The sequence below is a fragment of the Mycobacterium sp. genome (assembly GCF_002863225.1).
GTDB lineage: Bacteria > Actinomycetota > Actinomycetes > Mycobacteriales > Mycobacteriaceae > Mycobacterium.
Window position 1 is genome coordinate 1 of record NZ_PKEK01000100.1, and the last position, 56972, is coordinate 56972.

Consider the following 56972-nt stretch of genomic DNA (forward strand, 5'->3'; position numbering starts at 1 on the left):
CTCAACGGACGAGCCAGAAAACGATTCAACTGGGACAACCCCACCAACCGAGTTAACCAACTACTACTGTCACCACCAACAGAATCCACTGTTGCAACCAAACCTTGAAACCGCCTCGCACTTCCTCGCGTCAGCGTCGATCTCGGCGAGATGAGATGAGACGAGACGAGACGAGACGAGACGAGGTGGGACGCTAGCGCGACAGGCGCGAAACCACGTCGGCAACAACAGCATCGGTCGCCACGTCGACTTGATCGCCGGTCGTCAGGTCTTTGATCCCCACCGTGCCGGCCTCGATGTCGCGGTCACCGGCCACCAGCGCCAGCCGCGCGCCAGACCGGTCGGCCGCCCGCATCGCGCCTTTGAGCCCGCGATCACCGTAGGCCAGATCGACCCGCACCCCGGCCGCACGCAGTTGCCCGGCCAGCACCGCCAGCCGCAGCTTGGCCTGCTCGCCCAGCGGAGCGCCGAACACATCGCAACGCGCCGTGATCCCGACCTGCTTACCCTCGGCCTGTAACGCCAACAACGTCCGATCGACGCCGAGGCCGAATCCGATGCCGGACAGGTCTTGTCCGCCGAGCTGACGCATCAGCCCGTCGTAGCGACCACCACCGCCGATACCGGACTGGGCGCCGAGTCCGTCATGGACGAACTCGAACGTGGTCTTGGTGTAGTAATCCAGCCCGCGCACCATCCGCGGGTTGATCACGTACGGCACACCGAGCCCGTCGAGGTGGGCCAGCACGGTGTCGAAGTGCTGCTTGGCCTGATCGGAGAGATGGTCGAGCATCACCGGGGCGTCAGCCGTCATCGCCTTGATCTCAGGACGCTTGTCGTCGAGCACCCGCAGCGGATTGATCTCGGCGCGCTTGCGTGTCTCTTCATCGAGGTCGAGGTGAAACAGGAAGTCCTGCAACAGTTCCCGATACTGGGGCCGGCAGGTGTCGTCTCCCAGCGACGTGATCTCCAAGCGGAATCCGTCGAGGCCCAGCGATCGGAATCCGGCGTCGGCGACAGCGATCACCTCGGCGTCCAGGGTGGGGTCGTCGACGCCGATCGCTTCCACACCGACTTGCTGCAACTGACGGTAGCGGCCCGCCTGTGGACGTTCGTAGCGGAAGAACGGACCGGCGTAGCAGAGCTTGACCGGCAACCCGCCACGGTCCAGACCGTGCTCGATCACCGCGCGTACCACCCCTGCGGTGCCCTCCGGGCGCAGCGTCACCGAGCGTTCGCCGCGATCGGCGAAGGTGTACATCTCTTTGGACACCACGTCGGTCGACTCGCCCACCCCGCGGGCGAACAGCGCGGTGTCCTCGAAGATCGGCAACTCGATATCGCTGTATCCGGCTGTGCGGGCGGCGTCGAGCAGCGCCGCGCGAACGGCGACGAACCGGGCCGAGTCCGGCGGGTAGTAGTCAGGTACGCCCTTCGGCGCGGAGAACTCGGTCAATTGCCCCGCTCCTGCTTTTCCATCCGCATCGCACTGCCCTGTTCGGCGGCACCGGCGGTCACGGGCTGAGCCCCTCGATGTACGGGTTGAACCGCCGCTCCTCGCCGATGGTGGTGGAGTTGCCATGACCTGGCAGTACCACGGTGGCGTCGTCGAGGACCAACAGCTTTTCGACGATCGAGCGCAACAGATCCCGTCCGCTGCCGCCGAACAGATCGGTGCGCCCAACCGATCGCTGGAACAACGTGTCGCCGGTGAACGCCATCTCCTTATCGCCGCTCACCCGGAACACCACCGACCCCCTGGTGTGGCCCGGCGTGTGGTCGACGGTGACGCTGATGCCGGCCAGATCGATCTTGTCGGAGTCACGATCCAATTCGATCACCTGCTTGGGCTCCCGGAAGATCGCCGCGAGCAGCAGTTGGCCGATCTTCGGCCCGAAATCTTTGATCGGGTCGGTCAGCATGAATCGGTCTTCGGGGTGGATGTACGTCGGGCAACCGAAGGTGTCGGACACCTTCTGCGCCGACCAGATGTGGTCGATGTGGCCGTGCGTGAGCAGCACCGCCGCCGGAGTCAGCCGATTGGTGTCCAGGATGCGCCGCAACTGACCCATGGCGCGCTGGCCGGGGTCGACGACGATGGCGTCGGCGCCGGGGTGCGGCGCCAGCACGTAGCAATTGCACTGCAGCAACCCGGCGGGAAATCCCGTGATGAACACGAGGTCCAGTTTCCCATCTCGCCGACCGCGGACGGGTCGCGCCACCCCTGTTGAGCGTGAACTGGCACACTCGGTCTGATTCAAACCCGCGATCATGAAGGGACAGGCGGTGCCGAGTAACGAACAGCGACGTGCAGCAGCCAAGCGCAAATTGGAGCGGCAACTCGAACGCCGCGCCCAGCAAGCCCGTCGTCGTCGCACTCTGGCCATCGTCGGAGGATCGGTTGCAGCCGTGGTCGTGGTCGTCGCGATCGTGGTCACCGTCGTCCTGAGCAGTCACGACGACAAGAAGGCGACCGCCGCCGGCGAGACGTCGACCAGCTCCGCACCTCCCCCGGCGGGCGCGGCCCTGCCGCCCTTCAAGCCGGCCGCCGATCTCGGCGCCAACTGCCAGTACCCGCCGGCCGAGGCGGCGGCCAAGCAGGTGAAGCCACCCAGGACCGGCAAGGTGCCCACCGACCCGGCGCAGGTCAGCGTCAGCATGGTCACCAACCAGGGCCACATCGGCTTGCTGCTGGCCAACAATGAATCGCCCTGCACCGTAAACAGTTTCGCGAGCCTGGCGCAGCAGAAGTTCTTCGACGACACCAAATGCCACCGCCTCACCACGGGAGCGTCATCGTCGATCCTGCAGTGCGGCGACCCGAGCGCCGACGGCACCGGCGGACCGGGTTACAAATTCGCCAACGAGTACCCGACCGACCAGTACCCGCCGAACGACCCCGCGGCGCGCGAGCCGGTGATCTATCCTCGCGGCACGCTGGCGATGGCCAACAGCGGGCCGAACACCAACGGCAGCCAGTTCTTCCTGGTCTACAAGGACACCCTGTTGCCACCCGACTACACAATTTTCGGGAAGATCCAGCAGGACGGCCTCGCCACCCTGGACAAGATCGCCAAGGGCGGCGTCGCCGGGGGCGGCGAAGACGGCCCGCCGGCCACTGAGGTCACCGTGACATCGGTACTACTGGACTGAGGACGATGAAAATCACCCGAATCGTGGCCGCCCTGGGCATCGTCGCGCTGGCCGTCACGGTGGCGTCATGCACCCACCGCCACTCCGGCTCGTCGGCCGCGAGCTCGTCGAGCAGTGCCGCGCCGCCGCCCACCACCACCCTGCCTCCGGTGGCACCGGTGACCGGGCCGAAGCTGCCGCCGTTCTTTCCGTCACCCGCCGTGGGCGCGAATTGTCAGTATCCGCGGACCAACGAGACAGGCGGCAAACAGGCGGCCCCGCCGCCCAGCGGCAAGGCGTCGACCGAACCCGCCCAAATCGGCCTGACCATCGTCACCGATCGCGGCCGGATCGGGCTGGAGCTCGCAAACAACGAATCGCCCTGCACCGTAACCAGTTTCGTCATGCTCGCGCACCAGGCGTATTTCGACAACACCGAATGCCATCGGCTGACGACTGCGCGTGCGCTGTCGGTGTTGCAGTGCGGGGACCCCAAAGGTGACGGAACCGGTTCCCCTGGTTATCAATTCGCCAACGAATTTCCGACCATTCAGTATCCGCCCGGCGACCCGGCCCTGCAGCAGCCGGTCGTATATCCCAGAGGCACACTGGCGATGGCCAACGCCGGGCCCGGCACCAACGGCAGCCAATTCTTCATGGTCTACCGGGACTCGCTGCTGCCGCCCAATTACACGGTGTTCGGCACGATCAGCAACGCCGGGCTTGCCGTCATAGACAAGATCGCCTCGGGTGGCGTCGCCGGCGGCGGCGACGACGGCAAACCCGCCAACGAAGTCACGATCACCTCAGCCCGCCGGGACTGACCGCTCGAGGTAGTTGCGGGCGGCAGCCCGGATGGCGTCTTCGGTGGGAGCGGGATGCCAGCCGAGTTCCCGAGTCGCCTTGGCGTGACTGGCCGGGGAGGTCAACTCCACCAGCCGCGCACTCTGCATGCTGATCGGAAAGTCTTTGCGCAGCATCGCTCCCGCCGCATCGGACAGCCGGGCGAATCCGTACATCGCCGCCATCGGCAGGCCGAGTCGCGGTGGACGGGCACCGACGGCCTGCGCGGCGATGGTCACCAATTCGCGCTGGCTCATGTAACGCTCGGAGATGATGTAACGCTGCCCGACGCGCCCACGCTGCGCGGCCAGCAGCAGACCGTCGGCCGCATCGTCGATGCCGACCACTTCCGACCCGACGCCGCGTACATAGAACGGCAGCTTGCCCTGCGCCGCGAATTTGACGAACATCCCTTGCCGCGGTTGCCAATCGGGCGGACCGTACGGGTTCGACACATTGACGACCACGGCCGGCAGGCCGTGATCAGCTACGTAAGTCAGTACCAATTGCTCTGCGGCGCGACGTGATTCGATATAGCTGCCGGCCTGATCGGCCCAGTTGAACGGGGTGTCTTCGTCGACGGTTTCGCCGTTGCGGCCGACCGCGATGGTGCCGATGGTGCTCAGGAAGACGAACCTGTGCAGATTCGCCCTGATCGCCACGTCGAGGACGTGCCGGAGGGCCTCGACGTTGGTGCGGAACAGCGGCGCGGGATCACGCAGTTCGGCCCGCGTGTCGACCACGCAGTAGTAGACCACGTCGCGGTCCGCCATCGCGTCGGCGACCGCGGCGCTGTCCACCAGGTCGCCGTAGCGGCGTTCGACGTCGAGCCCGTCGATACCCTTGGTAAAACTCGTCTTTCGCAGCAGCACCCGGACATCGGCACCGTCGGCGGCGAGGTGGCGGGTCACGCAGGCACCCACGTTGCCGCTGGCGCCCATCACCAGCGCGCGCTGTCCGGCCAACGTCACCCGTCAGGCCGCTGACGTCACCCGGTAGACGTCGTAGACGCCTTCGACATTACGGACCACGTCGAGCAGGTGTCCCAAGTGCTTGGGATCACCCATCTCGAATGTGAAGCGGCTGATCGCAACCCGGTCACCGGCCGAGGTGGTCACCGACGCCGACAGGATGTTCACCCGCTCGTCGGCCAGCACCCGGGTCACGTCGGAAAGCAGCCGGTGCCGGTCGAGCGCTTCGACCTGGATGGCCACCAGGAACACCGACGACGGTGACGGCGCCCAGCGCACCTCGATGATGCGCTCGGACTGCTGCTGTAGGGAAGTGGCGTTGGTGCAGTCGGTGCGGTGCACGCTGACTCCCCCACCACGGGTGACGAAACCGAGAATCTCGTCGCCGGGCACCGGTGTGCAGCACTTGGCCAATTTCGTCAGCACACCGGGTGCGCCCGGAACCGCGACGCCGACGTCATCGCTGCGCGGGCGGCGCGGAATGGTGGTGAGGGTGGAGCGCTCGGCCAGATCTTCCTCGGCCTGGTCGATCCCGCCGAGTTCGACCAGCAGACGTTGCACCACATGCTTGGCCGAGATGTGGCCCTCGCCCACCGCGGTGTAGAGCGCCGAGACGTCGGTGTAGTGCAGCTCATTGGCCACCGCGGCCATCGAACCGCCATTGACCAATCGCTGCAAGGGAAGTCCGCCACGGCGCACTTCCCGGGTGATCGCGTCTTTGCCGGTTTCGAGCGCCTCTTCACGGCGCTCCTTGGCGAACCACTGCCGGATCTTGGTCTTGGCGCGCGGTGAGACCACGAACTGCTGCCAGTCGCGGGACGGCCCGGCGTTGGCCGCTTTCGATGTGAAAACCTCGACGACTTCACCGTTTTCCAGCTGACGTTCCAGCGCCACCAGCCGGCCGTTGACCCGGGCGCCGATGCAGCGGTGGCCCACCTCGGTGTGGACGGCGTAGGCGAAGTCCACCGGGGTGGATCCGGTGGGCAAGGTGATCACGTCACCCTTGGGGGTGAACACGAAAATCTCTTGTACCGCAAGGTCGTAACGCAGCGACTCGAGGAACTCGCCGGGGTCGGCGGCTTCCCGCTGCCAGTCGAGCAGTTGACGCATCCAGGCCATGTCGTCGATTTCGGCGGCGGCCTGCAGGTGCGGGACTCCGTTGCGGCCCTTGGTCTCCTTGTAGCGCCAGTGCGCGGCGATGCCGTACTCCGCGGTGCGGTGCATGTCGCGGGTCCGGATCTGCACTTCCAGCGGCTTGCCCTCGGGCCCGACGACCGTGGTGTGCAGCGACTGGTACACCCCGTAGCGCGGCTGGGCGATGTAGTCCTTGAACCGTCCGGCCATCGGCTGCCACAGCGAATGCACTACGCCCACAGCGGCATAGCAGTCCCTGATCTCGTCGCACAGAATGCGGATGCCGACCAGGTCGTGGATGTCGTCGAAGTCGCGGCCCTTGACGATCATCTTCTGGTAGATCGACCAGTAGTGCTTGGGCCGACCCTCCACCACCGCGCTGATCTTCGACCCGGTGAGGGTGGCGATGATCTCGGCGCGGACCTTGGCCAGATAGGTGTCGCGCGACGGCGCCCGGCCGGCGACCAGCCGGACGATCTCCTCGTACTTCTTCGGATGCAGGATTGCGAAGGAGAGGTCTTCCAGCTCCCATTTGACTGTCGCCATCCCGAGCCGATGCGCAAGTGGCGCAATGACTTCCAGTGTCTCACGCGCCTTGCGGGCCTGCTTCTCCGGCGGCAGGAATCGCATGGTTCGCATGTTGTGCAGCCGGTCGGCCACCTTGATCACCAGCACCCGCGGGTCGCGGGCCATCGCGGTGATCATCTTGCGGATCGTCTCGCCCTCGGCAGCACTGCCCAGCACCACCCGATCGAGCTTGGTCACCCCGTCGACGAGGTGACCGACCTCGTCGCCGAAGTCTCCCGACAACGCTTCCAGGGTGTAGCCGGTGTCCTCGACGGTGTCGTGCAGCAGGGCCGCCACCAGCGTGGTGGTGTCCATGCCCAACTCAGCCAGGATGTTGGCCACCGCCAGCGGGTGGGTGATGTAGGGGTCTCCCGAATGACGGAGCTGGTCGGCATGCCGCCGCTCGGCCACCTCGTAGGCCCGCTGCAGCAGCGACAGGTCGGCTCTGGGGTACACCTCACGGTGCACCGCGACCAGCGGTTCCAGCACCGGGCTCAGCGTGCTGCGTTGCGCGGTCATGCGGCGCGCCAGCCGGGCCCGGACCCGGCGCGAGGCGCTGCTGGGTGCCTTGAGGCCTATTCCCTGCTCGGTCGAGCGCGGAATGTCGGCCAGCTGCAGCGGCTCAGTAGGCGGCTGTATCGCCGTCCCCTTGTCCTCCGCCACGCCCCTCACCTCCGAAGCTCAGGATAACGCCCGGCGCCGGATCCCCGGCGTCATTGCATCCGCCGTCAGAACACCCCGACGCTGTGCACCGGCAGTGGTGCGATCGTGTCGCGACCGCCGAGTCCGGCGAGTTCGATCACCACGGCGGCGGTCAGCACGTCCGCGCCGGCCTGCGTGAGTAGCCGATGAGCGGCCGCGATGGTCCCGCCGGTGGCCAGAACGTCGTCGACGATGACAACGCTGGAGCCGCTCAAGTGGATTCCGTCGGCGGGCAGCTCCAGGCTCGCGGTGCCGTACTCGAGCTGGTAGTGCTCGCTGCGGACCGGCGGCGGCAGCTTGCCGGCCTTGCGGATGGCCAGCACGCCGATGCCGAGCCGGGCGGCGACGGCGCCGCCGAGCAGGAATCCGCGTGCGTCGATCGCGGCGATCACCTCGCTGCCCGACGCAACGTCGGCCAGTTCCTCGGTGACCGCGGCCAGCCCGGCGGGGTCGGCGAACACCGGGGTCAGGTCCTTGAACTGGATGCCCGGCGAGGGAAAGTCGGCGACCTGCCGGGTCAGCGCGGCGACCAGGTCTGCCGCGCTCACCGGACCAGCACCCAGCGGTCCATGTTCCAGCCGGCGCCCCAGCGACTGGGATTGGTTCCGACGGCGTACATCTTCTTCGACGCCAGCAGAGTCCGCTGCTGGCGGTAGAGCGGCAGCGTCGGCATGCCGGCCCACAACACCGGCGCGCCCTCGGCGAGCAGGCGGACCAGATCGGCCGGGTCGGCCGACACCGCGAGCGAACCGATGATCCCGTCGATCTGGCCGTTGGTGTATCCGGACACGTTGTTGCCGTTGCCGGTGTGCAGGGCGTAGGCATCCATCGCCGACGAGCCGCTCGAACCGCTGCCGGTGGCCCCGCCGGTGCTGGCCAGCAAGACGTCGATCTTGCCTTCTTTGAGCGCCTGGGGGCCGACCGAGTCCGACGTGACGTCGGAGACCGTGATGCCGGCCGGGCCGCAGGCCTTGGCGATCGCACCGACGATGGCGGCCAGGCGCGCGTTGGGCCCCCGATAGCCGATCCGCACCGGCAACGGTTTGTTCTTCAGCTCCGCGCGGGCCGCAACCGGGTCCGCTTTGATGAATTGTGCTGCCTGGGGCACGTTTTCGGCTTGGCCGATGGCGTCGTCGGCGGCGGTGTGCAGACGCGCGTTGGCGATCGGCGCCTGGGCGTCGCGGGCGATCACATCGCGCGGAGTGCACAGGGCGACGGCGCGACGGGCCGCGATGTCGGCCAGCGGACCGGTCGGGGCGAAGATCAACTGTTCGATGCCGTCGGCCGGCGCGTCGGTGCGGCGGTAGTTGTCGGGAGTGGCCAGCGCGCCCGAGGAACCGGCGGCCACGTCGACGACGTCGGCGCTTCTGTCGTTGACCCGATCCTGGATGTCGGCTTTCTGCGGCCACACCGTGACCCGCTTGGTCAACGGCTTGGTGCCCCACCATTTGTCGTTGGCGACCAGGACGATGGCACCGCCGTCGAGCACCGACTCGATCTTGTACGGCCCCGACGACGGTAAATGCTTGGCGATGGCGGAATCGTTGCCCGGCTTGAGATTCCACGTGGTGTTCCACAGCTGCGCGATCCGCGCGACAACCGGAGCGTTGTTGGTGAGCAGCGCGGTGGTGACGTCGACGCCGAGCTCGTCGGCGATGACGTGCGACGGCAGGACCGTGGTCGCGGTGAAAAGCTGGTTGTAGTCGACGATGTTGCGGTCGGGGGCGAACGACACCCGCGCCCTCTTCTGGCCCGGCTGGCAGTCGATCGACGTGACATCGACGTAGCCCGCCTGGCTGGCGGCATCGAAGCCGGGATACCGGCCGGACTGGGCGGCCCACGTCAACACCAGATCGTCGCAGGTGACCTGCTTTCCGTCGGAATAGACGGCGTTGTCGGCGATTTGATAGTCGAGCACCAGGGGCGAACCACCGACGAGCGAGATGGAGCCGAAGTCGTGATCGGCGATGACCTGACCATCGGGCCCGTGGTAGCCGAATCCGGTCAGCGTGCGGGCGAACGCCTGCGCTCCCGCGGACGCCGCTCCGCCCACCGTGTTGGTGTTGTAGGTGTCCAACGCGCCGTCGACCACGTAGTCCACCTGCCCCGCGGCGCTGCCGGAGCATCCGGTCAGCACACCGGGTGCGGCCACCGCCAGCGCGACCACCAGACAACAGGCGGACAACCGCCGACGCCAGGCAGTCATCGGTCTAGCGTTTGTTCTGTTTGCCGGTCGGACGCGAGTGGCGGCCCGCCGCATGCCGTGCGGGCCGGGCACCCGGCGCCGGCTTGCTGGGCGCGGGCCCACTGGTGTCGACCAGGGGCGACACCGCCGCGGGCTCGACGTTTTCGTCATCGCTCGATTCGACGCGCACCCGGGCTCGCTGCTGCGCCTTCTCCGGCGTCTTCCCCGCGTCCGGACCCCGCCGGCGCAGTACCCGGCGCGTGTGGGTCTGCACCAACTCGGTGCGCTCACGCAGCGTGACCAGCAGCGGCGTCGCAAAGAAGATCGACGAGTAGGTGCCGACGAGGATGCCGATCAGCTGGACCAGGGCCAGGTCCTTCAGCGTTCCGACACCGAGCAGCCAGACGGCCACCACCATCAGGGCCAGCACCGGCAGGGTGGAGATCAGGCTGGTGTTGATCGACCGCATGAAGGTCTGGTTGACGGCGAGGTTGGCCTCCTCGGCGAAAGTCCGCCGGGTGGTGTGCTGGAAGCCGTGGGTGTTCTCTTCGACCTTGTCGAACACGATCACGGTGTCGTAGAGCGAGAAACCCAGGATCGTCAGCAGGCCGATCACGGTGGCCGGGGTGACCTCGAAACCCACCAGTGAATAGATTCCGGCGGTGACGGCCAGGTCGAAGACCATTGTGGTCAGTGCCGAGATGGCCATGAACCGCTCGTACCGGACGGTGATGTAAAGGCTGACCAGCACCAGGAACACCACCAGAGCGATCACCGCCTTCTTGGTGATCTGCCCGCCCCAGGTCGAGGACACCGCCGAGTCCGAAATGGCTTTCTTGCTGGGTTGCCCGTCGGCGCCCTTGGGCTGGTACTTCTCGAACAGCGCGTCGCGCAGCTTCTCGGTTTTGTCGTTGGTCAGGGTCTCCGACCGGATCTGAACCGTCGCCGAGGAACCGCTGCCGACGACCACCACCGACTCCGGGTCGTGTCCCAACGCCTGCCGGAACACCTCCTCGACCTGGCTGACGGTGGCGGTTCCACGCGGGAACGAGACGGTGGTACCGCCCTTGAAGTCGATGCCGAAGGTGAAGCCGCGCAACAGAATACTGAGAATCGCGATCGCGACGATTGTTCCGCTGACCGCATACCAGAGCCGGCGGCGGCCGACGACCTCGAAGGCGCCGGTACCGGTGTAGAGCCGGGACAGGAAGTTGTGCTGCGGCAGGACCGCGGTGTCACTCCCGCTTGCCCGCACGACGCGCGCGCTGTCCTTGGTGATCTCCACGGCGGCCGAGCCGTCAGTGGCGTTCTTGTCGGTGTTCGACGCCATCTCGCTACCCCCGTCCCGTCGCGTAAGACCCGGTGGCCGCCGCGCGCTCCCGCGCGACCTGCTGCACCGCGCCCAGACCGTTGAATGCCGGCTTGGCCAGGGTCTTGGAGTTGCCCGCCAGGGACACCAGCGGATAGGTCACCAGGAACACCACCAGCGTGTCGAGCGCGGTGGTGAGCCCCAGCGTGAAGGCGAACCCCTTGACCTGGCCGATCGCCAGGAAGTACAGGACGGCAGCGGCCAGGAAGGTGACGGCGTTACCGGACAGGATCGTCCGGCGGGCCCGCCCCCAGCCGCGCGGGATGGCCGACCGGAACGATTTGCCGTCGCGTATCTCGTCTTTGATCCGCTCGAAGAACACCACGAAGGAGTCGGCTGTCGTACCGATACCGATGATCAGACCCGCGATACCGGCCAGGTCCAGGGTGTAATTGATATACCTGCCGAGCAGCACCAGAATCGCGAAAACCATTGCCCCGGAGGCGGCCAGCGACAAGCCCGTCAGCACACCCAGCGCCCGGTAGTAGAGCAGCGAGTACAGCAGCACCAGGCTCAGTCCGATCGCGCCGGCGATCAGTCCGGCCCGAAGCGACGTCAATCCCAGTGTCGCCGAAACGGTTTGCGCTTCCGACGCCTCGAAGGACAGCGGCAGCGAACCGTACTTGAGGACGTTGGCCAGCTCCTTCGCCGAGCTGGCGGTGAAAGGCGGGTCGCCGCCGTTGATCTGGGTGCGACCGCCCGGAATGGCCTCCCGGATCTGCGGCGCGCTGACCACCTGGGAGTCCAGCGTGAACGCGGTCTGCGTCCCGACGTGAGCTGCGGTGAAGTCCGCCCAGGTGTTGGCCGCGCCGCTCTTGAACTGAACGTCGACGATGTAACCGCCGCTGCGCTGGTCCATGCCCGAGCTGGCGTTCTCGATCTGGTCGCCGCTGATGATCGACGGCGCCAGCAGGTAGGCCTGCTTGTGCTCCTTGTCGCAGGTCACCAGTGGCAGGGCAGGGTCGTCGTTACCGGCCAGGATGTCTTCCTGGAAGCAGCGGGTGGCCTCGTATTGCAGCGCCAGGAACTGGACGCCCTTATTGGTGCTCTGCCGCCACTCCCGCTCCTTGGCGATCCGTTCGGCGAGGTCTTTGCGCGGATCGGGCGGACCCGGCTTGACCGGCGGAATCACCGGTTGGTCGGGCTGGGCCGTGGGCGCCGGAGACGTCTCGGGGCCCGGTGACTGCGGCGACTTGGGGGCGGTCGCGTTCGGCTGCACCGGGGCGGTCGTCGAAGGCGTCTTCGGCGCGGTCGGCTGGGAGGGGTTCGGCGACGCCGGGGTGGGCGTCGGGGGGTCCTGCGGATACGGCCGCGGCTGGGCCGGGACGGCGGGGCTGCCCGGCAACAGAGGCAGGTCGCCGGGTAATCCAGAGCCGAACCCGGGGTCCAGCTCAGGACCCGTCCCCGGCGCGGGCCCACCGGGAGGAACCAGGCCGGGCTGAGCGCCGGGTGCGGGTGCGCCGGGCGCCGCTCCGGGCACCTGTGCCCCCGGGCCTCCGGGCAGCCCACCAGGTTGCGGCAGACCCGGTGCGCCCGGCCTGCCGCGCGGCCCCCTGGGGACACCGCCCCGCGGGGCAGGCAGCCGGGGGCCGCCCTGCTGCGTTCCCGCAGTGTCCACGGGCAGTGCGTTGATGACGGGACGGATGTACAGCCGCGCGGTCTGACCGAGGTTGCGCGCCTCGTTGCCGTCCGTTCCGGGCACGGTGATCACCAGGTTGTCGCCGTCGACGATCACCTCGGAGCCCGACACCCCCAGGCCGTTGACCCGGGCGCCGATGATCTGTTGCGCCTGCGAGAGCGCTTCACGCGTCGGCCGCGACCCGTCGGGCGTGCGCGCGGTCAGCGTGACACGGGTGCCGCCCTGCAGGTCGATGCCGAGTTTCGGGTCGGCCTTCTTGTTACCGGTCAGGAACACCAACAGGTAGACGCCGATCAGCAGAACCAGGAATACTGCCAGGTAGCGGCCTGGGTGCACCGGCGCCGATGGCGATGCCACGTGTTGAGTCTCCTCCGCTTATGCGCGATGCGCTGTGGTGCGGGGCGCTGCCCCGCCGTTCGCTCCCCGCGCCCCGATCAGTTCCACTGCACCGGAAAGGGTACGTGGCGGGCCGTCGACCTCAGTCGTTGGGCAGTCGGCCCGGATCGTCGGCCAGCTCGCCGAGTTCGCTGTCGTCGTCGTCCGGAGCCTCCGGCTCGACACGGCCCGCGACCGCCAGCTTGGACCAGGTCGTCGTCACGCCCGGAGCGATCTCGAGGTCGACGGTGTCGTCGGTGAGCTGGGTGATGGTGCCGTGCAACCCCGAGGTCGTCTGCACCCGGTCACCGATGCTCAGCGACTCGTGCAGGTCGATCGTTTCCTGCATCGCGCGCTTCTGCCGGCGCGACGCAAAAAACATGAACGCCCCCAAGACGATCAGCATCGGTAGGAAGACAACCGTTTGGTTCATGAAGGCAAGGATCTTTCGTCGAGGTCGAGTGACGGTCACCAGTGTGCCATCAGGGCGTCGACATGCTTGATCATTGAGCAATGCAACTGATCGAGGCATTGCGCACCACCGGGGCCGTGCGCGAGTTCACCGATCGCGATGTCGACGACGTCGTGTTGGGCCGGGTGCTCGACAATGCTCGGTTCGCGCCCAGCGGAAGCAACGCGCAGGCCTGGCGGGTGGTGGTGGTGAAGGACGCCGCCAACCGTCGCCGACTGCGGGACTGCTATCTACGGGGCTCCCGGGAATACCTGGCTCTCGCGGCCGCCGGTCTGCGGCCCTGGTCGCCGACCAACGACCGCGACGCCGAAGCCCGCGCGCTGGCCGCCGAAAACCCAGCTGCGCCAAACGGTTTCGCTGAGAAGTTCGACGAGGCACCGGTATTGCTGGCATTGTTCGCCGATCTGTCGATGCTGGCGGCGATCGATCGCGACGCAAACCGCTACACCTTCGCCGCCGGCGCATCGATCTACCCGTTCGCCTGGAACGTCCTGCTGGCGGCCCGCGAGGAAGGGCTCGGCGGGGTGATCACCACGATCGCGATCCGCGCAGAGGATGAGGTGAAAGACATTCTGCGAGCGCCGGATCCGCTGGCGTTGGCCGCGGTGATCGCGTTGGGCTACCCGGTGCGGCAACCTCGCCGACTTCGCCGCGAACCGGTGAGCTCCTTTGTTACCGTCGATTCGATCGACGGCCCCGTCTTCGAGGTTTAGACCGAGCCGCAACGTGGCAAGAGTGAAATGGCTGTTTTCAGTTCATTCACAGTGGCTATCGAGGAGGTCCGAAGTGAAAAACCTTATTGGCCGATTGGCCAGCTCAGTCGCTCTAGTAGGAGCAGCCGTGGCGTTCGCAGCTCCGGCCGTGGCTGACCCGCCGAACTGCGAGGCCGGCCAGTATTTTGACGGCTACCGAAACACGTGCCAGCCGATTGGTGTGGGTCCGGCGAAGAACTGTCCCCCCGGCCAGTGGTGGGACCCCAACGGCGACGTCTGCCGCGAACTCGGTCACACCGCGGCCGGCTGATCCAACCCTCGCCCCCGGCGTTCGGCGCGGCCGCGGATTCACCCGCTCGACATCTCGTCGAGCCTCGCGGCCTGCGTCGTCGCCGAGCTAGTCTTTGGGCGTGTCCGCCGTCGAACAGAGCCGCCATCTCGCCACCGAAATCCCCGGCCCGGCATCGCTCGAGCTGACCAAGCGCCGTGCAGCGGCCGTGTCAGCCAGCGTTGGACGGACCATGCCGGTGTTCGCCGCGCGTGCCGCCGGCGGCATCGTCGAAGACGTTGACGGCAACCGCCTGATCGACCTGGGGTCCGGCATCGCGGTCACCACCGTGGGCAGTTCGGCGCCTCGAGTGGTGGACGCGGTGAGCGCGCAGGTCGCCGACTTCACCCATACCTGCTTCATGGTCACGCCGTACGAGCAGTACGTAGCGGTCGCCGAGCAGCTCAACCAGCTGACCCCGGGTTCGGGCGCCAAGCGCTCGGTGCTGTTCAACTCCGGCGCCGAAGCGGTGGAGAACGCGGTCAAGATCGCGCGTGCCTACACCCGCAAAGATGCGGTGGTGGCGTTCGACCACGCCTACCACGGCCGGACCAACATGACGATGGCGCTGACCGCCAAATCGATGCCGTACAAGAGCGGATTCGGGCCGTTCGCGCCGGAGATCTACCGGGCGCCACTCTCCTATCCCTACCGTGACGGGCTGATCGACAAGGAGTTGGCCACCGACGGTGAGCTCGCCGCCCGTCGAGCCATCGACGTCATTGCCAAACAGGTCGGCGCCGACAACCTGGCCGCGGTCATCATCGAACCCATCCAGGGCGAGGGTGGTTTCATCGTCCCGGCCGAAGGGTTCCTGCCCGCACTCCTGGCGTGGTGCCGGCAGAACAACGTCGTCTTCATCGCCGACGAGGTGCAGACCGGAGTCGCACGGACCGGGGCCATGTTCGCTTGCGAGCACGAGGGACTCGAGCCCGACCTGATCTGCATCGCCAAAGGCATCGCCGACGGGTTGCCGCTGTCCGCGGTGACCGGTCGCGCCGAGATCATGGACGCTCCGCACGCCAGCGGAATCGGCGGAACCTTCGGCGGCAATCCGCTGGCCTGCGCGGCCGCGCTGGCGACCCTCGCCACCATCGACGCCGACGGCCTGCTCGAGCGAGCCCGTCAAATCGAACGACTGATGAAGGACCGGTTGCAGGCGCTGCAGGCCACCGACGACCGGATCGGCGATGTGCGGGGACGTGGGGCGATGATCGCCGTCGAGTTCGTCAAACCCGACACCGCCGAGCCTGACGCGGAGTTGACCAGTGCACTGGCCGCCGCCGCGCACGCGGCCGGAGTCATCGTTTTGACCGCGGGCACCTTCGGCAACGTGGTGCGCTTCCTGCCGCCGCTGACGATCAACGACGAACTGCTGACCGAGGGCCTCGACGTGATCATCGGGCTGCTGGCCGACCTCTGACGGCGTGCCCGTCGGCCACGGCGGGTGCAGTAACTCACACAACCCGACCGGTTCAGCTCCTCGTGGAATATCGTTACCTTCGCTAACGTAGTACTCATTACGTGCAACGTCGCACCGGTAGATTTCCCAATTCGCACAGTTGTGAGGTTCTGATATGTCGATGGAGACCCAGGAAGACCAGGAACGTCGCGCAGCGGGGTTGGCCGCCAATGATCCGGAATTCGCTGCTGCCCGCCCAGACGCCGACGTTGCAGCCGCCATCGAGGCGGCTGGAACGCACTACGCCGACGTCACCAAGGCCGTGTTGCAGGGGTACGCCGACCGTCCCGCGCTCGCGCAGCGCGCGTTCGAATTGGTCAAGGATCCCGGCACCGGACGGACGTCCGCGAAGCTGCTCCCCTGGTTCGACAAAGTCACCTACGGCGAGCTTGCCGATCGCGTCGGTGAGTTGTCGCGCGCGCTCAGCGACGGCGTGATCGAACGCGGCGACCGGGTCTGCGTGCTCGGGTTCACCAGCGTCGACTACACGACCATCGACGTCGCACTCGGTGTCGCCGGCGCCGTCTCGGTGCCGCTGCAGACCAGCGCGGCGATCACCCAACTGTTGCCGATCGTGAGCGAGACCGAGCCCACCGTCTTCGCGTCGAGCGTCGACTATCTCGCCGACGCCGTCGACGTGATCCTCGCCGGTGCCGAGGCCGGTCACACCCCCGGGCGGTTGGTGGTCTTCGACTACCGCACCGAGCTCGACGACAACCGCGAGGCGCTCCAGGCCGCCCACGAGCGGCTGTCCGACCTCGAGGTCACCATCGAGACACTCGACGAATTGCGTGACCGCGGCGCGAATTTGCCTGCGACACAGCCCGTTCAGGGCGACGACGACCCGCTGGCCCTGCTGATCTACACCTCGGGCAGCACCGGTGCCCCCAAGGGCGCGATGTACCCGCAGAGCAACGTCGCCAAGATGTGGAACCGGTCGACCAAGAACTGGTTCGGACCGAGCGCCGCGTCGATCAACCTCAACTTCATGCCGATGAGCCACGTCATGGGCCGCGGCACCCTCTACGGCACGCTTGGCAACGGTGGCACCGCCTACTTCGCCGCCAAGAGCGACCTGTCGACGTTGCTCGAGGACCTGCGCCTGGTGCGACCGACCGAGCTCAACTTCGTGCCGCGCATCTGGGAGATGTTGTACAGCGAGTTCCAAAGCGAAGTGGGCCGACGGACCGCCGAAGGTGTCGAGCGTCAGTCCGCGGAGGCTCAGGTGCTGACCGACCTGCGCCAGGAACTGCTCGGCGGCCGTTTCATCTTTGCGATGACCGGATCGGCACCGATCTCCCCCGAACTGCGCAACTGGGTCGAGGCGCTGCTGGAGATCCACCTGGTGGATGGCTACGGCTCCACCGAAGCCGGAATGGTGTTGCTGGACGGCGAGATTCAGCGCCCGCCCGTCCTGGACTACAAGCTGGTCGACGTCCCCGACCTCGGCTACTACGCCACCGACCGGCCGCACCCGCGGGGTGAGCTGTTGCTCAAGACCCCGAACATGTTCCCCGGGTACTACAAGCGGGCCGAGACCACGGCCGGCGTCTTCGACGAGGACGGCTACTACCGCACCGGCGACGTGTTCGCCGAGCTCTCCCCCGACCACCTGGTGTATGTCGACCGGCGCAACAATGTGCTCAAGCTGGCACAGGGCGAGTTCGTCACCCTGGCCAAGCTGGAAGCAGAATTCGGCAACAGCCCGCTGATCCGCCAGATCTACATCTACGGCAACAGCGCTCAGCCCTATCTGCTGGCGGTCGTGGTGCCGACTGAGGACGCAGCGGCCACGCACAGTGCCGGTGCACTCAAATCTCGGATCGCCGAGTCGTTGCAGCAGGTCGCGAAAGTCGCCAACCTGCAGTCCTACGAGGTGCCGCGCGACTTCATCGTCGAGACCACGCCGTTCACCCTGGAAAACGGGTTGCTGACCGGGATCCGCAAGCTGGCCTGGCCGAAGCTGAAGGCGCACTACGGCGATCAGCTGGAGCAGCTCTACGCCGACCTGGCCCAGGGCCAGGCCAACGAGCTCTCCGATCTGCGTCGCACCGGTGCGGACGCTCCCGTCTTGCAGACCGTCAGCCGTGCTGCGGCAGCGATGCTCGGTGCGGCGCAGTCCGACCTGACCCCGGATGCGCACTTCACCGACCTGGGCGGAGACTCGTTGTCCGCGTTGACATTCGGCAACCTCTTGCACGAGATCTTCGATGTCGACGTGCCGGTGGGCGTGATCGTCAGCCCGGCCAACGACCTCCAGGCGATCGCCGACTACATCGACGGCGAGCGACAGGGCAGCAAGCGACCGAGCTTCGCCTCGGTGCACGGCCGCGACGCCACCGAGGTGCACGCCGCAGACCTGACGCTGGACAAGTTCATCGACCAGGACACCTTGACCGCCGCCCGCGACCTGCCGGCGGCCGGCACCGAGGTGCGCACCGTATTGCTCACCGGCGCAACCGGATTCCTGGGCCGCTACCTGGCACTGGAGTGGCTCGAGCGGATGAGCCTGGTCGACGGCAAGGTCATCGCCCTGGTGCGCGCCAAGTCAGACCAGGATGCGCGTGCCCGGTTGGACAAGACGTTCGACAGCGGTGACCCGAAGCTGTTGGCGCACTACCAGAAGCTGGCAGCTGATCACCTCGAGGTGATCGCCGGCGACAAGGGTGAGGCGAACCTGGGCCTGGACGGCCAGACCTGGCAGCGGCTGGCTGACAGCGTCGACCTGATCGTCGACCCCGCGGCCCTGGTCAACCACGTGCTGCCCTACAGCGAACTGTTCGGCCCCAACGCATTAGGGACCGCGGAGCTGTTGCGGATCGCCTTGACCACGAAGCTGAAGGCGTTCACCTACGTGTCGACGATCGGTGTCGGCGACCAGATCCAACCCGGAAAGTTCGTCGAGGACGCCGACGTTCGGGAGATCAGCGCCACCCGTCAGATTCACGACGGCTACGCCAACGGATACGGCAACAGCAAGTGGGCGGGCGAGGTGTTGCTTCGCGAGGCCAACGACCTCTGCGGGCTGCCGGTCGCGGTGTTCCGCTGCGACATGATCCTGGCCGACACCAGCTACGCCGGGCAGCTGAATCTGCCGGACATGTTCACCCGGCAGATCCTCAGCCTGGTGGCCACCGGTATCGCGCCCGGTTCGTTCTACGAGCTGGATGCGGCCGGCAACCGGCAGCGGGCCCACTACGACGGTCTGCCAGTGGAATTCATCGCCGAGGCGATCTCCACCCTGGGCGCCCAGGTGGTCGACGGGTTCCAGACCTACCACGTGATGAACCCGTACGACGACGGCATCGGTTTCGACGAGTACGTCGACTGGCTGATCGACGCCGGCTACTCGATCCAGCGGGTCGGCAACTACGCCACCTGGTTGCAGCGGTTCGAGATGACGCTGCGTGGCCTGCCCGAACGGCAGCGCCAGTACTCGCTGCTGCCGCTGCTGCACAACTACCAGAAGCCGCAGGCTCCGATCAACGGGTCGATGGCCCCCACCGATCGATTCCGTGCTGCCGTGCAAGAGGCGAAAATTGGCCCGGACAAGGACATCCCGCATGTCTCGCAGCCGGTGATCGTCAAGTACGTCACCGATCTGCAGCTGCTCGGACTGCTGTAGTTCCAGCTCAAAACAGAAGCCTGGGTCGTGAACGATGTCGGTTCACGACCCAGGCTTCTATTTGGTGTCAGGTGTCAGTGACTTGTCGCGCCGGCGCTGCTTCGGCGAAACAAGCCGTGGCTCTTGGCTTCCCGCCGGTGCCGTTGCGGCGCGGGAGTGATCACCTCGGTGCGCGCCGATTCGGCGAAGGCATCGAAGCTGCCCGAGTCGGCGACTCCGCGGGCGTCGGCTGCTTGTCGCGCCAGCTCGACGTCGCGGGCCGTCCGGATCGTCAGCCGTGCCAGCACCGCACCGCCGAGAAACACGATCGACGCGCCCAGTCCGGAGAACGACACGATCTCGATGACGGCCCGCTTGGCGTCGGTTGCCGCGAGAGGTTGGCCGACGTCACCCAGTCGAAGGGTCGACGCCAGAGTGCGACCGACGACGAACCACGCGCCGGCGACCACCGCGAGCCATCCGCCGAACATGGCCGTCGCACGATTGCCGGAGATCAGTAGCAGGAAACCGCCCGCTGCGGTGACGACCCCGGGCACAACTTCCAGCCAGGCTCGTGCGGTGCTCCACACCCAGGCTTGGCCGGGTGTGTAGGCGAGGTGGAGGTAGGGCCCGACGAACGGGATCAACGCACCCCACACGCCGAGGATGAGCAGGAGCAGTCCGCTCACTGCGCCGCGGCTGCGCGGCATATGGAAGGTGCCGAAGCCGGACCGCGAGTCATTCATTTTTCGAGTTCTCCTCAAACAGTGGACACCGTGTGTCGAGCGAGTGCTGAGTACCCCTACGCCCGCGGCGGTGCAAAGGCCGTCGGCGTGCGCGTCACGCTAATCGGTGTGTCTGAAATTTAGCTCAGAGCTGCGCTGTTTTACGCGTCGGCGAGCAATGGCGCCCAGCGCCGCCAAATCCAGTAGCCCTGGTATTTCGATCTAGATGGGAGACACCAGCAACTGCTGGGTTTATTCAGGATTCAGGCGGCTCTGGAACGTCAGGGCTGCGCGGAACGACCGTCAATCGACGACTGGACATCGCTGGCCTGCAGTGCCAGCCAGGTCGATCTAGTGCAGTCCGGCCAGCAGTAGCACGATCGCGATCGCCGGGAAGGTGCCCTGCGACAGCGCCGCCCGCGCCTTGTCGGGCGCTGACGCGATCAGCACAATGGCCGCCGCGGCCATCGACCCTACGCCCGCCAAAATCAGGGCTGCGCCAATTCCTTTGTGTCCCATCTCGATTGCCGCGATTCCCACGCCGGTGACAATTGCCAGGAACAGGTTGTAGAAGCCCTGGTTGAACGCCAGCAACTTGGTGGCCTCCGCCTCCTCGGCCGTGGTGCCGAACGTGGCGCGAGTCCGCTTGCTGGTCCAGGTGAGCGACTCCATGGTGAAGATGTAGACGTGCAGCAAGCTGGCCAGTCCGGCGAATACCAGTGCGGCAGTGATCATTCGACCTCCTACTCAGTGGCGGCCCGCCTCGCCCGGCGTTGCGGCGCTCGCGATTACCGTTACTCGAACAACCCCGGCTGTCCCAGACCGCTGGCCCGCGGTGGCGGTGTCATTCCCAGGTGCGTCCACGCCTGCGGAGTTGCCACCCTGCCGCGTGGAGTGCGGGCGATCATGCCGGCCCGCACCAGGAAAGGCTCGCATACCTCTTCGACGGTGGTGGCCTCTTCGCCGACCGCGACCGCCAAGGTCGACACACCGACCGGCCCGCCACCGAAGCTGCGGGTCAGCGCCGACAGCACTGCACGGTCCAACCGGTCAAGGCCGAGTTCGTCGACGTCGTAGACCGCCAGCGCGGCTTTCGCGACGTCCCGGGTGATCACACCGTCGGCGCGCACCTCTGCGAAATCTCGGACCCGGCGTAACAGCCGGTTGGCGATGCGCGGCGTACCGCGTGAACGTCGGGCAATCTCGGCGCCGGCCTCGGTGCCCAACTCGATGCCCAGAATCCCCGCCGAGCGGCGCAGTACCCGCTCCAGTTCGGCCGGCTCGTAGAAGTCCATGTGGGCGGTGAACCCGAAGCGGTCGCGCAGCGGTCCGGTCAGTGCACCGGACCGGGTGGTGGCGCCGACGAGCGTGAACGGCGCTACCTCCAGCGGAATCGACGTTGCCCCAGGCCCTTTGCCGACGACGACGTCGACCCGGAAGTCTTCCATTGCCAGATACAACATCTCTTCGGCGGGCCGGGCGATGCGGTGAATCTCGTCGATGAACAACACGTCGTGCTCGACGAGATTGGACAGCATCGCCGCCAGATCGCCGGCGCGTTCCAGCGCCGGCCCCGACGTGAGCCGCAACGACGATCCCAGCTCGCTGGCGATGATCATGGCCAGCGACGTCTTGCCCAGCCCGGGCGGGCCGGACAGCAGGATGTGATCGGGTGTGCTGCCGCGGTTCTTGGCGCCCTCGAGTACCAACTGCAATTGCTCGCGCACGCGTGGCTGACCGATGAACTCCCCCAGCGAGCGAGGACGCAGGCTGGCGTCGACATCGCCCTCGCCGACCGTCAACGCGGCCGAGACCTCCCGCTCGTCGGGGTCGTCTTCGACCGGGGTCACTTCGTCTTCCCCAGCAGCGACAACGCCGAACGCAGCGCCGTCGACGTGGTGGCCTCCTCATCGGCGGCCAGGACCTTGTCGGTCGCCTCTTCAGCCTGCTTGATTGCAAAGCCAAGTCCCACAAGGGCTTCCACTACCGGACCGCGCACGCTGTGGCCGTTGACGCCGGTCGACGACCCGCTCGTTCCCACCGGTCCGATCTTGTCACGCAGTTCCAGCACCATCCGCTCGGCGCTGCGCTTGCCGATACCCGGCACCCGGGTCAACGCGGTGACATCACCGTCGGCGAGCGCTTGCCGCAACGCCGTCGCGTCGTACACCGCAAGCGTCGCCAGCGCGATCTTCGGGCCGACGCCCGAGACCCCCAGCAGCGTCAGGAACAGATCCCGGGCCTCGGCGTCGGGAAATCCGTACAGCGTCATGGAGTCTTCGCGAACAATCATCGCGGTGATCAGACGGGCCTCGCCACCGCGACGCAGCGTCGCAAGCGTGGACGGGGCAGCCATCAACTTGTAGCCCACCCCGGCCGCCTCGATCACCACGTGGTCGAGGGCGATGTCGAGCACCTCGCCGCGCACCGACGCGATCATTTCGCCGCCTTCACCTTGGCCTGATAATTGCGTCGTTGCTGGGCCGCCATGGCCTCGGCGGCTGCCATCCGGGCGATCATCGGCGCACGCCAGCAGTGGCAGATGGCCAGCGCAAGGGCGTCCGCCGCATCCGCGGGCGTCGGCTTCGTCTGCAGGGCAAGGATTTTGGTGACCATTGCGGTGACCTGGGCCTTGTCCGCCCGGCCGTTGCCCGTCACGGCGGCCTTGACCTCGCTGGGCGTGTGGAAGTGTACGTCGATACCGCGTTTGGCTGCCGCCAACGCGATCACACCGCCGGCCTGCGCCGTGCCCATCGCGGTATTGGCGTTCTGGTTGGCGAATACGCGCTCGATCGCGATCACATCCGGCAGGTGGGTGTCCATCCAGTGGTCGACGGTATCGCTGATCGTCAGCAGACGGCGGTGCAGTGGCTCGTCGGACGGCGTGCGCACCACGTCGACATCGAGCGCAATGACCTGTCGGCCGCGTCCGCTCTCGATCACCGACAGCCCGCAGCGCGTCAGGCCCGGGTCGACGCCCATCACACGCACCTTCGCCTCCTACGTTGCGAACGCTTGTTCGATAAGCGTAGCGACCGACCGTGGTGCGACAGTGCGCGACACGCGGGGGCGACGGCGCTGGGCAAGCCGGGCCCAGGGACGCAGTCGCCATCGGAGCGGCTCACCGCGCGGCCGCACCGGCGGTATCGCAGCAGGCGAACGCCAGTCGTTTCGGACGACAACTCGGCCTGAGCACGTCTCTCAGGATGCGTTCCAATCAAGTTACGGCCAAATTAATCGATATCGTGATCAGTTAGGCACACCGACAATTTTTCTGCGCTTGAAAATCCCCTTTGAGCTGCGGCGATGTCCGAACAAGATCAAATTTGAAAAATTATTCAAGATCTTTTTCGAAATACACTTCCCGCGACGGACCCCTGAGGTCTAGCTTAGCGAAAGCTGAGAAAAACTTACCCAATGGGGAGGGTCCGCCATGGCCGGTCAACACAGTTCGAAGAAGAACCGTAAGTCGCAAAAGGGGAAGGCCCGTCGGCGGGCGAGTGCGATCGGCCTGGGGGGCGGCGCGAGCGCGTTCCTGGCACTGGGCCTCGGGCCGCTTGCTGGTGCACCGGCAGCGCACGCCGACGACTTCGGGCTGGACAGCATCTTCGACCCGATCGTCGCGTCGATCTCGACTTTCGATCCCGCCTTCGGCGCGAGCCTGGGCACCTGGTTCGACAGCATCGACACCGCACTGAGCGCATGGTCGGTCGCCGACCCGACGTCAGGCCTCGACAGTGTCTTCGGTGCGGCCTCCGCCGGTTCGAGCGCGGCATCGGACCCGTTCTCCGACTTCTGGCAGCAGTTGCAGGACTCCTGGGTAGACAACCCGATGACGCAGAGCCTCAACACCTGGCTCGTTTCTGCCAACCCTGCCGCATTCGACCCAGCCGACTCCTGCGGATTCATCTGCAACGGCGCCGACGGAACCGCGATGGACCCCGACGGCCAAGACGGCGGCATGTTCTTCGGCAACGGCGGTGACGGCTACACCTTCACCACGGGTCTCGACCTCAACGGCGGCAACGGTGGCGACGCCGGAATGTTCGGTGACGGCGGCGCCGGCGGCGACGGTTTTGGTGGCGGTGACGGCGGCGCCGGCGGTATCGGCGGCCTGTACGGCGGCAACGGCGGCCTCGGCGGCGATGGCAGCGGCGCGGGCTTAGGCGGTAACGGCGGCGACACCGGGCTGTATGCCTTCTACGGCTCCGGCGGCAACGGTGGCATCGGCTTCGTCGGCGGCAACGGCGGCGACGGCGCCATCTACGGATCCCTCGGCAACGGTGGCGCGGGTGGCGCGGGTAGCGCCGCAACCTCGACCCAGGCTGCGGGAACCGGTGGTAACGGCGGCAACGGCGGGCAATTCTCCTTCCTCGGTTCCGGCGGCACCGGCGGCAGCGGCGGTGCCGGCCTCAACGGCGCCGCGGGCTCCTTCACCACCGGAGACGGCGACGGCAGCGACGGTGGCTTGGGCGGCAACGGCGGCAACGGCGGTACGGCCGGGCTGTTCGGCTTCGGCGGCAGCGGCGGCGCCGGTGGCGTCGGCGGCAACGGCGGTGTGGGCGCAGCCGGTGACTTCGAATCCTCGGGTGACGGCTTCGGCGGCTTCGGCGGCACGGGTGGCACCGGTGGCGAGCACGGCGTCGCGGGTGGCGCGGGAACGTCCTTCGGCATCGCTGGCTCGAGCGGGCTCGACGGCAACGGTGGCGCCGGCGGCGCCGGTGGCGTTGGTGACGCGGACGGTGCGGGCGCTACTGGCGGGGCCGGCGGCGCCGGCGGTGCGGGCGGCGTAGGGACCGCGGCCGCGGCCGGCCAGGGCGGCGGCGGAGGTGGCGGCGGCGGTTACGCCATCACCGAAACCAACAACGGCGGCATCATCGGCGGCACCTCCTCCACCGCGACCGGTGGTGCGGGCGGCGTCGGTGGCGCTGGGTCCACCACCGATGAAGGCGGCAACGGCGGACAGGGCGGGTACGCCCAGCTCAACGCCAACGGCGGATCGATTGTGAACGGCAAAGCGGTCGGCGGGGTCGGCGGTGCCGGCGGCATCAACGGTGGCACCGGCGGCGACGGCGGCTACGGACTGGTCGAGTCCAACGGCTCGGGCAGCTTCGCGTCCGGCACGGCCACCGGCGGGGCCGGCGGCGCCGGTTCCGACGGCGGCGTGGGTGGCGACGGTGGACGCGGCGTCCTCAGCGGCGGCTTCGGCAACGATCCCACCAACCCGACCGCCCTCGGCAGCGGAACCGTCAGCGGCACGGCGACCGGTGGCGCAGGCGGCACCGGCACCGGGGTTGGCAGCACCGGTGGTGACGGCGGTCGCGGTGTGATCGCTGCCGCCAGCGGTAACGGCGGCGGTCCCACCCAGCCCGGCTTCGCGAGCGGCTCTGCGACCGGCGGTGCGGGCGGCGCCGGCACCAACGGCGGTGCCGGTGGCGATGGCGGCAAGGGCGTGTTGTCAGGTGGCATCGGTGGCCAGACCACCGGCGGTGTGGTCGTCAACGGCTCCGCCACCGGCGGCGCAGGCGGCGTCGGTCAGGCCGCAGGCGCTTCCGGCGGCAACGGCGGTGGCACCGGGGTCTTCGCCGAGTATGCCCAGAACACGGTCAACAACGGCGTTTCGGTCGGCGGGGTCGGCGGCGCCAGCGGCACCGGTGTGGCCGCCGGCAACGGTGGCAACGGCGGCACCTCCTACTCCTTCTCCAGCGGAACCACCGCGACCGGCGGCGCAGGCGGGGCCGGCGGCAGCGGCACTGTCGCCGGGGCCAACGGCGGTGCAGGCGGCAACGGCGGCGGCGGCTACACGCAGGGCGGTGCCGGCAATGCCACCGGTGGCGCCGGCGGAGTCGGCGGTGCGGGCGGCACCACGGCCGGCGTCAGCGGCGGCGCGGGCGGCAACGGCGGTACCGCGTTCGCGCAAGCGGGCAGCGGTTCGGCCGTCGGCGGCGCCGGCGGGACCGGTGGCGCGGGCGGCTCGGCGGCGACCGGTGGTGTCGGTGGCGACGGCGGCAACGCCGTCCTGGGCAACACCGGCACCACCGCCATCACCGCCACCGGCGGGGCCGGCGGGACCGGTGGCGTCGGCGGCACCTCGGCCACCTCAGTCGGCGGCAACGGCGGCGACGGCGGTATCGGCACCGCTAACACCGCCAATGGCACCGGCGGCAACGGCGGACTCGGCGGCAACGGCACCTTGAACGGCGCAGGTGGGCCCGGCAACGGCGGCAACGGCGGCAACGGCGGCAACGGCACCAACGCGGTCGGCGGCAACGGCGGGCCTGGCGCCACCGCTAGCGCCACCGGCGTGCCCGGCGACAACGGCACACCCGGCACCAACAACCCGTGACGCCATAACTGAGAACGGCAACCGCGGCCCGGTCGAAAGACCCGGCCGCGGTTGTCGTTTCGGCGGTGCTTCCAACCAGGCTCTCTCGATCGGGCATATCCGCCTGTCGCTGAAGGCTTTTGACATCTCACACTCCCGAACCGTCGGACAATGGCAAACTCGGGTGCCCGGACTCGCGACGTGGTTAGAGTTGCCGATATGGCTCCGTCACACAGGCACAACTACGAGCCGGATCTAGGGCAAGGGGCAGACATGACAGCCATCCACTTCATCTCCGGTCTGCCACGATCCGGCTCGACGCTGCTGGCGGCATTGCTGCGGCAGAACCCTCGCTTCGAGGCCGGCATGTCCGGTCCACTGGCCGGGCTGTTCGGCGCACTACTGGGCGAGATGAGCGCCCGCAACGAATACTCGGTGTTCATCGACGACGCCAAGCGCCAGCGGATCCTGCACGGCCTGTTCGAGAATTACTACGCCCACAGTCCGGCAGAGGTGGTTTTTGACACGAACCGGTTCTGGTGCGCGTGGATGCCGGCCATCGCGCGGCTGTTCCCCGACGCGAAAGTCATTGCGTGCGTCCGGGATATGCCCTGGGTCGTCGACAGCATCGAACGCCTGGTTCAGCGCAACGTCTTCAGCCCGTCGTCGATCTTCAACTACAGCGCCGGCGGCACCGTCTACACCCGCGCCAACGTCGTCGCATCGGCCGAAGGCATGGTCGGCGCTCCCTACGACGCCCTCAAGCAGGCCTGCTTCGGCGCGCAGAAGAATCGTCTGCTGCTCGTCCAGTACGAAACTCTGACCAGCGACCCGGCCAAGACCCTGCATGCCATCTACGACTTCATCGGCGAGCCGGCATTCGAGCACGATTTCGACCACATCGACTTCGACGTCACGGATTTCGACGAGCGGGCCGGCACTCCCGGCCTGCACACGGTGGGCAAGACGGTCAAGGCCGTGGAGCGCGAAAGCCTGCTACCACCGGATCTGTTCAATCGTTTTGTCAACGATGCATTTTGGCGTGATGCAGACGCAATCCCCGAGGGACTGCAGGTGGTGTGAGCCCGCACTAAACCAATTCATCCGCAGTCCGATTGCCTGCCAGTGCATGTCGGCAATGCCGTCACAAATCGGGGTATGCGCGATAACCTCACCCAATGCCCGAAGAACCTCTCGCCGAGTCCGCACCGGCGGCAAGCCCCGCAGGCACGCCCCCCACGCCCAGGCACGATCCTTCCGCGGCGGGCTCGCGGAGTCTGCCCCAGCTGGCGACCTACGCGGCTCTGGCCCTCGCCGTCGTCGCGGTTGTTCTGGCCGCCCTGGCCTACTTCCACCCGGCACACCACGAAGCCGCCGGTCCGATCCAGCAAGGTGGCGACGCAAAGGCGAACGTGTGCACGGCTTTTGCCGCGGTCCGGAAAGCGGTGGTGCTCAACACCCACCTGCAGACTCCTGACAACAACCCCGTCGGCGAGCTCGCGGTGGCCGGCAATGCCCGGCTGGCGCTCGTGGGCGGCGGCGCGTACCTGCAGCGACGGCTCGCCGCCAACACGGCCGCCCCAGCCGACCTCACGAAGGCCGTCAGTTCGTTCGCCGACACGATCGGACAGCTCGGCGTGGGTTACCTGGCGGGCGGCACTCCGGACAGCCTGCAGTCATTGCGAAGCAACCTCGACACTCAAATCAATGACGCGGTGAAGGCCTGCTCCTAGCCCAGGACACCCCATTCGATAACCGCGAATTGCCAAGAGTTCCTGTTCAGTTTGCGCGTTCGGCGAACGTTGGCCACTACGGCAACTAGCTTGACCAGTGTCGACGAACACGCCGCTGTATGGGGGTAAACCGATGTCTGGCGATAGCCGAAACACGCGAAATCACCGATCACACAACGTGCCCGGTTTTGTGGCCGGTTCCGGTGCGGCCGTAGCCGCGTTGCTCACCGCGATGATCATTCCGCCGGCGGACATCCCGTCCGCTCACGCCCGCAGCATCGTCGCGAATATCGGCGGCGTCGCGGTCCACACACCTGACGGTGACGACGGCAACGGTGGAGCCGGCGGCAAGGGCGGAGCCGGCGGCAAGGGCGGTCAAGGTGGACTCGGCGGCGCAGGTGGCAAAGGCGGAGCGGGCGGGGTCGGCGACAACGGCGGCCACGGTGGCCAGGGCGGGGCCGCCGGGCCAGGCGGCCAGCCTGGTGAAGGTGGCCAAGGCGGGGCCGCCGGGCCAGGCGGCCAGCCTGGTGAAGGTGGCCAAGGCGGAGCGGCGGGTCCGGGTGGAGTTCCGGGACAGCCGGGTATGCGCGGTCCCTCCGGCGGCTGATGACCAGCCCCAGCTACAGCAGCGTGGGCGAGGCGCCGGCGGCACATCCATGTAGCGCAACATCTTTCATCTGACCGACCTGCCGGGACCGGGTGATCCGGCGAACAGACCGTTGCTTCTCATCGCAAGGGGGCCCAACCGCTGTGAACGATCCGAAAGCCGATGTCGTTTCCCGCCAGTACGAACGGTGGAAATACCCAGAGCCGATCCGGGATCTCGAAGCGTGGTTGCGCGGCAACTGGCAGTGGCTCGACCCCAGCCACTCCCACCGGGTCCTCTGGCCCGACCGGGAGTACCGGCCAGACCTCGACATCCTCATCGCAGGGTGCGGCACCAACCAGGCCGCCGTGCTCGCTTACACGAATCCCGACGCGAAAGTTGTCGCGGTCGATATCAGCCAGCCGTCCCTCGATCACGAGCAGTACCTCAAAGACCGGCACGGGCTGCACAATCTGGAGCTGCACCTGCTGCCTATCGAGGAGCTGCCCTCGCTTGGCAGTGATTTCGACCTCGTCGTCTCGACCGGTGTGTTGCACCATATGGCCGACCCGTTGGCGGGAATGAAAGCACTGGCCGCGTGCCTGAAACCGGACGGCGTGGTCGCAGTCATGCTCTACGCGAAGTACGGCCGGCTTGGCGTCGAAGTCATGGAATCGGTGTTTCGCGACCTACGACTCGGGCAGGACGAAGCATCGGTGCGGGTGGTGAAGGAGGCCATCTCATCACTGCCGCCCGACCATCCGGTGCGCGGCTACCTGAAGACGGCCGACGATGTGCGCTACGACGCCGCGCTGGTGGACACCTTCCTGCACGGTCGCGCCAGACACTATTCGGTCGACGACTGCCTCGATCTGGTCGACACCGCCGAGCTCGTGTTCCAAGGATGGTTCCTCAAAGCGCCCTATTACCACCACGAAATGCTCGCGCCGCCTGGCGAGTTCAACCAATACCTGTCTGCGTTGCCGGAACAGAAGCAGTGGTCTGTGATGGAGCGGATGCACACCGCGAACGGACGCCACTTCCTGTTGGCGTGCCACCCGGGCCGGCCCAAAGAGAGCTACTCGATTGACTTTTCGTCACTCGACTCGCTCGATTACATTCCGCTGATGCGTATGCGCTGCGGGTTGGCCGGTGAGGAGATCCATCGGGCGGACTGGCGCATGCGGCTGAATCAGGCTCAACTGCCCTATGTGCAACACATCGACGGCCACCGCACCATCCGCGACATCGCCGCTTTGGTCGCGGAATGCCAAGGGCCGACGCGCGGCAGCGTCGCCAACCTCGAGAAGTTCGGCCGCAAGCTGTTCGAGGCACTGTGGCGCCTCGACTTTCTGGCCATGGCATTGAGCCCGTCCGGCTAGCCGTCGCGCTGTGGGACAGAATTAACGGCCTGGAGTCCCGGATAAAACTGCTACCTTCACCGTGGGGGGCTTGACGGTGAGAAAGGTCCTGGAATGGGCACACTGCTGCTGGTGCTGGCCGCGGTGTTGTTCATCGCGGCGATCTTTGTCTTCCTGGCGGCGCTGCGGCGGCCCAAGAAGCAGAGCACCGGACGTGAGGATCCGCTCGCATTCGCCACGGCGGCACCGCAATTCGGGCCCCGCCAACTCGGGCCTGGCGCGATCGTCAGCCACGGCAGCATCGACTACGTGGTGCGCGGTTCGGTCACCTACCGAGAAGGCCCGTTCGTCTGGTGGGAACATCTGCTGGAAGGCGGCGGTGAGCCGATCTGGTTCAGTGTCGAAGACAGCGACGGGCGGCTCGAGCTGGTGATGTGGACCAGCCGAAAGGACCTGCAGTTGCAGCCGGGCGGCCAGCACGTCATCGACGGCGTCACCTACAGCGAGTCGGAGCGCGGCCACGCCGGCTACACCACCGAGGGCACCACCGGCCTGCCGCCGGCCGGCGAGATGGATTTCGTGGATTACGCCAGCGCCGACGAGACATCGCTGCTGTCTTTCGAGCGCTGGGCGCCAGAGATGCCGTGGGAGATATCGACCGGCCGGCCGGTGCTACCCGGCGAGCTCACCGTGTACCCGGCGCCGCCGCCGGCGTCCGAATAGGGGCCGCCCGCAGTGCCCCTTCATCGTCTGTCGGTCATTCCGGTCGACGTCCGCGGCTCCGAACTCGGGCTGGCGATCAACACACCGGCCCCACTCCCCCTGGCCAGCTGCCGACTGGACCATCCCGACGGCGGCGCACTGGTGCTGGGAGTGTTGGGCGCATCGCACGTCGTCACCGTGGAGCACCCGAATACCAGCTTCTCCGAACAGATCTCGTGCGATCTCAGCGGCGACCTCCCCGACCGGACGCAGGCGCCCGGCTACCGTCTCGAATCGCGCACCGACGTGCACGACGAGTCCGCTTTCCGCCGGTTGGCAGACCTGCTGCGACACCGCTGCGCAACCGACAGTGGTTGGCTCGGAGGTTCATTCCCCGGCGACGATGCCGCGCTGACCGCCCTTGCCGCCGAGCCCGACGGCGCGGGCTGGCGCTGGCAGACCTGGCACCTCTACCCGGCCGAGGCCGGCGGCACCGTGGTCTACACCTCCAGCCGGTGGCGCCCATGAGCCGCGGAGGCCTGTTCGCGATAGCATTCAGCCTGGCCGCCAGTGCATTCCTGAGTTTGATATTCGGGATATCACTGCAGCACAAGGATATTCGTAGCTATATCGCGTCGCACTACCAGCAATATTCCCGCGACGCCAACGGTGTCCGCTATCTGTGCACGGGATCGCCCGCGCAGGTGGCCTACACGCTCAGCGGTTACCAGACGCCGGCGGCGAGCGCCGTCAGCGGCGGCACGCAGTACCTGCGCTACAACGACGCGATCGTGACCGTCGGCGTCGATGGCACCCACCCGTGCAGCATCCGGGTCGAGGATCTGGCAGCCGGTTACAGCCATGGTTCGTTCATTTTTCTCGGACCAGGGTTCAGCCCCGGATCCCCGTCACGCGGCTCGGGCGGCAGTACAGGTGGCCCGGGTGGCACGAAATGATTTGCAGGAAAAGGAGATAGCCATGTACCTAGCAGTCGAGTTGGGCTCGATCGACCTCAACCCGGTCATACAGGGCGCCCTCGCGACCATCTCGTACTTCCTGGTCGGCACCGCCGTCCTCATCCTCGGCTTCGTCGTGGTCGACGTACTCACCCCAGGAAAGCTGCGGCACTTGGTGTTCGTCGATCGCCGCCCGAACGCCGTGATTCTGGCCTGCGCCAACTACATCGCGCTGGCCGCCGTCGTCATCTGCGCCATCACCAGTAGCTACCGCCAACTCGGTCAGGGACTGATCGGGGTGGCGGTATACGGGCTGATCGGTATTGCTCTGCAAGGGGTCGCGATTCTGGCGATGCACTGGGTCATCCCGGGCGATTTCCGTGCGCACATCGACGAACCCGAGTTGCATCCAGCGGCGTTCGCCATGGCCGTAATGCTGCTGGCGGTGGGAGGAGTGACCGCTGCCGCGCTGTCATGACATCGACACCTACTGAGCAGCAGCCTGATTCGCCCGCGCGGTTCTCGAACACCCGCTGGCGCGCGGTGCTGCTCGCCGCGGTCGCAGCATGCGCAGCGTGCGGCATTGTCTACGAGCTCGCGCTGCTGACCTTGTCGACCAGCCTGAACGGCGGTGGCATCATCGCCACCTCATTGATCGTCGCCGGCTACATCGCCGCACTGGGTGCGGGCGCGCTGCTGGTCAAACCGTTGCTCAACTGGGCGGCAATCGCTTTCGTCGGGGTGGAGGCGGTCCTGGCCATCGTGGGTGGGCTGTCCGCTGCGGCCCTGTATGTGATGTTCTCCTTCATCGGCGGATCGCTGTTGATGCTCGCGGCGAGCACCGCACTGATCGGCGCGCTCGTCGGCGCAGAGGTTCCGCTGCTGATGACCCTGCTCCAGCAGGGCCGTGTCGCCGGCGCGACCGACACCGGCCGGACATTGGCGAATCTCAACGCCGCGGACTACCTGGGCGCCTTGATCGGCGGCTTGGCATGGCCGTTCCTACTACTGCCCCACCTGGGCATGATCCGCGGTGCCGCGGCCACCGGGATCGTCAATCTGCTTGCTGCGGCGGTCGTTTCGATTTTCCTGCTGCGTCGCATCGTCAGCACCCGGCAACTGATCTTGGCGCTGGGCGCGCTGAGCCTGGCGCTGGCGCTGCTCGCCACTCTGCTGATCCGCGCTCAGGACATCGAAACCACCAGCCGTCAGCGGCTCTACGCCGACCCGATCATCGCCTTCCGCCAGTCGGCGTATCAGGAGATCGTGGTCACGCGCCGCGGAAACGACCTGCGACTGTATCTCGACGGCGGTCTGCAGTTCTCCACCCGCGACGAGTACCGCTACACCGAAAGCCTGGTCTACCCCGTGCTGGGCGCCGGAGCGCGATCGGTGCTGGTGCTCGGTGGCGGCGACGGGCTGGCAGCACGTGAACTGCTTCGCATGCCTGACGTGCAGAACATCGTGCAGGTCGAATTGGACCCTGTCATGATCGACATCGCCCGCAGCACAATGCGTTCCGCCAATGCCGGATCGCTGGACAATCCCCGGGTGCACATCGTCACCGGCGATGCGATGGCCTGGCTGCGCCGTGCCGATGCACCATCGTTCGACGCCGTCATCGTCGATCTGCCGGATCCCGATACGCCCGCACTGGGCCGGCTGTATTCCACTGAGTTCTACGCGCTGGCATCCCGCGTGCTCTCCCCCGACGGATTGATGGTGGTGCAGGCGGGCAGCCCCTACTCGACCCAAACAGCCTTCTGGCGAACGGTTTCCACGATCACGTCCGCTGGGTACGCGGTCACGCCGTATCACGTGTACGTCCCGACGTTCGGCGACTGGGGATTCGCACTGGCGCGCCGCGGCGACAAGGCCCCGCGACCGACCATCCCGCATACCGTGCCGCAGTTGCGCTTCCTCGATCAGTCGGTGCTGGACGCGTCGACGGTGTTCGCCCCCGACGTGCGCCCGCGCACCCTGGAGCCGTCGACGCTGGAGCATCCGCGCATCGTCGACGACATGCGCCACGGATACGACTAACCGCCTCGTCACTTCACGCCGAGATCGACGCCAGCGCGAGATACTGCGAGAGCGCTGCACGCTGGCGTCGATTTGGGTGCCAGCCACGACGAATGAGCGCCTGGTAGACCCGGCTGACGATCGAAGCAGGGCGGTGCTCGGACACCACCCTGATGACGATCCACCCCTGCTCGTCGGCGATACCGAGCTTGTCGATGTCTCTGACAAACCGTCGGCGATCGCTGCGGTGATAGTCCCCGTCGTACTCGGCGGCGACCTTGTACTCGCGCCAACCCAGGTCGAACACCGCGACCACGTCGCGGCCGCGTATCAGCGGAAGCTGCGAAACAGGTTGCGGCAAACCGGCGTCGAGCAGCAGCAGACGCAACCACGTCTCCTTCGGCGACATGGCACCTCCGTCCACCGACGCCAACGCCGCCCTCAGTCGTCGAACATGCCGCGCACCTTTGTGTTGCGCCGCAAGCACATTGACGTCATCTATCGCAAAGGGTGACGCGCGCATCAGCGCGTCGATTCGTGCGACCGCGTCGTGGCGGCGCAGGTGGCGACCCAGGTCGAAGGCGGTGCGGCACACCGTCGTCGTAGCCAGCCCGCGCACGACGGTGACCTCGTCCGCGCCGAGCGTTTCGTCGCGGACCAGCAGTCCCCGCTGCGCCCTCGAACTCTTGTCGATCAGCTCGATCCGGGTGTCCACGTCGACCCATTCGGCGCCGTGCAACGCTGCAGCGGCGACACCCGCAATGACTGCCCGCCGGCGTGACCAGAGCCAAGCACCGACAATGCGATCTTCCAGCGAAGGCTCACCCCATCGCGGCACGTAGACGTCGCGAAAGATCGGGCGATACCAGCGGCGTAACTGATGCTCAGTCAGTGCACCGTCACGAAGCGCTTCGCTACCCCGGAAGACTTCTCCCACGGATGGACATGGTGCGCGACATCCCAAGTGGACATCGACGCCCATCCACACCTTCGCCCAGATCGACGCCAGCGCGGAAAAGTGCGAGTGGGCGTCTCGGTAGCGTCGATCTCGACGCACGACGCACGCCGCACGCCGGCTACTCCGCGTCGAGCGCGGCCAGCACCTCGTCAGACAGATCCACGTTGGTCCAGACGTTCTGCACGTCGTCGCTGTCCTCCAGCGCGTCAACCAATTTGAACACCTTGCGCGCGCCGTCGGCGTCCACCGGAACGCTGACCGACGGCTGGAAGCTGGCCTCAGCGGAGTCGTAGTCGATGCCGGCCTCCTGGAGCGCGCTCCGGACCGCCACCAGATCGGTTGGCTCGCTGACGACTTCGAAGCTGTCGCCGAGATCGCTGACGTCTTCGGCACCCGCGTCCAGGACGGCTGCCAGCACGTCATCCTCACTCAGACTGTTCTTCTCCAGCGTCACCACACCCTTGCGGGAGAACAGGTAGGACACCGACCCCGGGTCGGCCATACTTCCGCCGTTGCGGGTCATCGCCACCCGCACCTCACCCGCGGCACGGTTGCGGTTGTCGGTCAGGCACTCGATGAGCACCGCGACGCCGTTGGGGCCGTAGCCCTCGTACATGATGGTCTGCCAATCGGCGCCGCCGGCCTCTTCGCCCGCTCCGCGCTTGCGGGCCCGCTCGATGTTGTCGTTGGGCACCGACGTCTTCTTGGCTTTTTGAATCGCGTCATACAGCGTCGGGTTGCCGGCCGGGTCGCCGCCGCCGGTCCGCGCGGCCACCTCGATGTTCTTGATCAACCGGGCGAATTCCTTGCCGCGGCGCGCGTCTTTGACGGCCTTCTGGTGCTTGGTGGTGGCCCACTTGGAATGGCCGCTCATCAGCTACTACCTCTTCTGTCGTTCACTCTTCCGCCTGACGAGTCTACGTGGGCGTTTGATCGCCGACGCCCAGCCTGACCAGCGGCAAGAAAATGTCGTCGACGATCTCCTCGATCGCTCCGTCGGACACCGGCTGCAGCGTCATCAGCAGTTCGTGGCGGAACAGGTCGACGGGCAGGCGGGCGACGCGTCCGCTGACCTGCCCAGGCCGGACTTCGCCGCGCGCGACGGCACGGGCGATCAACTGGTCGAGGACGCCGTCGCGTCCACCTTGGACGTGTGCGCTCAGCTCGGCGAGGTTGGTGTCGGCGTCGGTGTAAAAGCCACCGAGTCGAGTCAGCAGCTGGGTCACCAGTCGGGGCCGCACCTTGTTGGCTTGCCGCAGCAACGCAATCACATCACCGCGCAGGCTGCCGGTATCGGGAATGGCCACCGGGTCGACTTTCGCCTGATGCACCAACGCCGCCAGCACCAATTGCGGCTTGCCAGGCCAGCGGCGATACAGCACGGCCCGGCTGGTCTCGGCGCGCGACGCCACCGCGTCGATGGTGAGTTCGTCGTACCCGCGCTCGACCAGCTCCGCCCACGCCGCGGCGAGCAGTGCCGTCTCCAGCGCCTCACCGCGTCGGCGCTGTGGCGTCTCGCCATTAAGAGACATTGCGTTTCCTATTCCGACACGCTACCGTCCGTAAGAGACATATCGTATCTTACGAGTGAGGAGCTGACGTGCGGATTCTGGTGTCCGGTGCGGGCATGGCGGGCCTCAGCGCCGGCATCACCCTCGGCGCCCACGGCCACGACGTCACGATCGTCGAGCGGGCAAATCACCTGCGGGTCAACGGATCGCCGATCGACATCCGCGGCGACTCGATTGATGTGGCCGCGAAGATGGGCGTGCTCGACGCGATCCGCGCCCGGCGGGTGGACATGAGCGAGCGGATCCAGTTCGTCGACCGAAACGGCGAATTGCTGGCCGAGATGCCCGATTCCGAATTCAACGATCGCGCGGACGACGTCGAGATCCCCCGCGAGGATCTCGCCCACGTGCTGCGCAGTGCGCTCGGCCCCGAGACCCGGTTGCACTTCAACACCTCGATCGCCGAGCTGCAGGACGACGGTAACGGCGTCGACGTGCGCTTCGCCTCGGGTGAGCGGCAGCGCTACGACATCGTGGTGGGCGCCGACGGGATGCACTCGGTGACGCGACGTCTCACGTTCGGACCCGAGAGCCAGTTCCTGCGCCACCTCGGCTTCTACGTCGCGCTGGCCGAATTGCCCGGCTACTCCCAGCCTGATCGCCGCACTCCGATGTACAACTTTCCCGGCCACCTGGCAGGTATAGCCACGTATCGCGATAAGGCGTTGGCAGTCTTCATGTTTCGCTCACCCTGGGTCGACTACGATTATCACGACCTCGCCGCGCAGAAGCAGATCCTGCGTGATGCGTTCGAGGGCCACAACGAATGGGAGATTCCCGAGGCCCTCGACGCCGCGTCCGGCGACCCGGAGCTCTATTTCGACTCGGTCAGTCAGATCCACATGCCGAGCTGGCACCGTGGCCGCGTCGCACTGGTTGGCGACTCGGCGTATTGCGCGTCACCGCTGTCGGGCCGCGGCACCAGCTTGGCTATGACCGGCGCGTGGCTGCTCGCCGAGGCGCTGAGCGAGCACCGCGACGACGTCACAGCCGCGTTCAATCACTATGAGCGCGAACAGCTTCCGTACGTCACTTACGCGCAGTCGACCGCGGGACCCGGTGGTGACGTGCTGGTCCCCGCCTCGCAGTCGGACATCGACGCCCGAAATCAGCGCTTACGCAGCGCCGTGGGCTCGTTATGATCGTCAGGTGCAGAAGCACCTCCTGATCACGCGGCCGGCCGCAGCGTGCGCCGTGGCGGTCGCCGCACTGTGGACGCTGTCGCCGCCGGCCGGCGCAACCATTCCGCCGGGCCGGATCGTTTCAGTGATTCCGTCCGATGACGAAGTCAGCCAGTTCGTCGGCCTTCCAATGCGTCACGTGGACGACCCGCTCCCCGTGGCGCCGCGACTGCCGGACCATCTGAACCACCGCGACGAGTGCAGGGGGCTCTTCTACACCAACACTGTCGATGTGTGGGGACAGGACTACACCGCTTTCCGCAGCCAGAACTGGACGTATCCACCCGATCCGAACGGGACGTTCGTAAGCCAATCAGTCGGATTGTTCGCCAGCACCGGCGCCGCACGAGATCGCTTCGACTCGATTTACAACGCGAATCTGTTCAATGGTTGCAACCACGCGGACCTGCACGGACCGCCTATGGACGAAGGCATTTCATTCGAGGTTTACGACTTCAAAACCAACAACGACGTGATGATCTGGACGCTGGCAGCCAAGCAATACGGCCAGTACACCGGCTACAACTACGTTTATGTCGCATTCCACCTGAACAATGTGATCTCGATATCGAACATCGGCCAACAGGGCAACCCGTCGCAATCGGTCAAGCGCCTCACCGATCACATTCTCAACCGGGTCGGCTGACGCAGGATCAGGTGTCGGGAAACCAGATCAACATCCGGTCGGCGAGCTGACCGGCGGCCGCCGCACCGCCGTCGCCACGCTCGCACACCGAGACGTACACCACCACATTGCTTTTCAGCCGCGCTTCGTAGGCGCAGCTCCAATCGGTCGGCTGTCCCCCGTTGAGTTGCGCACGGCGCCACCGTGCACTGGCAGCATCGACGCTGGAAACATCGAAGCGCCAAGTGGTTTGAGGATTGTTGTCGCGTGGATTGTTCACCGCGACCGTGTTGCACTCGCTGAGTGACAGCGGGAACGCCGCGACGAATGCTCGCCGAGCGGTGTCGGCGTCCGGGTACGAACCGGCGCCCTGTCCGACGACGTGGTCGGCGTTGTCCTCCGCGTTCTTCTGCTGCGCACCTTTATAGGCGGTCCAGTCCTTGCCGTACTCACGCACGGTGGGGCCGAACAGCACCGCGCACGACGACCGGGCGCCCAGGTCGATGGCCGGGGCAGGCTGGTTGAACAGCTTCTCGAACCCCAACGGTGACCCGACGATCGGCCCCGACACGTCAGGCGGTACCACCAGTGTCCGCAGCCGATCGGGCGTAACCAGCGGTGGTGGAACGGGTTTGACGGCCGGGCTGGTGGACGGCGGACCGCTGGGTGCCAGCGCGTCGGAGGTCTGACCCTGCGCTGTATCGGTCGGCACCGGGACGTGCACGGCCGGCGCTTCGGGAGCGGATGCGGGATGCGAGCAGCCGAGCACCAACATCGCCACGCCGGCGGCCGCTCCGACGGCGGCAGGGACGTTCTTCATCGAGAGCCTCCTGGTCGAGGGGTCATCACGGGAACCGGTCCGCGACTGTGTTGGTCATCTGTGCCACCAGCGGGCCGCCATTTCCGAACTGGCATTCCACCTCTTGGAACATCACGTTGCCCTTCTGCCGAGCGTCGTTTGCGCAGCGCCACGTGGTGTCCTGGCCGTTGACCAAGTTCGAGATCTTCCAGCTCGCGTGATCCCCGGTGATGGTGATTCCGTCGAGACGCCAAGACGCACCGGCCGAGTCGTTCAGCGTCACCGCACCGCAGCGGCCGACCATCGCCGGTGCGAAGGCGCGCCGGAACGTGCCGGCCGCTACCAGCGGGTTGGGATAGGCCGCGACGACCTGAGTGGTCGCGAATTGAGGACTGCCAGGATTGTCCCGGTGATTAACCTGCCGAAACGCGGTGAATTCCCCCGTCCACAGGGTGACATCCGACTGCACGAACGACCGGCAATCGTCCCGATCGGGGAGGGCCGAGGATGCTGCGGGCGATGGATAGACATTTCCGAACCGACGCATCGGCAACCCGACAATCGAGCTGACATCGTCGTCGGAGAGCAACAGCGAGTCGATCCTGCCCTGCGGAACTGTTGGTCCGGCCGTCGCGGACGGAGCAGCGAAGATGCAGATCGTCGCGAACATCACGGCGATGCCGGGTGAATACCGCACGCCGAGAAGCCTAGTCAACGTCCGAGGGTTTCAGTCACACCAATCGGTGATATACAGCGCGGGTGAGCCGACCTCGTGCGCTGATCTCGGGGGCCGGCATCGCCGGCCCCGCACTCGCCCACCAACTGACTCAACGCGGATGGCAGACCACGGTCGTCGAGCGCTTCCCCGAGCGCCGCGACGAGGGCCACAACATCGACGTTCGGGGCGCGGCCCGAGACGTGGTCCGGCGGATGGGCATCGACGAGGACATCCGGGCCGCCAACACCACCGAAGTGGGCATGCGATTTGTCCGAGCCGACGGTTCGGCGGCCGTGTCGTTCCCGATGGGTGAGCCCGGGACGGACGGCCCGACGGCCGAACTGGAAATTCTGCGTGGAGAGCTCTCGCGAATCCTGATCGAGCACACCCGCCACGACACCGACTATCGATTCGACACCCAGATCCAGAGCCTGGTCGACGACAGCGACCACATCACCGCGACACTTCAGGACGGCTCGTCGATCGAAGCGGATCTGGTCGTGGTGGCCGAAGGTTTGCGGTCACGCACCCGCGACCTCGTCATGCCTTTGCAGGTAACCGATTTGGGAATGTACGTCGCCTATTTGACGATCGATCGCGACGACACCGACGACCGCTGGTGGAACTGGCAGCAAGCTCCCGGGTCGCGCGCGATTCACCTGCGGCCGGACAACCTGGGCACCACCCGCGCCATGTTGTCGTTCATGTCGGATGTCAAAGGCCTGGAAGATCTCGGCCGTGACGACCAGATCGCAATCCTGCGACGCACTTTCGCCGATGCAGGCGGCGCCGCAGCGCGGATTCTGGCGCAACTCGACGACGCACCAATGTATTTCGATGCGCTCGGCCAAGTTCGCACATCGCGCTGGAGCAAGGGCCGGGTCGCCCTGCTCGGAGACGCCGCGTTCTGTCCGTCGCCGGTCGGGGGCGGAGGCAGCAGCCTGGCCCTGATCGGGGCCTACGTGCTCGCCGGTGAGGTGTCCCAAAGCGCCGACTGCCGCGTGGGATTGGCCCGATACGAGCAATTCATGCGCCCCCACGTCGCTGCTGCGCAGCACGTCCGTCCCGCGGTGCTGCGGCTGGCCAACCCTCGCACCGAGGCCGGTATCCGCGCCCTGCACACCGGCGCCCGATTGGTTGCCAGCCCACCCGTACGCACTGCTATGAGCTTGGCAGGCAAGGTATTCGGCGGCAGCGCCGTGGAGAAGATCGCATTGCCGACCTACCCTGTCAATTCGGTTTGATCCAGCGCCATTGCATCGACTCCCAGGACCGCGCGTCCGGCAGAGCGTCGTGGACCGCGGAGACCACCCCCGGCCACCAGTCGGCTTCGTAATCGTCGCCGGACAGCCAGCCACCGGGCTTCACTTTGGGCGCCCACGCCTCGATGTCGGCGATGACGCTGTCGTAGTCATGCCGGGCGTCGATGTGCACCCAGGCGAACGACTCGTCGGCGAACAGGTCGGCAGCCGCGACAGAGTCGCTGATGAGCAGCTGAATGTCGTCGGCCAGTCCGCAGCTGACGATGTTGCGGTGTAACAACCCGGCGAAGGTCCCACCACCGTGGTCGACGGCGTGCCCGTGCGCGTCGGTGTCGGCGACGCCTTCCGGTCCGCTGCCGAGCGCGGTGTCGATGCCGAGGATCGTGTTGTGCAGACCAGCTTCGCGGACCACTTCACCGAGGGAACAGATGCTGCGCCCTAGATAGCAGCCCACCTCGGCGAACCAACTGCCATCGGGGAAATGCGCGGCGGCCTCCTCCTGGTGATGGCGCCACTGGAACCAGCCAGGTATGTCACGCCAGGTCTGCACGGGTTTGTCGAAATCGGTGGCCTTGGTCATCGGGATAGCCTTCCACGCCAACGCCCGACTTCAAACGCTGCGTAGGGTGGATTTGTGACGACACAAAGCCCGCTGCGAGCGGTACGGGACGCATTGGGCAACAGCTTGTTCGAAATGGTCGCCGGCCCGGAAGGTCCGTCGGAGCGCGATCGCATCCACAACACACCCGGCCCGCGCTGGTTTGCCGACGATCGTCCGATCCGGCGAGTACACGGCGACGCGTCGATGTTCGTCGGCGGGTTACGCGCTCTGCTGTTGCAGTCGCTGCATCCGCTGGCCATGGCCGGTGTCGCCGAGCACTCCAACTATCGCGAGGACCCGTGGGGTCGTCTGCAACGCACCAGCACCTTCCTGGCCGAGACGACGTTCGGATCAGCCGTCGACGCCCAGAGCGCTGTCGACCGCGTCCGCAGAATCCATGAATGGGTGCACGGAGTCGCCGCCGACGGCAGGCCCTACACGGCCACCGATCCGCACCTGCTGGAGTGGGTGCACATCGCCGAAGCCGACAGCTTTCTGCGGGCGCATCAGCTCTACGGCGCCGCCCCGCTGGACCAGGCCGGCCGCGACGGCTACGTCGCCGACATGGCCGAGATCGCCGCCAAACTCGGAGTCGTCGACCCGCCGCGCTCGGAACACGCTCTGGCGCAACGGATCCGCGACTACCGGCCCGAGCTGCGCAGCACCGCCGCCGCCCGCGACGCGGCCCGGTTCCTGCTGTTGACGCCGCCGCTGTCGTTGGCGGCGAGGGCCCCGTATGGGGTGCTGACCGCCACCGCGGTGTCCATGCTGCCGTTGTGGGCCCGGGTTCCGCTGCTGCTTCCCTACTTTCCGCCCGTCGAGCTCACCGTCGTACGCGGCATCGGCCGCGTACTGGTCGGCGGCCTCCGGTGGGTGCTTCCGGCTCCCGAAGAAGTCAGCGCCGGCCGGTGACGATGTCGACGAACAGCTGGTGAATACGCCGGTCGTTGGTCACCTCGGGGTGAAACGCCGTCGCCAGCACCGAGCCTTGCCGCACCGCGACGGCGTGCTCCGCGGCCCGCGCCAGCACTTGCACACCCGCGCCGACCCGCTCCACCCACGGCGCCCGGATGAAGACCGCGTGCACCGGGTCGTCGAGCCCGTCGAACGCGACGTCGCCTTCGAACGAATCGACCTGACGCCCAAAGGCATTGCGCCGCACGGTGATGTCCACCGCTGACAGCGGCAGTGCCTCACGCCCGGCGGTTCCGGCGTCACGAATCTCGCTGGCCAGCAATATCATTCCCGCGCACGCGCCGTAGGCGGGCAGCCCGTCGGCCAACCTGGAACGCAGCGGTTCCAGCAATTCGAGTTCGCGCAGCAGGTGACTCATCGTGGTGGACTCCCCGCCGGGAATCACCAGCCCGTCGACCGCCTCGAGTTCGGCGCGACGCCGCACACCGATCGCCTCAGCACCGACATCGCGCAGCGCCGCCAGGTGCTCGCGGACGTCGCCCTGCAGCGCCAGTACGCCGACGCGTGGAGCACTCACTGGCCGGACGGCCGCTGCTCGCTCGGAACGCGCGTGAGGCCCTCTTGCATGACGGCGGCGACCATTTCGCCGTACTGGTTGAAGATCTTGCCCTGGCACAGCGCCCGGCCGCCGCATGCGGACGGGGACGACTGGTCGTAGAGCAACCATTCATCGGCCCGGAACACCCGCATGAACCACATCGCGTGATCCAGCGAGGCCACCTGCAGGTGCTCCCGCTCGTCGAGGTGGGTGACCTGCGCCGACCCCAACAGGGTCAGGTCGCTCATGTAGGCCAGCGCACAGATGTGCAGCACCGGATCGTCCGGCAGCGGATCGCGATGCCTGAACCAGACCTGCTGCTGGGCGGCCTTGCCCGGCAGTCGATGGACCTGGTCGCGTGGGACGATCCGGATGTCCCATTCCTGGAACTGCTTGAACCCGTCGTCGTCGAACACCTTCATCGACTTGAGCCCCGGCAGATCGTCGGGCGGCGGCGCCGACGGCATCACGTCCTGATGGTGGATGCCGTCCTGGTCGGTCTGAAACGACGCCGACATCGAGAAGATTGTCTTTCCATGCTGGATCGCGTTGACCCGACGGGTGCAGAACGAACCGCCGTCACGCAACCGCTCGACGACGAAAACTGTTGGCGCCGAAGAATCTCCGGGCCGGATGAAGTAGCCGTGCAGGGAGTGCACCAGAAAATGCGGGTCGACCGTGCGGACCGCGGACACCAGCGACTGGCCCGCGACCTGCCCGCCGAAGGTGCGCTGGAAGTTGCCCTGTTCGGGGCTGAACACACTCCCCCGGTAGATGTCGACCTCGAGTTGTTCGAGGTCGAGGATCTTTTCGATCGACACGGACTGTTTTTACCAGCCGCGCTGCGCCAGGCGATGCGGCTCCGGCACCTGCTCGACGTTGATCCCCACCATCGCCTCGCCCAGTCCGCGGGACACCTTGGCCAGCACATCGGGGTCGTCGTAGAAGGTGGTGGCCTTCACGATCGCCGCGGCGCGCTGAGCCGGATCCCCGGACTTGAAGATTCCCGAGCCGACGAACACGCCCTCGGCACCGAGCTGCATCATCATCGCCGCATCGGCCGGGGTGGCGATGCCGCCCGCGGTGAACAGGGTCACCGGCAGTTTGCCGGCCCGGGCGACCTCCACGACGAGGTCGTAGGGCGCCTGCAATTCCTTTGCCGCAACAAACAATTCGTCCTCAGACAACGAGCCGAGCCGGCGGATCTCTCCCCCGATGGCCCGCATGTGCGTGGTCGCGTTGGACACGTCGCCGGTGCCCGCCTCGCCTTTGGAGCGGATCATCGCCGCCCCCTCGTTGATCCGCCGCAACGCCTCACCGAGATTGGTCGCGCCGCAGACGAATGGCGCGGTGAACTTCCACTTGTCGATGTGGTGGGTGTAGTCGGCCGGGGTCAGCACCTCGGACTCGTCGATGTAGTCCACACCGAGGCTCTGCAGGATCTGCGCCTCGACGAAATGGCCGATCCGCGCTTTGGCCATGACCGGGATGGTGACCGCCGAGATGATGCCCTCGATCATGTCGGGGTCGCTCATCCGGGACACCCCGCCCTGGGCGCGGATGTCGGCGGGCACCCGCTCGAGCGCCATCACCGCGACGGCGCCGGCGGCCTCGGCGATCCGGGCCTGCTCGGGGGTGACGACGTCCATGATGACGCCGCCCTTGAGCATCTCGGCCATGCCGCGCTTGACCCGCGCGGTCCCGGTCCGCCCGTTCGACGACGCGGCGCTATCCACTGCTGATCTCCTTCACTGGGTGACACCCAATTCTAGGGGTGGATGCCAAATCCTATTTTCCAGGCGTCTCAGCGGATCGATTGCAGCTGCCGGGGCCGGTCCGGCGCCCCTGCCAGCGTCACTGCCTCGGTGAGCAGCTCGGAGAGCTGCAGGGGGTACACCGTCTCGCCGGCATCGGTCAGTGCGGCGATGTCGGCAGGCTCACACCAGCGGTGGTCGTGGATGTAGCGGTTCTCCAGTTCGGTGCGGCCGGTAATCGACGGCTCGAAGCGCTGGGTCCGGTAGACGAAGAAGAATTCCTCGCTGTCGATCTCGGCCCCGTTGAACTCGAACACGGCGTCGCGCCGCCAAATCGGGCCGATCATGGCGGCAGCGTCGACGCGCAGGCCCGTCTCCTCGGCGAGTTCGCGCGCGGCCGCTTGAGCGAGTGATTCGCCGTCGCCGACCTGACCGCCGACGGTGAACCACCAGCGCGCCGCCGGACCGTCGGTCGCGGGGTCGGACCCGCACAGCAGGAGCACGGCGCCGGTCTCGTCGAGGAGCACCACCCGCGCCGAGGTGCGCCGGCCGGCGGCGGGATGGTCGGCGTGGTGGAGCGCTTGCGAGCGCTCCGTGATCTCGAAATAGCTTGGCAACTTGGCGGTTCCGGCCAGCCGGAACAACTGGACCAAACGCCGCTCGCGGAGCGCGAGCGTGTCGCGCACCGCGTCGTTGTGAAATCGACGGGCCAGCATCACCCTGGCTTCGGCGTCGGCCAACTCGGCGATCAGGCCGGCAGGCACCGCCGCCGGATCGATCATGGCCAACGCGGCCGCAAGCTCGTTCTCGCAACTCTCCCGCGCCCGTCGCCCGGCGCTCTCGGCCGCATCGGCACGCGCGACCAACTCCCCGGCCCGGTCGTCGGGATACCCGCCGAAGGCGTTGACCGCCACCGCGCGGGCCACCACGGCGCGCCGCGCCAGCGCGGCGTCGAGCGCCTGCCAGGACAGGTCGTACCGCACATGCAGGCGGTCCAGCCGGTTCGCCACCCGCACGCCCCACACGACAAACCCGACCACCACGGCCAGCAGCGCGACCAGGGCCGCGACCAACCCCACCGTCCACCACATCAGCTCGCCACCTGGACCTTGGCGCCGCTGACCGCGACCGTCTCGTAGACCCGCATGATCTGATTCGCCACCACCGGCCAGTCGTACCGGCGTACCGCCTGCCGTCCGGCCTCGGCATAGCGCTTGGCCAGCGTTTCATCCTCGAGCACCGCGATCAGGCCGTCGGCGAGCGCGGCGCTGTCGTCGACGCTGACCAGGCGACCCGCTTCCCCATCGCGCAGGACCTGCCGGAATGCGTGCAGATCGCTGGCCACCACCGGCGTGCCGGCGGCCATCGCCTCGACCAGCACGATGCCGAAGCTCTCCCCTCCCAGGTGGGGGGCGCAGTAGACGTCGGCGCTGCGCATCGCCGAGGCCTTCGCGGCGTCGTCCACCAGACCGAGGAATCGCAGGTGGCCGGCCAATCGTCCGACCTTCTCGCGCAGCTCCTCCTCGTCGCCACGACCGACGATCAGCACCTGCAAACCCGGAAACCGCTCGACCAGAGTGGGCAGCGCGTCGATGAGCACCGCCATGCCCTTGCGGGGCTCGTCGTAGCGACCCAGGAACAGCACCGTCTTGGCCGGCCGGGGATACCCGTCGAGCAGCGGCGCCGAGGCCATCGCCGTCACGTCGACGCCGTTGGGTATCTCCACCGCGTCCGATCCCAGGGCCTCCATCTGCCAGCGCCGGGCCAGGTCGGACACCGCGATGCGGCCGACGATCTTCTCCTGCATAGGCCGCAGCAGCCCCTGGACGACGGACAGTGTCAGCGATTTGGTGGTCGAGGTGTGGAAAGTGGCCACGATGGGCCCCTCGGCAATCCGTAACGCCCACATCGACACGCTGGGCGCATTGGGTTCGTGCACATGCAGCACGTCGAACTCGCCTTCGGTCAGCCAGCGCCGGACCTTGCCGTGCACGGCCGGGCTGACCTGTACACGGGCCACCGAGCCGTTGTAGGGAATCGGCACGGCCCGGCCCGCCGAGACCACGTACTCGGGCAGCGACACATGCGGTGACGCGGGCGCCAGCACGCTGACGTCCTGACCGCGGTCGCGCATCACCTCGGCTAGCTGCAGCACGTGCGACTGCACGCCGCCCGGCACGTCGAACGAATACGGACACACCATGCCGATCCGCATCAGCTGTGCCCGTGCTTCCCGTGCCGCTCCCCCTCGGCAGGCGAAACCCCCAATCGAGCCTGGCGCTCGTCGGACAGATCGGCCAGCCACTGTGGCTGGAGCATGTGCCAATCGGCGGGATGCGCAGCGATGTTGCGGGCAAACTCGTCGGCCAGTGCCTGGGTGACGACACCGACATCGCCGCTGCTGCAATCCAGCGGCGGGAAGAACGTGACGTGGCAGTCGTCGCCCTCGTACCAGGAGTGCACGGGCAGCAGCGCTGCCCCGGTGGTGATCGCCAGCTTCGCCGGACCGGCCGGCATCCGCGTCGGCTCGCCGAAGAAGTTCACTTGAACGCCGGTACGACCGAGATCCCGCTCGGCCATCAGGCACACGAATTTGTTGTCATTCAGCCGTTCGCTGAGTAGCGGGAACGGTGGCTGCTCCCCGCCCGACAACGGAATCACCTCGAAGCCAAGGCTTTCCCGGTACTCGACGAACCGCCGGTACAGCGACTCGGGTTTCAGTCGCTCGGCGACAGTGGTGAATCGGCCGTAGGTCTGCGTCAGCCACACCCCCGCCAGATCCCAGTTGCCGCTGTGCGGCAACGCCACCACAGCACCGCGCCCGTTGGCCAGCGCCGACTCCAGATGTTCCTGGCCGGTGACGTTCTCGGCGAGCCGCTGACCGAGCTGGTGCTGATCCATCGACGGTAACCGGAACGCCTCGCGCCAATAGCGGGCGTAGGACGCCAGCGACGCCCGGATCAGGCTGGGGGGAACATCTTTCGGCTCGACGCCGATGACGCGGGCAAGATTCTTGCGGAGCTGTTCCGGGCCCCCGCCACGGGACGCGTACAGCGCTCCCGCGTCGAACATGTTGCGCGCAGCGAATTCCGGCATGGTGCGCACGGTCAGCCAACCGGCCGCGTACCCCCAGTCGGCAATTCGACTGCTGAGCGAACCACCACTGATGCCAGGAAGTTTCAGGCCAGACGGGACGATCACGTCTCGGCCTCTCCCGACTCTCCCGGCGGCGGCAGCGACGTCGCCGCACCGGTCGAGCGCCGTACGGTGTGCAACCGCTGGGCGCAGGTGACCATGCTCGCCGCGGCCAGCAGCCACATGGCGATCGGCAACGCCCACGGCAGCGGGACCACCGGGAAGTCGGACAGCCCCGCCCCGACCAGCACGATGATCAAGCGTTCGGGTCGTTCGATGAGGCCGCCGTCGCCGCGCAGACCACTGGCCTCGGCACGGGCCTTGATGTAGGAGATGACCTGCGAGGTCACCAGACAGATCAGGGTCGCCACGACCAGCGGCCTACTGCCCAGGCTGAACGCCGCCCACCAGGCCAGCCCACAGAACACCGCGCCGTCGCTGATGCGATCGCAGGTGGCATCCAGCACCGCGCCAAAACGTGTGCCGCCGCCGCTTTCTCGCGCCATCGCGCCGTCGACCATGTCGAACATCACGAAGAACCAGATCACCACGGTGCCGGCGAACAGCCGGCCGGTCGGAAACAGTGTCAACGCGGCCAGCACCGCGGCCGCGGTGGCGAAGATCGTCACGCCGTCTGCGGTGAACCCCGCGTGCAGCAACGCCCGTGCCACCGGTGTGGTGACTCGCGCGACTCCCTCGCGGGACAGCAGCTTACTCAACGGCGATGCTCACTCATGATTGCCGAATCCACTCGGCGGCGAGTAGTTGGCGGGTGTCACGCAGCAACTGCGGAATCACTTTGGAGTCGCCGATGATCGTGATGAAGTTGGCATCGCCGCCCCACCGCGGCACCACATGCACGTGCAGGTGCTCGGCCAGCGAGCCGCCCGCCGAGTGGCCGAGATTGACTCCGACGTTGAATCCGTGTGGGCGCGAGACGGTTTTGATGACGCGAATCGCCTTCTGAATGAACGCCATCAGCTCGCTGCTTTCCGGCTCGGTCAGATCCTCGAGTTCGGAGAGCCGGCGGTACGGCACCACCATCAGGTGGCCGGGGTTGTATGGATACAGGTTCAGCACGGCGTAGACCAGCTCGCCACGCGCCACCACCAGACCGTCTTCGTCGGACAGCTGCGGGATGTCGGTGAAGGGCTGTTCCTTGTTGCCGTTGTCCTGCTTGAGTGGACCCTCGGCCAGGTAGCTCATCCGGTACGGCGTCCACAACCGCTGCAGGTGGTCCGCTTCGCCGGCGCCCCGGTCGACGAGACTCGAGTCGTCCTCAGTCACGAGCACTCACCTTGACCAGATCCGCTGTGGGCACGTCGTTTTCACGTGCGTCGATCCACTGCTTGATGACGGCCACCGCTTCGTCCCGGGGCACACCGTTGATCTGTGTGCGATCACCGAACCGGAAACTGACCGCGCCGGCTTCGACGTCGCGGTCGCCGGCCAGCAGCATGAACGGCACCCGCTGGTTGGTGTGGTTGACGATCTTCTTCGCCATCCGGTCGTCGCTGGCGTCCACCTCGGCCCGGATACCGCTGGACTTGAGCTGCGCCGCAACGTCTTTCAGGTACGGTACGTGGCCGTCAGCGACGGGAATGCCGACCACCTGGACCGGCGCAAGCCAGGCCGGGAACGCCCCGGCGTAGTGCTCGGTGAGGATGCCGAAGAACCGCTCGATCGACCCGAACAGCGCCCGGTGAATCAGCACCGGCCGTTGCCGTGAACCGTCGGCGGCGGTGTATTCCAGCTCGAACCGGTCAGGCATGTTGAAGTCGACCTGCAACGTCGACATCTGCCAACCGCGGCCCAGCGCGTCCTTGACCTGCACGGAGATCTTGGGGCCGTAGAAAGCGGCGCCGCCGGGATCGGGCACCAGTTGCAGACCGGACGCCTCGCCGACCTCACGCAGGATTTCGGTCGCTTCCTCCCACACCTCGTCGGAGCCGACGTACTTGTCAGGGTCCTTGGTGGACAGCTCCAGGTAGTAGTCGTTGAGCCCGTAGTCGGCCAGCAGATCGAGCACGAACCGCAACACCGAGGTCAGCTCGTCACGCATCTGCTCACGGGTGCAGTAGATGTGCGCGTCGTCCTGGGTCATGCCCCGCACCCGGGTCAGGCCGTGGATGACGCCGGACTTCTCGTAGCGGTAAACGCTGCCGAATTCGAAAAGCCGCAGCGGGAGTTCGCGATACGAGCGTCCCCGCGACCGATAGATCAGGTGATGCATCGGGCAGTTCATCGGCTTGAGGTAGTAATCCTGGCCGGGTTTGCGCACGGTGCCGTCTTCGTTGAATTCGGCGTCCAGATGCATCGGCGGGTACATGCCGTCGGCGTACCACTCGAGGTGGCCCGACGTGACGTACAACTGCTCTTTGGTGATGTGCGGGGTGTTGACGAACTCGTAGCCGGCCTGCTCGTGCTTGCGCCGGGAGTACTCCTCCAGCTCGCGGCGGATGATGCCACCCTTGGGATGGAAAACCGCCAGACCCGAACCGATTTCGTCGGGAAAGCTGAACAGGTCGAGCTCGACACCGAGCTTGCGGTGGTCGCGCTTCTGCGCCTCTTCCAGTAACTCGAGGTGACGGTCGAGCGCCTCCTGCGATTCCCAGGCCGTCCCGTAGATGCGTTGCAGGCTGGCGTTGTTCTGGTCGCCCCGCCAGTAGGCGGCCGAGCTGCGGGTGAGCTTGAACGCCGGAATGTGCTTGGTGGTGGGGATGTGCGGGCCGCGGCACAGGTCGCCCCAAACCCGTTCGCGGGTACGCGGATTCAGGTTGTCGTAGGCGGTGAGTTCGTCACCACCCACCTCCATGACGTCAGGGTCGCCGGATTTGTCGTCGACGAGTTCGAGTTTGAACGGCTCAGCGGACAGCTCGTTACGGGCCTGGTCTTTGGACTCGTACACCCGCCGGTCGAAAAGCTGACCCTCCTTGACGATCTGGCGCATCCGCTTCTCGAGCTTGTCCAGATCCTCGGGCGTGAACGGCTCTTCGACGGCGAAGTCGTAGTAGAAGCCGTCGGCGATGGGCGGTCCGATGCCGAGCTTGGCGTGCGGGAACAGATCTTGGACGGCCTGCGCCAAGACGTGTGCGGCGGAATGCCGGATCACACTGCGCCCGTCTTCGGTGTCGGCCGCGACCGGCACGACGTCGGCGTCGGCGTCGGGAGTCCAGCTCAGGTCGCGCAGTTTGCCGTCGGCGTCGCGCACCACCACGATCGCGTCGGCGGCGCCGCGCCCCGGAAGTCCGGCTTCGCGGACCGCGGCCGCCGCCGTCGTGCCGGCAGCCACCCGGATCGGGGCTGCTGGCGCGGTGTGAGCGAGGGCGGTCATCGACGCGGTCTCCGTGACTTTTCGGGCTTCCGATGGACCCGCCCATGCTATCGGGGCGATTATCACCCGAGGGTTGCAGCCTTAGGGCTGGCCCGGTTTGAGCAGAACGAACAAGGCTTCGGCGTCGGTCAGCACGGTGTCGCCGTCCAGGAGCCGGCCGGAGACGAAGATTTTGCGACCCTCCATCCGCTCGACGCCCGCCTCGATCTGCAGCTTCTTTTCGATCGGCACGATCTGGCGGTAGTTGACGTGTAAGTAGGCGGTGCGTTGCCGGGGTCCACCGGTGAGTATCGACGACGTCAGGCCCAGCACGGTGTCGAACAGCATGCCGATCGAGCCGCCGTGCACGGCTCCGTTGCGGCCCAGGTGAAACCGCGCGAATCGCGCCCACCCCTCGATCCGGCCGTCGTCGGTCTTGTGGGCCGACATCGGGATGGTCAAGATGTTCCCGCGGACCGGTAGGTCCATCCGGCGGCCTGACGGCGACTGCCACTCGTCGGTGTCGAACGGGGTGAGCAGCTCGGACAGCTTGTCCAGCAGATCGGCGGCTTCGGTGATCACCTCGTCCGGCGCGTCGACCGCGCGGGCGTGATCCTGCAACGCGCGGACTCCGGCGATGAACCTGCCGTAGTCCGGACCGCCCTTGGCGCTGGGGTCGGGTGGGTTGAATCCGCCGCCGGGGTGCCACGCGTCTCTGGATGCCACCAGACCACCGTATTGCCCGGCAGCGGCTCCCTTTAGCCGGCGTCCTGCTTGCCGAGCTCGCTCAACCTCTCGAACTCGTCGTCGCTGAGCTCGATCTCGGCGGCAGCCACGTTCTCCTCGAGGTGCTCCACGCTCGACGTGCCGGGAATCGGCAGCACCACCGGTGAGCGCTTCAGCAGCCAGGCCAACGCGAGCTGTGAGGGCTTCGCGTGGCCGTGCTCGGCGCCGAGCTTTGCCAGCGGACCGTCCGGCGCTGCCAGTGGGCCGGCGGCCAGCGGGAACCACGGGATGAACCCGATGCCCTGCTTGGTCGCCTCGTCGAGGAGTGCTTCGGATTTGCGGGTGTTCAGGTTGTACAGGTTCTGCACCGACACGATCGGGGCGATCACCTGGGCGGCGGCCAGCTGGTCGACGCTGACCTCCGACAGCCCGATGTGGCGGATCTTGCCCTCGGTCTGCAGCTTGCTCAGCTCACCGATCTGGTCCTCCAGCGGAAACTTGTCGTCGATGCGGTGCAGCTGGAACAGGTCGATGGTGTCGACGCCGAGCCGACGCAGGCTCAGCTCCACTTCCTGACGCAGGTAAGCCGGGAAGCCCAACGGAACCCATACGTCGGGACCGGTGCGCAGCAGCCCGGCTTTGGTCGCGATGACCAGCCCGTCATAGGGGTGCAGCGCTTCGCGGATGATCTCCTCGGCGAAGTAGGGACCGTAGGAGTTGGCGGTGTCGATGAAGTTGACCCCGAGTTCCGCCGCACGCCGCAGCACCCGTACTGCTTCGTCACGGTCTTCGGGCGGGCCCCACACTCCCTTGCCGGTCAGGCGCATCGCGCCGTAACCGAGGCGGTTGATCGTGAGATCGCCGCCGAGAGTGAAGGTTCCGGATGCTTGGGCGGGGGCTTGGGAAGTCACCTCGACGACCGTACGCCAGCCCGCACAATGCGGCCATCCGCCCGTGGCAAGCTGGGCCGGTGGATTTGCACACGATCGCACAGTTGCCGTACACCTACCCGGAAGTGGGCGCGACGGCCGGTCCGTTCCCCCCGGGCTACAAGCACATCGGCTACTCGGCCCACATCGGCATGGGTCAGCTTCGCTTCGAAGAGGCGGCCGAGTCCGTCATGCACTGGGGCATGCAGCGTGGCTCCGGGCTCAAAGTTCAGCCGAGTAGCGAGCTCATCACTGCCGGCACGGTGGTCGTGGTGAAAATCGGTTTCTTCAAGGCGCCGTGCCGGGTCGTCTATGTCGTCGACGAGCCACACCGGCGCGGCTTCGCCTACGGCACGTTGCCGGGACATCCCGAGATCGGCGAGGAACTGTTCCTGGTGCGCCACGACCCCGTCACCTCGGCGGTGTTCGCCGAAGTCTCGGCCTTCTCCCGACCGGGAACCTGGTGGAGCAAGGCCGGCGGGCCGTTCACCTCGCTGATGCAGCGCGTGATGAACAAGCGCTACGTGCGGGCCGTCTGACCCCAACCCGCGAGCAACGTGTGCGCACCGGTGCACAGCCGGTCGATGACCTCCCCCACCGGAGCCGCGTCGGTGACCATCCCTACCCCCTGGCCCGCATCCACGGCGGCGATTCGGCGGTCGTCAGCGGCGATCGCATCGACGAGTTCGGCCTCCGCCGCGGCATCCACGGCCAGGGCGTCCTCGCGACCGGTCCAGCGCGCGACGAAGTCGTTGCGCAGCACGCGTGAAGGAAAGCGCTCCGCCCACGGCAGGTGCCGGACGACGTCGTAGACCCGCGTGCTGGCGGTGTCCGTTTCCTTGGCCGCCAGCAGGGCTCGGCGCCCGGCGTCGGTGATGAGCGCTTCGGCCGAAGCCGACAGACAGGTGCCCAGCCAGGCTCCGCTGGCCCCGGCGGCGAGAACCGCGGCGAGGCTGCGCGCCGACGCGATGCCGCCCGCCGCGAGCACGGGCACCGACACGGCGTCCAGCACCGCGTCGAGCAGCGGCAGCGTGCCGATCGACGCTTCCCCGTGGCCACCGCCCTCGCAGCCGCGCGCCACCACCACATCGATGCCGGCGTCCTGCGCCCGACGGGCTTCGTCGCTGTTGTAAACCTGTGTCGCAGCGGCAATCCCGGCTTCGTGGACACGGCCGACCCAGGACAGATCGGTGCCGAAGCTGACCGAGATCAATATCGGCCGGGCGGCCAGTGCGGCGTCGAAGAGTCCGGCCTCTTTGCGCATCACCCAGTCCACCAGGCCTATCCCGAATCTGCCGGTCACATGCGGCAATTCGGCATGCAAGGACGATGTCGACCCGGCCGTGCCCATGCCGACCATGCCCAGGCCGCCGGCCGCGCTCACCCCGGCGGCCAATCGCCCACCGGCGACGCCGCCCATCGGCGCGTTGACGATGGGGACCCGAAGACCCATCGCGATGGACCAGGGTGTCGACAGTGAACCGGGATTCGTCATCTCAGCGCCATAGTAGGAGAACCCCGCCCGCGAGCAAGGCGATCGATTTCGCGGCCTCGAGGCCGATGTAGACCAGATGCCCGCGTGAACGGGGTGCGTCGAGGCCGGCCAGCACCTGCTCGGAACGACGGGTCAGCCGGGGCCGCACCAGCGCGATCTGCACGACCAACACTGCGATCGCGGTCACCAGTGCGACCGTGACACCGGCAGACGGCCGGCCGGCGACGATGGCGGCCGCAACCACGATCGCGAGGGCGACTTCCACGGCGTTGAGCGCGCGGAATACGAGCCGGCCGATGCCCAGCCCGATCTGCAGCGTGACGTGCGGTGCACGAAATTTCAGTGGCGCTTCCAGAAACGAGATCGCCAACACCATGCCCAACCAGACGAAGGCGACCGCGACGGCCACCGCTTCCGCGAGTCTCATCTCACCGAATCGTGTTGGTGCTCAATGTCATCGACACTTCCAGTGGCCTGAACCGCAGCGGGCCGCGTTTTCGGCTTTGACACCACGAGTTCCTCACCGGTCGTATCCGTGCGCGACGTTACCGCGCCGACCCCGGACGGAAGGTCTTGTACCCGGATCCGGCCGCAGATTCACCCGGCGGCCGATCGGCCCGGTCGCCACCCCGCGGCGGGCGAACGTCGTGCATTCTTTAGCCATGACGGTGGACGCCCTCCTGCAGTCGGTCGCCCCACTCGCGGTTTACGGCATGGTCGGCGCCGTGGTCGGTGTGGAAAGTCTCGGCATCCCGCTGCCCGGAGAAATCGTTCTGGTCAGCGCTGCATTGCTGTCTTCGCGGCACGAATTGGCGGTCAATCCCATCGGGGTGGGCGCAGCCGCGGTGGTCGGGGCCGTGCTCGGTGATTCGGTCGGCTACGCCATCGGCCGCCGCCTGGGTCTGCCGCTGTTCGACCGGTTGGGTCGCCGTTTCCCGAAACATTTCGGTCCCGGGCATGTCCTGTACGCCGAGCGCCTGTTTGATCGGTGGGGAGCCCGCGCGGTGTTTTTCGGGCGATTCATCGCACTGCTGCGCATTTTCGCCGGGCCGTTGGCCGGGGCGCTGAAGATGCGCTACGCGCGGTTCCTGCTCGCCAACGTCTCCGGCGCGCTGTGCTGGGCGGGCGGCACGACTGCGCTGGTGTATTACGCGGGAGTGGCCGCCGAGCGCTGGCTGTCACGGTTTTCCTGGATCGCATTGCTCGTCGCCGTGGTGGTCGGAGTGATCGCCGCAATAGTGCTGCGCGACCGCACATCTCGCGCGATCGCTGATCTTGAAGCCGAAAACGCCGACCAATCCGATCCCGCCTCCGCTTAGCCGCGATCGACGGAAAGCCCCTCGGCGGCCGCGCTTTTCACCGGCGTAGAACAGGGCCCTAGCAAAAAGCCGCCTCTTTTTGCCGAAATCGAGCGAAATTCTGTCGAATTTATCGGCGGCAGATTCTCGATGTTTGCTACAACCCAACCGCCCAGCGCGCACCCCGGCGACGGCGTGCTGAGCGCGCCTGCGCCGCGCAGCGTCGATGCCGCGAAATATGCTGCCAACAGGCTCTTTTGGCACTTCGCCGTCGTCATGACGGTTGACTCGACCGCCTTGATCTTGAAGTTTTCCGGTGCCCGTTTATCGACGAAATGTTCGCTAAAAAGTTTCATCGGGTTGAATATCCACATTCAATTCTTAGACAGCTGCGGATGGACATAACCGATGCGTTTCTGTTATAAACGATATATCTACTAACTGACGTCGGTCTTAAGCTTCCTAGGGCGGGCATCCATTATCTTGGCGCTGAGCGCCGATGGATCAGGAGCGCCATGAGCACATTTGCGATAGCCGACCCATCTTTCCACCCGTTGATCCTGAGTGGCCGTCTGATTTCAGAACTGGCTCAAGCGCGCAGCACACTGCGCGCAACCACCGAGCGGTACGGCCCGGCTGTCATCGTGAGCGCCGGCGGCGAGCTGGATGCATCGAATGACAGCACCTGGCGTCGTCTGTTGGGCGAAGCGTCCGCAGCGGCGACATCTCCCGGCCCTCTCGTGATCGACACCAGCGGCTTGGACTTCATGGGCTGCTGTGCCTACGCGGCCCTTGCCGAAGAGGCCGAGCGTGCGCGGGAGCGTGGCGTCGAGGTGCACCTGGTGAGCAACCAGCCGGTCGTCGCACGGATCGTGCGGGCTTGCGGCCTGAGCGACCTGCTGTGGGTGGACGCGAGCGTAGATGCCGCGCTGTCCACCTTCGTGCTCGCCGGCTGACCACGCGTCGGGAGTCGGCACCTAAGCGACTGGTCTGCGGTATCCCTGAACTCGCGCGTCGATAGATAGGGCTACACCCTCAGCCGCGTCACTGATTGGTTTCCGGCCATACTTCGCTCGGCGGGAACAGCCCCTGGTTGCGCGGCGGCCAGTCCTTGACCCGCGCCTTCTCGGCCGCCCGAGCTTTGGCCTCGGCCTTCTTACGCGCCTCGAAGGTGTCCGGGTCTTCGTC

57 protein-coding genes and 1 pseudogene (1 of these 58 running past the window's edge) are annotated in these 56972 nt (G+C 66.9%); 23 read left to right on the forward strand and 35 right to left on the reverse strand.

From position 1 onward, the window contains the following. Positions 1 to 193 precede the first annotated feature (193 nt). Together hisS and CYU59_RS26915 are read right to left on the reverse strand one after the other, a co-directional pair. Positions 194 to 1456 carry a histidine--tRNA ligase gene (gene hisS / locus CYU59_RS26910; protein WP_293004335.1) on the reverse strand — a complete coding sequence of 421 codons (1263 nt, stop codon included), beginning with the start codon at positions 1454 to 1456 and terminating at the stop codon, positions 194 to 196. 58 nt (positions 1457 to 1514) lie between these two features. Next, complete coding sequence (locus CYU59_RS26915; protein ID WP_293004336.1) at positions 1515 to 2177, reverse strand: MBL fold metallo-hydrolase; 663 nt, start codon at positions 2175 to 2177, stop codon at positions 1515 to 1517. 109 nt (positions 2178 to 2286) lie between these two features. On the opposite strand from CYU59_RS26915, the gene CYU59_RS26920 reads away from it, so the two are divergent. Both CYU59_RS26920 and CYU59_RS26925 read left to right on the forward strand, forming a co-directional pair. Then, positions 2287 to 3153, forward strand: a complete 867-nt coding sequence (locus CYU59_RS26920; RefSeq protein ID WP_293004337.1) for a peptidylprolyl isomerase — start codon at positions 2287 to 2289, stop codon at positions 3151 to 3153. 74 nt (positions 3154 to 3227) lie between these two features. Next, a pseudogene (locus tag CYU59_RS26925) lies at positions 3228 to 3956 on the forward strand (peptidylprolyl isomerase); the annotation flags it as partial. Here the strand turns inward: CYU59_RS26925 and CYU59_RS26930 are convergent. The 7 genes from CYU59_RS26930 to yajC all read right to left on the reverse strand — a co-directional run bounded on the left by CYU59_RS26930 (position 3939) and on the right by yajC (position 13350). Beyond that, a complete protein-coding gene (locus CYU59_RS26930) occupies positions 3939 to 4916 on the reverse strand; it encodes an NAD-dependent epimerase/dehydratase family protein (protein WP_293004434.1) in 978 nt (325 codons plus the stop codon). The pseudogene CYU59_RS26925 and the gene CYU59_RS26930 overlap by 18 nt on opposite strands. 33 nt (positions 4917 to 4949) lie before the next feature. Beyond that, complete coding sequence (locus CYU59_RS26935) at positions 4950 to 7310, reverse strand: RelA/SpoT family protein (RefSeq protein WP_293004338.1); 2361 nt, start codon at positions 7308 to 7310, stop codon at positions 4950 to 4952. Positions 7311 to 7375: 65 nt separating this feature from the next. Next, positions 7376 to 7897 (reverse strand): adenine phosphoribosyltransferase, encoded by a 522-nt coding sequence (locus CYU59_RS26940; protein ID WP_293004339.1) that lies wholly within the window; start codon positions 7895 to 7897, stop codon positions 7376 to 7378. After that, positions 7894 to 9555: an ABC transporter substrate-binding protein gene (locus CYU59_RS26945; RefSeq protein WP_293004340.1), complete on the reverse strand. Its 1662-nt coding sequence runs from the start codon at positions 9553 to 9555 to the stop codon at positions 7894 to 7896. Before CYU59_RS26945 ends, CYU59_RS26940 begins: the two co-directional genes overlap by 4 nt. A 4-nt stretch (positions 9556 to 9559) precedes the next feature. Then, positions 9560 to 10864 (reverse strand): protein translocase subunit SecF, encoded by a 1305-nt coding sequence (secF, locus tag CYU59_RS26950; RefSeq protein WP_293004341.1) that lies wholly within the window; start codon positions 10862 to 10864, stop codon positions 9560 to 9562. Positions 10865 to 10868: 4 nt separating this feature from the next. Continuing rightward, positions 10869 to 12899 (reverse strand): protein translocase subunit SecD, encoded by a 2031-nt coding sequence (gene secD / locus CYU59_RS26955; protein WP_293004342.1) that lies wholly within the window; start codon positions 12897 to 12899, stop codon positions 10869 to 10871. A 121-nt stretch (positions 12900 to 13020) separates the two neighbouring features. Beyond that, positions 13021 to 13350 carry a preprotein translocase subunit YajC gene (yajC, locus tag CYU59_RS26960; protein WP_293004343.1) on the reverse strand — a complete coding sequence of 110 codons (330 nt, stop codon included), beginning with the start codon at positions 13348 to 13350 and terminating at the stop codon, positions 13021 to 13023. Between the two features lie 80 nt (positions 13351 to 13430). Here yajC and CYU59_RS26965 point away from each other — a divergent pair, with 80 nt between their 5' ends. The 4 genes from CYU59_RS26965 to car all read left to right on the forward strand — a co-directional run bounded on the left by CYU59_RS26965 (position 13431) and on the right by car (position 19517). Beyond that, a complete protein-coding gene (locus CYU59_RS26965; protein WP_293004344.1) occupies positions 13431 to 14102 on the forward strand; it encodes a nitroreductase family protein in 672 nt (223 codons plus the stop codon). A 127-nt stretch (positions 14103 to 14229) separates the two neighbouring features. Next, the gene (locus CYU59_RS26970; protein WP_293004345.1) at positions 14230 to 14412 is read left to right on the forward strand and encodes a hypothetical protein; all 183 of its coding nucleotides are present in this window, start codon (positions 14230 to 14232) and stop codon (positions 14410 to 14412) included. A 100-nt stretch (positions 14413 to 14512) separates the two neighbouring features. Beyond that, positions 14513 to 15853: a 4-aminobutyrate--2-oxoglutarate transaminase gene (gabT, locus tag CYU59_RS26975; RefSeq protein ID WP_293004346.1), complete on the forward strand. Its 1341-nt coding sequence runs from the start codon at positions 14513 to 14515 to the stop codon at positions 15851 to 15853. A gap of 154 nt (positions 15854 to 16007) precedes the next feature. Further along, positions 16008 to 19517 (forward strand): carboxylic acid reductase, encoded by a 3510-nt coding sequence (car, locus tag CYU59_RS26980; protein ID WP_293004347.1) that lies wholly within the window; start codon positions 16008 to 16010, stop codon positions 19515 to 19517. Positions 19518 to 19591: 74 nt separating this feature from the next. On the opposite strand, the gene CYU59_RS26985 is transcribed toward car, so the two are convergent. The 5 genes from CYU59_RS26985 to ruvC form a co-directional block, all read right to left on the reverse strand. Then, on the reverse strand, positions 19592 to 20242 hold the full coding sequence (locus CYU59_RS26985) for a hypothetical protein (protein ID WP_293004348.1): 651 nt from the start codon (positions 20240 to 20242) through the stop codon (positions 19592 to 19594). Positions 20243 to 20572: 330 nt separating this feature from the next. Continuing rightward, positions 20573 to 20956, reverse strand: coding sequence for a DUF1304 domain-containing protein (locus CYU59_RS26990; protein ID WP_293004349.1), 384 nt, complete (start codon positions 20954 to 20956; stop codon positions 20573 to 20575). Between the two features lie 59 nt (positions 20957 to 21015). Continuing rightward, positions 21016 to 22071: a Holliday junction branch migration DNA helicase RuvB gene (gene ruvB, locus CYU59_RS26995; RefSeq protein ID WP_293004350.1), complete on the reverse strand. Its 1056-nt coding sequence runs from the start codon at positions 22069 to 22071 to the stop codon at positions 21016 to 21018. Then, positions 22068 to 22661: a Holliday junction branch migration protein RuvA gene (ruvA, locus tag CYU59_RS27000; protein WP_293004351.1), complete on the reverse strand. Its 594-nt coding sequence runs from the start codon at positions 22659 to 22661 to the stop codon at positions 22068 to 22070. The genes ruvB and ruvA overlap by 4 nt, the downstream gene beginning before the upstream one ends. Next, positions 22658 to 23212: a crossover junction endodeoxyribonuclease RuvC gene (gene ruvC / locus CYU59_RS27005; RefSeq protein WP_293004352.1), complete on the reverse strand. Its 555-nt coding sequence runs from the start codon at positions 23210 to 23212 to the stop codon at positions 22658 to 22660. Before ruvC ends, ruvA begins: the two co-directional genes overlap by 4 nt. 442 nt (positions 23213 to 23654) lie before the next feature. Between ruvC and CYU59_RS27010 the strand changes: the two genes are divergently transcribed. The 10 genes from CYU59_RS27010 (at position 23655) to CYU59_RS27055 (ending at position 33927) form a co-directional block, all read left to right on the forward strand. After that, on the forward strand, positions 23655 to 26567 hold the full coding sequence (locus CYU59_RS27010; protein WP_293004353.1) for a PGRS repeat-containing protein: 2913 nt from the start codon (positions 23655 to 23657) through the stop codon (positions 26565 to 26567). 252 nt (positions 26568 to 26819) lie between these two features. Beyond that, positions 26820 to 27629, forward strand: a complete 810-nt coding sequence (locus CYU59_RS27015) for a sulfotransferase (protein WP_293004354.1) — start codon at positions 26820 to 26822, stop codon at positions 27627 to 27629. A gap of 95 nt (positions 27630 to 27724) precedes the next feature. Next, a complete protein-coding gene (locus CYU59_RS27020; protein ID WP_293004355.1) occupies positions 27725 to 28279 on the forward strand; it encodes a hypothetical protein in 555 nt (184 codons plus the stop codon). Positions 28280 to 28457: 178 nt separating this feature from the next. Beyond that, a complete protein-coding gene (locus CYU59_RS27025; protein ID WP_293004356.1) occupies positions 28458 to 28886 on the forward strand; it encodes a hypothetical protein in 429 nt (142 codons plus the stop codon). A gap of 143 nt (positions 28887 to 29029) precedes the next feature. Continuing rightward, positions 29030 to 30247, forward strand: a complete 1218-nt coding sequence (locus CYU59_RS27030; RefSeq protein ID WP_293004357.1) for a class I SAM-dependent methyltransferase — start codon at positions 29030 to 29032, stop codon at positions 30245 to 30247. Between the two features lie 93 nt (positions 30248 to 30340). Continuing rightward, on the forward strand, positions 30341 to 30949 hold the full coding sequence (locus CYU59_RS27035) for a DUF4178 domain-containing protein (RefSeq protein ID WP_293004358.1): 609 nt from the start codon (positions 30341 to 30343) through the stop codon (positions 30947 to 30949). A gap of 12 nt (positions 30950 to 30961) precedes the next feature. Continuing rightward, positions 30962 to 31456, forward strand: a complete 495-nt coding sequence (locus CYU59_RS27040) for a DUF2617 family protein (RefSeq protein ID WP_293004359.1) — start codon at positions 30962 to 30964, stop codon at positions 31454 to 31456. Further along, entirely contained in the window at positions 31453 to 31884 is a 432-nt protein-coding gene (locus CYU59_RS27045; protein WP_293004360.1) for a DUF4247 domain-containing protein, read from the forward strand. The genes CYU59_RS27040 and CYU59_RS27045 overlap by 4 nt, the downstream gene beginning before the upstream one ends. Before the next feature lie 22 nt (positions 31885 to 31906). Further along, entirely contained in the window at positions 31907 to 32362 is a 456-nt protein-coding gene (locus CYU59_RS27050; protein WP_293004361.1) for a DUF350 domain-containing protein, read from the forward strand. Further along, positions 32359 to 33927, forward strand: coding sequence for a polyamine aminopropyltransferase (locus CYU59_RS27055; RefSeq protein ID WP_293004362.1), 1569 nt, complete (start codon positions 32359 to 32361; stop codon positions 33925 to 33927). The genes CYU59_RS27050 and CYU59_RS27055 overlap by 4 nt, the downstream gene beginning before the upstream one ends. Before the next feature lie 13 nt (positions 33928 to 33940). Here CYU59_RS27055 and CYU59_RS27060 read toward each other — a convergent pair whose 3' ends face one another. The 3 genes from CYU59_RS27060 to CYU59_RS27070 form a co-directional block, all read right to left on the reverse strand. Beyond that, positions 33941 to 34888: a hypothetical protein gene (locus tag CYU59_RS27060; protein ID WP_293004435.1), complete on the reverse strand. Its 948-nt coding sequence runs from the start codon at positions 34886 to 34888 to the stop codon at positions 33941 to 33943. A 94-nt stretch (positions 34889 to 34982) separates the two neighbouring features. Beyond that, positions 34983 to 35738, reverse strand: a complete 756-nt coding sequence (locus CYU59_RS27065) for a YebC/PmpR family DNA-binding transcriptional regulator (protein ID WP_293004363.1) — start codon at positions 35736 to 35738, stop codon at positions 34983 to 34985. A gap of 43 nt (positions 35739 to 35781) precedes the next feature. Next, a complete protein-coding gene (locus tag CYU59_RS27070; RefSeq protein WP_293004364.1) occupies positions 35782 to 36396 on the reverse strand; it encodes a TetR/AcrR family transcriptional regulator in 615 nt (204 codons plus the stop codon). 68 nt (positions 36397 to 36464) lie between these two features. Between CYU59_RS27070 and CYU59_RS27075 the strand changes: the two genes are divergently transcribed. Both CYU59_RS27075 and CYU59_RS27080 read left to right on the forward strand, forming a co-directional pair. Continuing rightward, entirely contained in the window at positions 36465 to 37577 is a 1113-nt protein-coding gene (locus CYU59_RS27075) for an FAD-dependent monooxygenase (RefSeq protein ID WP_293004365.1), read from the forward strand. 52 nt (positions 37578 to 37629) lie between these two features. Beyond that, positions 37630 to 38262 (forward strand): sensor domain-containing protein, encoded by a 633-nt coding sequence (locus tag CYU59_RS27080; protein ID WP_293004366.1) that lies wholly within the window; start codon positions 37630 to 37632, stop codon positions 38260 to 38262. Between the two features lie 7 nt (positions 38263 to 38269). Here CYU59_RS27080 and CYU59_RS27085 read toward each other — a convergent pair whose 3' ends face one another. Beyond that, positions 38270 to 39061, reverse strand: coding sequence for a sensor domain-containing protein (locus CYU59_RS27085; protein WP_293004367.1), 792 nt, complete (start codon positions 39059 to 39061; stop codon positions 38270 to 38272). 25 nt (positions 39062 to 39086) lie between these two features. Next, a complete protein-coding gene (locus CYU59_RS27090; RefSeq protein ID WP_293004368.1) occupies positions 39087 to 39737 on the reverse strand; it encodes a sensor domain-containing protein in 651 nt (216 codons plus the stop codon). A 62-nt stretch (positions 39738 to 39799) separates the two neighbouring features. On the opposite strand from CYU59_RS27090, the gene CYU59_RS27095 reads away from it, so the two are divergent. Beyond that, on the forward strand, positions 39800 to 41002 hold the full coding sequence (locus CYU59_RS27095; RefSeq protein ID WP_293004369.1) for an FAD-dependent monooxygenase: 1203 nt from the start codon (positions 39800 to 39802) through the stop codon (positions 41000 to 41002). Here CYU59_RS27095 and CYU59_RS27100 read toward each other — a convergent pair. Continuing rightward, complete coding sequence (locus CYU59_RS27100; RefSeq protein ID WP_293004370.1) at positions 40989 to 41600, reverse strand: class I SAM-dependent methyltransferase; 612 nt, start codon at positions 41598 to 41600, stop codon at positions 40989 to 40991. The two genes, CYU59_RS27095 and CYU59_RS27100, sit on opposite strands and share 14 nt — an antisense overlap. Before the next feature lie 114 nt (positions 41601 to 41714). Between CYU59_RS27100 and CYU59_RS27105 the strand changes: the two genes are divergently transcribed. Continuing rightward, the gene (locus CYU59_RS27105) at positions 41715 to 42533 is read left to right on the forward strand and encodes an oxygenase MpaB family protein (protein ID WP_293004436.1); all 819 of its coding nucleotides are present in this window, start codon (positions 41715 to 41717) and stop codon (positions 42531 to 42533) included. Here CYU59_RS27105 and pdxT read toward each other — a convergent pair. The 11 genes from pdxT to CYU59_RS27160 form a co-directional block, all read right to left on the reverse strand. Next, the gene (gene pdxT, locus CYU59_RS27110; protein WP_293004371.1) at positions 42517 to 43113 is read right to left on the reverse strand and encodes a pyridoxal 5'-phosphate synthase glutaminase subunit PdxT; all 597 of its coding nucleotides are present in this window, start codon (positions 43111 to 43113) and stop codon (positions 42517 to 42519) included. The two genes, CYU59_RS27105 and pdxT, sit on opposite strands and share 17 nt — an antisense overlap. Next, positions 43110 to 43955 carry an acyl-CoA thioesterase II gene (gene tesB / locus CYU59_RS27115; protein ID WP_293004372.1) on the reverse strand — a complete coding sequence of 282 codons (846 nt, stop codon included), beginning with the start codon at positions 43953 to 43955 and terminating at the stop codon, positions 43110 to 43112. The genes pdxT and tesB overlap by 4 nt, the downstream gene beginning before the upstream one ends. Before the next feature lie 9 nt (positions 43956 to 43964). Next, positions 43965 to 44870: a pyridoxal 5'-phosphate synthase lyase subunit PdxS gene (gene pdxS, locus CYU59_RS27120; protein ID WP_293004373.1), complete on the reverse strand. Its 906-nt coding sequence runs from the start codon at positions 44868 to 44870 to the stop codon at positions 43965 to 43967. 68 nt (positions 44871 to 44938) lie between these two features. Then, on the reverse strand, positions 44939 to 45979 hold the full coding sequence (locus tag CYU59_RS27125; RefSeq protein ID WP_293004374.1) for an NUDIX domain-containing protein: 1041 nt from the start codon (positions 45977 to 45979) through the stop codon (positions 44939 to 44941). Next, a complete protein-coding gene (locus CYU59_RS27130) occupies positions 45979 to 47103 on the reverse strand; it encodes a glycosyltransferase family 4 protein (RefSeq protein ID WP_293004375.1) in 1125 nt (374 codons plus the stop codon). The genes CYU59_RS27125 and CYU59_RS27130 overlap by 1 nt, the downstream gene beginning before the upstream one ends. Then, positions 47103 to 48071 (reverse strand): phosphatidylinositol mannoside acyltransferase, encoded by a 969-nt coding sequence (locus CYU59_RS27135; protein WP_293004437.1) that lies wholly within the window; start codon positions 48069 to 48071, stop codon positions 47103 to 47105. Before CYU59_RS27135 ends, CYU59_RS27130 begins: the two co-directional genes overlap by 1 nt. A 14-nt stretch (positions 48072 to 48085) precedes the next feature. Then, positions 48086 to 48742: a phosphatidylinositol phosphate synthase gene (gene pgsA / locus CYU59_RS27140; protein ID WP_293004376.1), complete on the reverse strand. Its 657-nt coding sequence runs from the start codon at positions 48740 to 48742 to the stop codon at positions 48086 to 48088. 13 nt (positions 48743 to 48755) lie between these two features. Continuing rightward, positions 48756 to 49316 carry an HIT domain-containing protein gene (locus CYU59_RS27145; protein ID WP_293004377.1) on the reverse strand — a complete coding sequence of 187 codons (561 nt, stop codon included), beginning with the start codon at positions 49314 to 49316 and terminating at the stop codon, positions 48756 to 48758. Next, positions 49303 to 51357: a threonine--tRNA ligase gene (gene thrS, locus CYU59_RS27150; RefSeq protein WP_293004378.1), complete on the reverse strand. Its 2055-nt coding sequence runs from the start codon at positions 51355 to 51357 to the stop codon at positions 49303 to 49305. Before thrS ends, CYU59_RS27145 begins: the two co-directional genes overlap by 14 nt. An 81-nt stretch (positions 51358 to 51438) precedes the next feature. Beyond that, a complete protein-coding gene (locus tag CYU59_RS27155) occupies positions 51439 to 52062 on the reverse strand; it encodes a PaaI family thioesterase (protein ID WP_293004379.1) in 624 nt (207 codons plus the stop codon). Between the two features lie 32 nt (positions 52063 to 52094). Next, positions 52095 to 52973 (reverse strand): aldo/keto reductase, encoded by an 879-nt coding sequence (locus CYU59_RS27160; RefSeq protein WP_293004380.1) that lies wholly within the window; start codon positions 52971 to 52973, stop codon positions 52095 to 52097. A 59-nt stretch (positions 52974 to 53032) separates the two neighbouring features. Here CYU59_RS27160 and CYU59_RS27165 point away from each other — a divergent pair, with 59 nt between their 5' ends. Further along, positions 53033 to 53530, forward strand: a complete 498-nt coding sequence (locus CYU59_RS27165) for a DUF1990 domain-containing protein (protein WP_293004381.1) — start codon at positions 53033 to 53035, stop codon at positions 53528 to 53530. Here CYU59_RS27165 and CYU59_RS27170 read toward each other — a convergent pair. Together CYU59_RS27170 and CYU59_RS27175 are read right to left on the reverse strand one after the other, a co-directional pair. Then, positions 53512 to 54486 (reverse strand): nitronate monooxygenase, encoded by a 975-nt coding sequence (locus CYU59_RS27170; RefSeq protein WP_293004382.1) that lies wholly within the window; start codon positions 54484 to 54486, stop codon positions 53512 to 53514. The genes CYU59_RS27165 and CYU59_RS27170 overlap by 19 nt on opposite strands. Position 54487: 1 nt before the next feature. Then, complete coding sequence (locus tag CYU59_RS27175; RefSeq protein WP_293004383.1) at positions 54488 to 54913, reverse strand: hypothetical protein; 426 nt, start codon at positions 54911 to 54913, stop codon at positions 54488 to 54490. A gap of 235 nt (positions 54914 to 55148) precedes the next feature. Between CYU59_RS27175 and CYU59_RS27180 the strand changes: the two genes are divergently transcribed. Continuing rightward, positions 55149 to 55805 (forward strand): DedA family protein, encoded by a 657-nt coding sequence (locus CYU59_RS27180; RefSeq protein ID WP_293004384.1) that lies wholly within the window; start codon positions 55149 to 55151, stop codon positions 55803 to 55805. Here CYU59_RS27180 and CYU59_RS27185 read toward each other — a convergent pair. After that, entirely contained in the window at positions 55802 to 56140 is a 339-nt protein-coding gene (locus tag CYU59_RS27185; RefSeq protein ID WP_293004385.1) for a hypothetical protein, read from the reverse strand. The two genes, CYU59_RS27180 and CYU59_RS27185, sit on opposite strands and share 4 nt — an antisense overlap. Positions 56141 to 56299: 159 nt before the next feature. Between CYU59_RS27185 and CYU59_RS27190 the strand changes: the two genes are divergently transcribed. Continuing rightward, on the forward strand, positions 56300 to 56740 hold the full coding sequence (locus CYU59_RS27190; protein ID WP_293004386.1) for an anti-sigma factor antagonist: 441 nt from the start codon (positions 56300 to 56302) through the stop codon (positions 56738 to 56740). Positions 56741 to 56828: 88 nt separating this feature from the next. On the opposite strand, the gene CYU59_RS27195 is transcribed toward CYU59_RS27190, so the two are convergent. Beyond that, a protein-coding gene (locus CYU59_RS27195) for a hypothetical protein (protein ID WP_293004387.1) crosses the window boundary here: on the reverse strand, positions 56829 to 56972 show its 3' portion. Its footprint extends 219 nt past the window's final position; the window shows 144 of its 363 coding nt (coding positions 220-363); its start codon lies off the right edge, out of view — the gene reads right to left on this strand; the stop codon is at positions 56829 to 56831.

Bases quoted from the DNA above. Each gene is read 5' to 3' on its own strand.
- CYU59_RS27020 (WP_293004355.1), top strand. From the start codon at position 27,725: ATGCCCGAAGAACCTCTCGCCGAGTCCGCACCGGCGGCAAGCCCCGCA.
- CYU59_RS26930 (WP_293004434.1), bottom strand. From the start codon at position 4,916: ATGGGCGCCAGCGGCAACGTGGGTGCCTGCGTGACCCGCCACCTCGCC.
- thrS (WP_293004378.1), bottom strand. From the start codon at position 51,357: ATGACCGCCCTCGCTCACACCGCGCCAGCAGCCCCGATCCGGGTGGCT.
- CYU59_RS27185 (WP_293004385.1), bottom strand. From the start codon at position 56,140: ATGAAACTTTTTAGCGAACATTTCGTCGATAAACGGGCACCGGAAAAC.
- CYU59_RS27130 (WP_293004375.1), bottom strand. From the start codon at position 47,103: ATGCGGATCGGCATGGTGTGTCCGTATTCGTTCGACGTGCCGGGCGGC.
- CYU59_RS27170 (WP_293004382.1), bottom strand. From the start codon at position 54,486: ATGACGAATCCCGGTTCACTGTCGACACCCTGGTCCATCGCGATGGGT.
- CYU59_RS27125 (WP_293004374.1), bottom strand. From the start codon at position 45,979: ATGTGGTGGACGGTGGGGTTGGTCGCGGCCCTGGTCGCGCTGCTGGCC.
- secF (WP_293004341.1), bottom strand. From the start codon at position 10,864: ATGGCGTCGAACACCGACAAGAACGCCACTGACGGCTCGGCCGCCGTG.
- CYU59_RS27065 (WP_293004363.1), bottom strand. From the start codon at position 35,738: ATGAGCGGCCATTCCAAGTGGGCCACCACCAAGCACCAGAAGGCCGTC.
- CYU59_RS27070 (WP_293004364.1), bottom strand. From the start codon at position 36,396: ATGTCTCTTAATGGCGAGACGCCACAGCGCCGACGCGGTGAGGCGCTG.
- ruvA (WP_293004351.1), bottom strand. From the start codon at position 22,661: ATGATCGCGTCGGTGCGCGGCGAGGTGCTCGACATCGCCCTCGACCAC.
- car (WP_293004347.1), top strand. From the start codon at position 16,008: ATGTCGATGGAGACCCAGGAAGACCAGGAACGTCGCGCAGCGGGGTTG.
- CYU59_RS27010 (WP_293004353.1), top strand. From the start codon at position 23,655: ATGGCCGGTCAACACAGTTCGAAGAAGAACCGTAAGTCGCAAAAGGGG.
- CYU59_RS27050 (WP_293004361.1), top strand. From the start codon at position 31,907: ATGTACCTAGCAGTCGAGTTGGGCTCGATCGACCTCAACCCGGTCATA.
- CYU59_RS26990 (WP_293004349.1), bottom strand. From the start codon at position 20,956: ATGATCACTGCCGCACTGGTATTCGCCGGACTGGCCAGCTTGCTGCAC.
- CYU59_RS27085 (WP_293004367.1), bottom strand. From the start codon at position 39,061: ATGAAGAACGTCCCTGCCGCCGTCGGAGCGGCCGCCGGCGTGGCGATG.
- CYU59_RS27015 (WP_293004354.1), top strand. From the start codon at position 26,820: ATGACAGCCATCCACTTCATCTCCGGTCTGCCACGATCCGGCTCGACG.
- CYU59_RS26945 (WP_293004340.1), bottom strand. From the start codon at position 9,555: ATGACTGCCTGGCGTCGGCGGTTGTCCGCCTGTTGTCTGGTGGTCGCG.
- CYU59_RS27045 (WP_293004360.1), top strand. From the start codon at position 31,453: ATGAGCCGCGGAGGCCTGTTCGCGATAGCATTCAGCCTGGCCGCCAGT.
- CYU59_RS26985 (WP_293004348.1), bottom strand. From the start codon at position 20,242: ATGAATGACTCGCGGTCCGGCTTCGGCACCTTCCATATGCCGCGCAGC.
- CYU59_RS27105 (WP_293004436.1), top strand. From the start codon at position 41,715: ATGGTCGCCGGCCCGGAAGGTCCGTCGGAGCGCGATCGCATCCACAAC.
- CYU59_RS27180 (WP_293004384.1), top strand. From the start codon at position 55,149: ATGACGGTGGACGCCCTCCTGCAGTCGGTCGCCCCACTCGCGGTTTAC.
- CYU59_RS26965 (WP_293004344.1), top strand. From the start codon at position 13,431: ATGCAACTGATCGAGGCATTGCGCACCACCGGGGCCGTGCGCGAGTTC.
- CYU59_RS27100 (WP_293004370.1), bottom strand. From the start codon at position 41,600: ATGACCAAGGCCACCGATTTCGACAAACCCGTGCAGACCTGGCGTGAC.
- CYU59_RS27035 (WP_293004358.1), top strand. From the start codon at position 30,341: ATGGGCACACTGCTGCTGGTGCTGGCCGCGGTGTTGTTCATCGCGGCG.
- CYU59_RS27060 (WP_293004435.1), bottom strand. From the start codon at position 34,888: ATGGGCGTCGATGTCCACTTGGGATGTCGCGCACCATGTCCATCCGTG.
- yajC (WP_293004343.1), bottom strand. From the start codon at position 13,350: ATGAACCAAACGGTTGTCTTCCTACCGATGCTGATCGTCTTGGGGGCG.
- CYU59_RS27055 (WP_293004362.1), top strand. From the start codon at position 32,359: ATGACATCGACACCTACTGAGCAGCAGCCTGATTCGCCCGCGCGGTTC.
- CYU59_RS27175 (WP_293004383.1), bottom strand. From the start codon at position 54,913: ATGAGACTCGCGGAAGCGGTGGCCGTCGCGGTCGCCTTCGTCTGGTTG.
- CYU59_RS27190 (WP_293004386.1), top strand. From the start codon at position 56,300: ATGAGCACATTTGCGATAGCCGACCCATCTTTCCACCCGTTGATCCTG.